Annotated in this window: 40 protein-coding genes and 2 pseudogenes; 26 read left to right on the plus strand and 16 right to left on the minus strand. The window is 51.6% G+C overall.

Going from position 1 to position 48,267, the window contains the following annotated elements; all coding sequences use genetic code 11:
- A pseudogene (locus tag PsAD46_RS28570) lies at positions 1 to 125 on the minus strand (IS110 family transposase); the annotation flags it as partial.
- A 15-nt stretch (positions 126 to 140) separates the two neighbouring features.
- Between PsAD46_RS28570 and PsAD46_RS12955 the strand changes: the two are divergent.
- The 4 genes and pseudogenes from PsAD46_RS12955 (at position 141) to PsAD46_RS12975 (ending at position 2,975) form a co-directional block, all read left to right on the plus strand.
- Entirely contained in the window at positions 141 to 458 is a 318-nt protein-coding gene (locus tag PsAD46_RS12955; protein ID WP_084404406.1) for an Ig-like domain-containing protein, read from the plus strand.
- A pseudogene (locus tag PsAD46_RS28575) lies at positions 400 to 783 on the plus strand (VCBS domain-containing protein); the annotation flags it as partial. The gene PsAD46_RS12955 and the pseudogene PsAD46_RS28575, both read left to right, overlap by 59 nt.
- A gap of 29 nt (positions 784 to 812) precedes the next feature.
- Entirely contained in the window at positions 813 to 1,490 is a 678-nt protein-coding gene (locus PsAD46_RS28810; RefSeq protein WP_084404407.1) for a VCBS domain-containing protein, read from the plus strand.
- Positions 1,491 to 1,730: 240 nt separating this feature from the next.
- Positions 1,731 to 2,975 carry a VCBS domain-containing protein gene (locus PsAD46_RS12975; protein WP_063293313.1) on the plus strand — a complete coding sequence of 415 codons (1,245 nt, stop codon included), beginning with the start codon at positions 1,731 to 1,733 and terminating at the stop codon, positions 2,973 to 2,975.
- Positions 2,976 to 4,092: 1,117 nt separating this feature from the next.
- On the opposite strand, the gene PsAD46_RS12980 is transcribed toward PsAD46_RS12975, so the two are convergent.
- Complete coding sequence (locus PsAD46_RS12980) at positions 4,093 to 4,500, minus strand: hypothetical protein (RefSeq protein ID WP_063307084.1); 408 nt, start codon at positions 4,498 to 4,500, stop codon at positions 4,093 to 4,095.
- Between the two features lie 89 nt (positions 4,501 to 4,589).
- Positions 4,590 to 7,931 carry a M10 family metallopeptidase C-terminal domain-containing protein gene (locus PsAD46_RS12985; RefSeq protein WP_063307085.1) on the minus strand — a complete coding sequence of 1,114 codons (3,342 nt, stop codon included), beginning with the start codon at positions 7,929 to 7,931 and terminating at the stop codon, positions 4,590 to 4,592.
- A gap of 1,405 nt (positions 7,932 to 9,336) precedes the next feature.
- Here PsAD46_RS12985 and dctP point away from each other — a divergent pair.
- From dctP to PsAD46_RS13000, 3 genes are read left to right on the plus strand one after another with little or no spacing between them, the layout of a single operon-like run.
- The gene (dctP, locus tag PsAD46_RS12990; protein ID WP_063293342.1) at positions 9,337 to 10,347 is read left to right on the plus strand and encodes a TRAP transporter substrate-binding protein DctP; all 1,011 of its coding nucleotides are present in this window, start codon (positions 9,337 to 9,339) and stop codon (positions 10,345 to 10,347) included.
- A gap of 53 nt (positions 10,348 to 10,400) precedes the next feature.
- The gene (locus tag PsAD46_RS12995) at positions 10,401 to 11,051 is read left to right on the plus strand and encodes a TRAP transporter small permease (RefSeq protein WP_063293311.1); all 651 of its coding nucleotides are present in this window, start codon (positions 10,401 to 10,403) and stop codon (positions 11,049 to 11,051) included.
- 2 nt (positions 11,052 to 11,053) lie between these two features.
- The gene (locus PsAD46_RS13000; RefSeq protein ID WP_063307086.1) at positions 11,054 to 12,361 is read left to right on the plus strand and encodes a TRAP transporter large permease; all 1,308 of its coding nucleotides are present in this window, start codon (positions 11,054 to 11,056) and stop codon (positions 12,359 to 12,361) included.
- Between the two features lie 37 nt (positions 12,362 to 12,398).
- On the opposite strand, the gene PsAD46_RS13005 is transcribed toward PsAD46_RS13000, so the two are convergent.
- Complete coding sequence (locus PsAD46_RS13005; RefSeq protein WP_063307087.1) at positions 12,399 to 13,055, minus strand: GntR family transcriptional regulator; 657 nt, start codon at positions 13,053 to 13,055, stop codon at positions 12,399 to 12,401.
- A 466-nt stretch (positions 13,056 to 13,521) separates the two neighbouring features.
- Between PsAD46_RS13005 and PsAD46_RS13010 the strand changes: the two genes are divergently transcribed.
- Together PsAD46_RS13010 and PsAD46_RS13015 are read left to right on the plus strand one after the other, a co-directional pair.
- Positions 13,522 to 14,871, plus strand: a complete 1,350-nt coding sequence (locus PsAD46_RS13010; RefSeq protein WP_063293308.1) for an FAD-dependent oxidoreductase — start codon at positions 13,522 to 13,524, stop codon at positions 14,869 to 14,871.
- A 155-nt stretch (positions 14,872 to 15,026) separates the two neighbouring features.
- Positions 15,027 to 16,640 carry a BCCT family transporter gene (locus PsAD46_RS13015; protein ID WP_208981833.1) on the plus strand — a complete coding sequence of 538 codons (1,614 nt, stop codon included), beginning with the start codon at positions 15,027 to 15,029 and terminating at the stop codon, positions 16,638 to 16,640.
- 33 nt (positions 16,641 to 16,673) lie between these two features.
- On the opposite strand, the gene PsAD46_RS13020 is transcribed toward PsAD46_RS13015, so the two are convergent.
- Positions 16,674 to 18,161 (minus strand): PLP-dependent aminotransferase family protein, encoded by a 1,488-nt coding sequence (locus PsAD46_RS13020; RefSeq protein WP_063307089.1) that lies wholly within the window; start codon positions 18,159 to 18,161, stop codon positions 16,674 to 16,676.
- A 212-nt stretch (positions 18,162 to 18,373) separates the two neighbouring features.
- Between PsAD46_RS13020 and PsAD46_RS13025 the strand changes: the two genes are divergently transcribed.
- Positions 18,374 to 19,114: an enoyl-CoA hydratase/isomerase family protein gene (locus tag PsAD46_RS13025; protein WP_063293305.1), complete on the plus strand. Its 741-nt coding sequence runs from the start codon at positions 18,374 to 18,376 to the stop codon at positions 19,112 to 19,114.
- Positions 19,115 to 19,134: 20 nt separating this feature from the next.
- On the plus strand, positions 19,135 to 20,721 hold the full coding sequence (locus PsAD46_RS13030; RefSeq protein ID WP_063293304.1) for a CoA-transferase: 1,587 nt from the start codon (positions 19,135 to 19,137) through the stop codon (positions 20,719 to 20,721).
- 225 nt (positions 20,722 to 20,946) lie between these two features.
- Here PsAD46_RS13030 and PsAD46_RS13035 read toward each other — a convergent pair whose 3' ends face one another.
- The 5 genes from PsAD46_RS13035 to PsAD46_RS13055 form a co-directional block, all read right to left on the minus strand.
- The gene (locus PsAD46_RS13035; protein WP_063307090.1) at positions 20,947 to 21,711 is read right to left on the minus strand and encodes an ATP-binding cassette domain-containing protein; all 765 of its coding nucleotides are present in this window, start codon (positions 21,709 to 21,711) and stop codon (positions 20,947 to 20,949) included.
- Positions 21,708 to 22,760 (minus strand): iron ABC transporter permease, encoded by a 1,053-nt coding sequence (locus PsAD46_RS13040; RefSeq protein ID WP_063307091.1) that lies wholly within the window; start codon positions 22,758 to 22,760, stop codon positions 21,708 to 21,710. The genes PsAD46_RS13035 and PsAD46_RS13040 overlap by 4 nt, the downstream gene beginning before the upstream one ends.
- Positions 22,760 to 23,749: an iron ABC transporter permease gene (locus tag PsAD46_RS13045; RefSeq protein ID WP_084404408.1), complete on the minus strand. Its 990-nt coding sequence runs from the start codon at positions 23,747 to 23,749 to the stop codon at positions 22,760 to 22,762. The genes PsAD46_RS13040 and PsAD46_RS13045 overlap by 1 nt, the downstream gene beginning before the upstream one ends.
- Positions 23,750 to 23,756: 7 nt before the next feature.
- Complete coding sequence (locus PsAD46_RS13050; protein WP_063307092.1) at positions 23,757 to 24,680, minus strand: Fe(3+) dicitrate ABC transporter substrate-binding protein; 924 nt, start codon at positions 24,678 to 24,680, stop codon at positions 23,757 to 23,759.
- A 149-nt stretch (positions 24,681 to 24,829) separates the two neighbouring features.
- Positions 24,830 to 26,107 (minus strand): MFS transporter, encoded by a 1,278-nt coding sequence (locus PsAD46_RS13055; RefSeq protein WP_063293301.1) that lies wholly within the window; start codon positions 26,105 to 26,107, stop codon positions 24,830 to 24,832.
- Between the two features lie 560 nt (positions 26,108 to 26,667).
- Between PsAD46_RS13055 and PsAD46_RS13060 the strand changes: the two genes are divergently transcribed.
- From PsAD46_RS13060 to PsAD46_RS13110, 11 genes are all read left to right on the plus strand, one after another.
- Positions 26,668 to 28,227, plus strand: a complete 1,560-nt coding sequence (locus PsAD46_RS13060; protein WP_063293300.1) for a glycosyltransferase family 39 protein — start codon at positions 26,668 to 26,670, stop codon at positions 28,225 to 28,227.
- A gap of 2 nt (positions 28,228 to 28,229) precedes the next feature.
- Positions 28,230 to 29,213 carry a glycosyltransferase family 2 protein gene (locus PsAD46_RS13065; RefSeq protein ID WP_063293299.1) on the plus strand — a complete coding sequence of 328 codons (984 nt, stop codon included), beginning with the start codon at positions 28,230 to 28,232 and terminating at the stop codon, positions 29,211 to 29,213.
- Positions 29,206 to 29,973, plus strand: a complete 768-nt coding sequence (locus PsAD46_RS13070; protein ID WP_193776946.1) for a ChbG/HpnK family deacetylase — start codon at positions 29,206 to 29,208, stop codon at positions 29,971 to 29,973. The genes PsAD46_RS13065 and PsAD46_RS13070 overlap by 8 nt, the downstream gene beginning before the upstream one ends.
- A 136-nt stretch (positions 29,974 to 30,109) precedes the next feature.
- Complete coding sequence (locus PsAD46_RS13075) at positions 30,110 to 31,003, plus strand: GNAT family N-acetyltransferase (protein WP_208981834.1); 894 nt, start codon at positions 30,110 to 30,112, stop codon at positions 31,001 to 31,003.
- Positions 31,004 to 31,015: 12 nt separating this feature from the next.
- On the plus strand, positions 31,016 to 31,465 hold the full coding sequence (locus tag PsAD46_RS13080; RefSeq protein ID WP_063307094.1) for an ABZJ_00895 family protein: 450 nt from the start codon (positions 31,016 to 31,018) through the stop codon (positions 31,463 to 31,465).
- A gap of 286 nt (positions 31,466 to 31,751) precedes the next feature.
- Positions 31,752 to 33,341: an FGGY-family carbohydrate kinase gene (locus PsAD46_RS13085; protein ID WP_063307095.1), complete on the plus strand. Its 1,590-nt coding sequence runs from the start codon at positions 31,752 to 31,754 to the stop codon at positions 33,339 to 33,341.
- Positions 33,342 to 33,370: 29 nt separating this feature from the next.
- The gene (locus tag PsAD46_RS13090) at positions 33,371 to 35,011 is read left to right on the plus strand and encodes a signal transduction protein (RefSeq protein WP_063307096.1); all 1,641 of its coding nucleotides are present in this window, start codon (positions 33,371 to 33,373) and stop codon (positions 35,009 to 35,011) included.
- Positions 35,012 to 35,276: 265 nt separating this feature from the next.
- Complete coding sequence (locus PsAD46_RS13095) at positions 35,277 to 36,272, plus strand: LacI family DNA-binding transcriptional regulator (protein ID WP_063307097.1); 996 nt, start codon at positions 35,277 to 35,279, stop codon at positions 36,270 to 36,272.
- Between the two features lie 269 nt (positions 36,273 to 36,541).
- Positions 36,542 to 37,003, plus strand: a complete 462-nt coding sequence (locus tag PsAD46_RS13100; protein ID WP_082830618.1) for a nuclear transport factor 2 family protein — start codon at positions 36,542 to 36,544, stop codon at positions 37,001 to 37,003.
- A gap of 93 nt (positions 37,004 to 37,096) precedes the next feature.
- A complete protein-coding gene (locus PsAD46_RS13105) occupies positions 37,097 to 37,882 on the plus strand; it encodes a trypsin-like serine protease (protein WP_063293294.1) in 786 nt (261 codons plus the stop codon).
- 100 nt (positions 37,883 to 37,982) lie between these two features.
- Positions 37,983 to 38,516 (plus strand): hypothetical protein, encoded by a 534-nt coding sequence (locus tag PsAD46_RS13110; protein WP_063293293.1) that lies wholly within the window; start codon positions 37,983 to 37,985, stop codon positions 38,514 to 38,516.
- 48 nt (positions 38,517 to 38,564) lie between these two features.
- Here PsAD46_RS13110 and PsAD46_RS13115 read toward each other — a convergent pair whose 3' ends face one another.
- From PsAD46_RS13115 to PsAD46_RS13125, 3 genes are all read right to left on the minus strand, one after another.
- The gene (locus PsAD46_RS13115; RefSeq protein ID WP_063307098.1) at positions 38,565 to 39,233 is read right to left on the minus strand and encodes a DUF6058 family natural product biosynthesis protein; all 669 of its coding nucleotides are present in this window, start codon (positions 39,231 to 39,233) and stop codon (positions 38,565 to 38,567) included.
- An 87-nt stretch (positions 39,234 to 39,320) separates the two neighbouring features.
- Positions 39,321 to 39,986: a methyl-accepting chemotaxis protein gene (locus tag PsAD46_RS13120; RefSeq protein ID WP_063307099.1), complete on the minus strand. Its 666-nt coding sequence runs from the start codon at positions 39,984 to 39,986 to the stop codon at positions 39,321 to 39,323.
- 67 nt (positions 39,987 to 40,053) lie between these two features.
- A complete protein-coding gene (locus PsAD46_RS13125) occupies positions 40,054 to 40,995 on the minus strand; it encodes a HAMP domain-containing protein (protein ID WP_063307100.1) in 942 nt (313 codons plus the stop codon).
- A 403-nt stretch (positions 40,996 to 41,398) separates the two neighbouring features.
- Here PsAD46_RS13125 and PsAD46_RS13130 point away from each other — a divergent pair, with 403 nt between their 5' ends.
- The 4 genes from PsAD46_RS13130 to PsAD46_RS13145 all read left to right on the plus strand — a co-directional run bounded on the left by PsAD46_RS13130 (position 41,399) and on the right by PsAD46_RS13145 (position 45,501).
- The gene (locus tag PsAD46_RS13130) at positions 41,399 to 43,000 is read left to right on the plus strand and encodes a peptide chain release factor 3 (RefSeq protein WP_063293290.1); all 1,602 of its coding nucleotides are present in this window, start codon (positions 41,399 to 41,401) and stop codon (positions 42,998 to 43,000) included.
- Positions 43,001 to 43,113: 113 nt separating this feature from the next.
- Positions 43,114 to 44,157: a class I SAM-dependent methyltransferase gene (locus PsAD46_RS13135; protein ID WP_063307101.1), complete on the plus strand. Its 1,044-nt coding sequence runs from the start codon at positions 43,114 to 43,116 to the stop codon at positions 44,155 to 44,157.
- Between the two features lie 131 nt (positions 44,158 to 44,288).
- On the plus strand, positions 44,289 to 44,987 hold the full coding sequence (locus PsAD46_RS13140; RefSeq protein ID WP_063305166.1) for a pseudouridine synthase: 699 nt from the start codon (positions 44,289 to 44,291) through the stop codon (positions 44,985 to 44,987).
- A gap of 124 nt (positions 44,988 to 45,111) precedes the next feature.
- The gene (locus PsAD46_RS13145; RefSeq protein WP_063293287.1) at positions 45,112 to 45,501 is read left to right on the plus strand and encodes a hypothetical protein; all 390 of its coding nucleotides are present in this window, start codon (positions 45,112 to 45,114) and stop codon (positions 45,499 to 45,501) included.
- Between the two features lie 115 nt (positions 45,502 to 45,616).
- On the opposite strand, the gene PsAD46_RS13150 is transcribed toward PsAD46_RS13145, so the two are convergent.
- The 3 genes from PsAD46_RS13150 to PsAD46_RS13165 all read right to left on the minus strand — a co-directional run bounded on the left by PsAD46_RS13150 (position 45,617) and on the right by PsAD46_RS13165 (position 47,745).
- Complete coding sequence (locus PsAD46_RS13150) at positions 45,617 to 45,994, minus strand: hypothetical protein (protein WP_208981835.1); 378 nt, start codon at positions 45,992 to 45,994, stop codon at positions 45,617 to 45,619.
- Between the two features lie 85 nt (positions 45,995 to 46,079).
- A complete protein-coding gene (locus PsAD46_RS13155; RefSeq protein WP_063307102.1) occupies positions 46,080 to 46,970 on the minus strand; it encodes an AraC family transcriptional regulator in 891 nt (296 codons plus the stop codon).
- 436 nt (positions 46,971 to 47,406) lie between these two features.
- On the minus strand, positions 47,407 to 47,745 hold the full coding sequence (locus tag PsAD46_RS13165; RefSeq protein ID WP_063293283.1) for a hypothetical protein: 339 nt from the start codon (positions 47,743 to 47,745) through the stop codon (positions 47,407 to 47,409).
- Positions 47,746 to 48,267 lie beyond the last annotated feature (522 nt).

The raw sequence follows: 48,267 nt of genomic DNA on the forward strand, positions 1-48,267 counted from the left end.
GAAATCTCATTGGCGCGATTGTCGAGAATGGCGAACAGAGAGTTTCTCAAACTGCTACTACCTGTGCGCACCGCAATTCCTTGCTCTAACAGGAAGGCCCGGATCTGGTTGATGGTGGCGGTACGACCCAGCCGGTAACAGTGACTATCGTGGGCACCAACGATGCTCCGATTGTCTCAGATATTGCTGCTTCCACCTCGGAAGATGATAGTGTTCTGATCGAGCCCGCTTATATCGATCTGGACGCATCTGATACAGCGACCATCACGTTTGATGCCAGCGGCACGACAGGTGAAGTGTCTCTTGTCAACGGTAAGTTCCGATATGACCCGAATGGTCAGTTTGAGCATCTGGCTGTTGGGGAGACTGCAACTGATATCTTCACTTACACAGTGAGTGATGGCCACTGCAGAGCCAATTACCAAGACGGTCACGGTTACCATCAATGGCGCAAATGATGCGCCGCTTGTCTCAGACATTGCGACATCGACTACAGAAGACAACAGCGTTCTCATTGAACCTGTGTTCTCTGATGCAGACAGCTCCGACACCCACACCATCACGTTTGATGCCATCGGTACGACAGGTGAGGTATCTCTTATTGATGGCAAATTCCAATATGACCCGAACGGCCAGTTCGAGCATTTGGCAGTTGGTGAAACAGCTACTGACACCTTTACTTATACTGTCGATGACGGCAATGGCGAAGTAGTCGCCATGACTGCAACGATCACCATCAATGGCACAAATGATGCTCCAATTGTCTCAGATATCGCGACATCGACTTCAGAGGACACGTTCTCATTGAACCTGTGTTCTCTGATGCAGACAGCTCCGACACACACACCATCACGCTTGATGCCAGCGGCACGACAGGTGAAGTGTCTCTTATTGACGGCAAATTCCAATATGACCCAAATGGCCAGTTTGAACATCTGGCTGTTGGTGAAACAGCAATTGACACCTTCACTTACACAGTGAGTGATGGCACTGCGGAGCCAATTACCAAGACAGTTACCGTTACCATAAATGGTGCAGACGACATAGTTCTGTTCCCAGAGATTGGCGAAGTCAGAGTCTATCCAATTCCTGTTAAGCTATTCGCATCTGATGCATCGACCTATGATTATTTTGGTTCAACCGTCTCAGTAAACTCCTCTGGTGGCATGGTGGTTGGAGCTCACCAAGGAGATGGGCGTGTCAATAACTCAGGTTCAGCATATGTCTATGCGCCGGATGGCAAGGATGGCTATTTGGAAGTCAAGCTAAGTGCTTCTGATGGTGAAAAAGGAGACCGCTTTGGTGTAGCTGCAATCAATGACAATGGTCTTGTTGTTGTTGGAGCATATGGTGACGATCAAAATGGTGTTGCATATGGGGGCTCTGTTTATGTGTACACACCAGATGGTGTAGGTGGTTATTCAGAATATAAACTACCCTCTCTTTATGAACGTGAACGGGACTATTGGGGGGGAGAGCCTTGCCGTTAACAACAGCGGTGTCATCGTTGTTGGTGCATATCTGGCAAATTACGGCGCAATTGAAGATACTGGTCGTGATCGAGTTTATACACCTTCCGAGGCCGGCGGATATTCTGTTACCTGGTTGCAGGCCTCAGATACAGCAGAGGATGACTACTTCGGGGGGATGTTGCGATCAGTGACAGTGGCATCATTGTAGTTGGAGCCCCTGGAGATGATGACAATGGTAGTCGTTCAGGTTCCGTCTATGTGTTCACACCAGATGGCTCGGGAGGGCACACGGAAGTTAAGCTGACTGCTTCCGATGGTGCCGATGTTGATGTTTTTGGCTCCGCTGTTGCTGTCAATGATGACGGTGTTATCGTTGTTGGTGCTCTGGGAGATGATGACAAGGGGGGAGATCTCTCCGGTTCTGTTTATGTGTTCACACCAGATGGCTCTGGTGGCTATACCGAAGCAAAGCTGAACAAAGTTCAGGTGCCTGTGAATACAAAATTTGGCGGTACAGTTGCGATCAATAATAATGGTGTCATTGTTGTTGGAGCAATTGAGGATGATGGCAACGGTAATGATTCAGGTGCTGCATATGTGTATGTCCCCGATGGTGAAGGTGGATATACTGAGTACCGTCTGACAGCACCAGACGCAGGAGTGAATGGCTTATTTGGCAGTGATGTTGCTATCAATGATGCAGGTCTTGTCACGATAGGTGCTTCCAATGCAGATAGTAAGGGAGCTTCTTACCTGTTTGAGCCAGATGCCTCAGGTGCATATGGGGTTATTCAGAATGCCCTTGAGCTTGATGAAGGGACAGATTTTTCTCCGCTTACAGGCGATATTGAGATTGTGTTTGCTGATGATGGTGTTGCTACACACAGTTATCAGGCGAGCGTGACAGGTGTTTCAAGCACAGGTTCGTTGGGAGACCTGGATGCAGATGCACTTCTGGCTTTGTTGAGTGTTGATCGGATTTCTAAGAACCCGGCAGCTGAGCAGGGAACGATCCACCTTGAGTTTGAAGCTGGTGCGAATGTGTTTGATTATCTCAACACAGGTGACAGTGTTGGGCTGACGTATACTGTTGAGCTTGATGACGGCAAAGACCACATCACTGTTCAGGACGTCTCCGTTACAATCAATGGAAAAGATGATGTTGGAATATCAGGTAATGATGTTCTAGTTGGTGGGAGCCGGAATGATACTTTAAATGGATTGGACGGAAATGATGTGCTAACGGGAGGAAATGGGAATGACACGTTCGTTTTCAATGACCTTTCTAGTGGCACCGATACAATCACCGACTTCGAAGCTAGAGACGGTTCAGGTGAAACCATCCGGTTCGACAGCGAGGTTTTTGCAGACTTCGATGCCGTAGTTGCTGCGGCAAGCGATGAGGGAAGTAGTGTTGTGATCAAACTAGATGACGACAAATCAGTCACTTTGAATAATGTTTCAAAGTCAGAACTTCATGCTGATGACTTCCAGTTTGTCTAAATGAGTAAAGGCTGCGCTCGTCTTAGTTGCACGAGCGTAGCTTCTTTCCCTTCAAAATCAACTTCATCATTTTGGGGTCCTTCTCAAGCCTTTCTTGTCCTACGGGGAGTTCAGCAGGTGTTGGTCGCGCGTATGTGAGGTTTACGGTGTTTGTCGTCAGCATCTATGGAGCAGGCTTACGGATTTGAGTAAGGGAGTGTTTTGGCCGATGATCACGACAACGGGAGTGAAGAATGGGGCAAGGCACAAGGACTGCCAGTGCTGCACCTGAGAAGGTAGTCAAGGATATCCGGCGCAAGACCCGCAAACGCTATTCCATTGGAGAGAAGATCCACATAGTGCTTGTAGGATTACAAGGCGAGGAAAGGTATCGACGAGTTATGTCGACAAGAAGGTATCTCACAAGGACTTTGCTATAACTGGTCAAAGGAGTTTTTGGAAGCAGGTAAGAAGCGCTTTGCTGGAGACAAAGCCCGTCAGGCCAAGACCGCAAAGGCCAAACAGCTGTTCAGTGAGGCGTGAGCTTCAAATAAGTTGTTTCTGAGCAATTACTTGAGCTGCGTTTGTTCAAAAAGTATGCTCGAGGATGGAAGGGGACGACGAATGAAGTACCACGCCTATGAGAAGCTGGAGATCATCCGGCTGGTTGAGGCTTCACAGCAGCTAATCAAGTATTCATTGGAACTGTTGGGCACTCTACGTTCCACGTCTTATGTTTGGTATAGTTGTTAGGACGAGGGCGGCGTAGCCCTGCTTGGAGATCACTTATCAAAACCCTCCAATGTCTGGAATCGTATTCCAGATGAGATCGGATCATTGAATTAGAAATAGAAGAACCGGATCTTTCCCTTAGAAAAATTGCTGTCTAGATGTTCAAGAAGTAGTAAAATATGAGAATCATAAAGTTGTGTGTGAACTGGTTCGCTCTGAAATTAGTATAGCTTAAGATGTTGTCATAATATTCAAATTTTCGACTATATGGAAATATTCAAATTAAGTGGTTTGTCTTTATGGATTGATTTTGAGATAATTACAAAAGAGAAATGCAATATGATAATCTAAATTACTTTGTTTTTCGGGGCCCACATGATTTATATTTATTTTAGTACATGCCCCATCAATACATCGTCCTGTAAAGCATAATACCCAATGGCTTGCCGGACTTGATCTTTGTGCTGCCTTGGGCGAGGAGCCAGCCGTCGGGGCGTTGTAGTTGGGCTATGATCCGGAGCGTTGGTGACACCTGAACGTTTGAGGGGCGAGCGACTGAAAAGTCTATGGCTTTTGATTTGCCTGAGCTATTGAGATGGGTCTGGGTGGTGAGTTCTCGTGTACTGTCTTTGATGGCAGTGTCTTCAATGTAGATTTTGATTTGGCCTTTGGGAATTTCTGTATCACCTGCGAACGTGAGGGTGCCGCGAATGTCTGATGCTTGTGCTTCGGTGGTCTTAGAGAACGCATCGGTACCAGCGGCCAGTAGACCGGCTGCTAACAAAGCTGCACTACGATTGATCAGAGGCTTCATTCTTTTCCCCATCGGATTGCGTCATCAAAACAGTTTAGATGCATAAAGATAGCAAGAGGGGAGCGTGAGAGCCCCCCTCCTGTAAGTTATCAGACGATAACGAAATCATCTGCAGAAAGTGACAGACCAGCCTTCAGCTGTGCAAACTGAATTGCACCAATGTCTCCTGAACCATCTGCATCATACAGCAAAGCACCGCTGTAGGTATCGTAGATGATGCGGTCAGCAGCATCCTGGCTAACACCTGCAGCACTCATGTGGAATGCAGTCAGATCAAGAGCGCCAGTGCCGCCCAGTTCAGCAAAGATGCCATTGTCGAGAAGGATCAGATCCTCGCCAACACTGAAGTCCTTGATCTTGTCGACATTGTCGTTGCCAAGCTCTGTTGAGAAGCGGAAGGAATCTTCACCAGCGCCGCCAACCAGAATGTCAGCACCTAAGCCGCCGTCAAGGAAGTCACTACCTTTTCCGCCGTAGAGCTTATCATTACCAGCTTCACCCGGCTGAATTGGCTCAGGTGGGAATTCAACTGATACGTTGAGTTTGTATGTTGAACCCTCTGGCACTGCTTCTGACCAACCATCACCTGGAACGTCCGGTGACCATGCACCCTCCAGAATGTAGTAGGTACCGGTTTCTTCAACAACGAAGACTATGCTTGAATCACGGTTGCTTGTAGAGCCGGGATCTCCGCCGCCATCATCGTTCTGGGTGACAATATTTCCATCAGCATCGAGCAGTCTGACCCAGCTGTCATGGACGTTTGGATCTGCAATACCGTCGATATCGACAGTAATGGTCGTACCTGCAGCAAGCTCGATACCATAGTATCCACCTTGGCCATTTCCGGTCGCATTAACTGTTGTATGAAGAACAGTTGTTGAATCGAAGATGTCAGGATCTGCTGTCAGAGAGAAGTTATTGGAGATATCGAATGCAGTCGCGATTGAGTTGTTCGTCGCATCAGGACCAAGCGTCGCATACCCTGTACCCATGCCTGGGCGTGGAATAGGTTCACCTTGATCAGCGAAGTCGCCGAAGAGGACATCATCGCCTTTGCCACCACGAAGAACATCGTTGCCACCCTGACCGGTCAAGGTGTTGGCAGCGTTATCACCCTTCATGCGATCATTATGTCCAGAACCTGAGAGGTTCTCGATCGAGATGTAAGTGTCACCTTCTGACTTGCCGCGTCCCAGATTGAGATTGACACCGCTGGTTGCGTCGGAATAGTCCGCAGTATCACTGCCGCGACCACCGTTCAGGATGTCAGCACCTTCACCACCGGTCAGAATGTCGTTACCTGAACCGCCAGAGAGTTCGTTTGTCTGGTCATTGCCAATGAGGTGATCATCGAAGAAAGAGCCAACAACGTTTTCAACGTCAACGATGATATCATGCCTGATGACTGTGCCTCGTCCTACAATCTGGACTGGACCATCTGCGTCGCCACCGCGTGCTGTGCCGTTGGCAAGGTCAACCGTTACTCCCTCAGAACTTCCAGAGTAAACGACTGTGTCGATGCCTTCGCCACCGTCAAGATAATCCTGACCGGAACCGCCGATGAGCGTATCATTGCCTTCATCACCGTACAGCAGGTCTCCGTCGTTGCCGCCGTCGAGGATGTCATCGCCGCCGCCGCCGTTGAAGACATCGCCGCCACCACGACCCCAGAAATGGTTGTTGTCGTCTGTGCCGATGAAGCGGTCAATACGGTCATCAGAGCCGATCAGGTTTTCAATGCTATAGAACGTATCACCTGATGCAGTACCACCGCTGGCAACATTGGTCTCAAGGTTGACAAGCAGCTGGAACGGGCTCTCATGGCTGTAGTCCACTGTGTCAACGCCGTCACCACCGCGGAAGATGTCAACACCATCCTGACCCATCAGCGTATCGTCGCCGTCTCCGCCATCAAGGATGTCGTCACCAGCACCACCAAAGATGGTATCGTTGCCGCGACCACCATAAAGCACGTCATTTCCGTCATCGCTTTCGGTCTGATCTTCAAGATCTTCGAATGCAATGGTGTTGTTGATATCACGGCTCGCCAATGAGTCACGACCACCAATGATGAGGTCATCACCATCCAGACCAAAGATCGTGTCGCCACCAGCGCCACCTTCAAGGGTGTTGTTGTCCTCATCACCAAAGATGAGGCTGGTCAGAGAATCGCCGGAATCGCTTGAGGTGTCGTCGTTACCGGTATCGACTGGTTGGGTCGGAGTGCCACCCACGTAGATGATGTTTTCGACGTTCTCGATTTCACCCAGGTCCAGGTCGCTGTTCAGCACAATGATCGTATCGTTTCCGCCGTCGGCTTCCTCGCGTACGATATCATCAGCGGAATCGACGAAGTAAACATCGTCTCCTTTGCCGCCAGCCATTTTGTCAGCACCGCCGCGACCGTCCAGAACGTTGTCGCCATCGTTACCGATCAAGATGTCATCGTATTCACTACCGATGCCATTCTCGATGTAGTATTCGGTCTGGTCTGCATTGTGGCCAGCAAAGATAGACACATTGTTGCTGTGCCCATTGACGCTGGAGAACTGACCAGCACGCAGGTCAAGGATCGTGCCTGCCGTTGATCCGGAGAAGTCAATGGTATCAACACCACCGGTATCGTGGATAGTAAATCCGATATCGTGCTGCATGCCAGAGGATGTTAGCTCATAGCCATACTCTGTGCTGTTGAAGCCGTACGTGTTGTCACCTGTGTTGAGATCGATCTTTTGGTAAGTCCGTGCACCATCCTCGTCGACCTCGGAGAAAAAGCGGCGGATTGTAGCTTCAATATCTGCCATCAATGGCGTGGAAGCTGACCAGCGCGTTGTTTCTCCAACGTCAATGCCATCAAAGTAGGACATCACACTGTATTGCTGACGATCATAAATCCAGGTCGCGTTGTTCAGATAGTTGATCTGAACGCCTCCAGGGCCGCTGTAGTTATAAAGACCCGGGTGATTCAGGCCAAATTCATGACCGAACTCATGGATGAAGCTGTCAAAAACATAACCGCCGATGTCTGTTTTGTTAGGCTCTGTATCGTGGAACTTCTGACCGATACTGACATAGCGGTTGCTTGAGAAAGCGCTACCGTCGCTTTGCTCACCTATCGCAGGACTAACGACCTCCATCCACTGTGTTTCAGAGTCGAATGGCACATCATCTACAATTTCAAACTGGAGAGGAGTAACAGCAGACCACACCTCCAAAGCGCCAATAGCTGCTGCTTTGTATTCCGGGTAATCATTCAATCCGCTGACATTGATCACCAGCGGCTGCGCTGCAATCTCAGGTGTCAGGCTGCGAGGCAATGCACTGACGTAATCAATATAAGCTTCGTAATCTTCACTTTTACCAAACGGATTATCCGGCGTTTGGTCATTAACCCACCACTGATCGTTGGGCTGGTTTGAATTTGGCATCTTTGTCTCTCCCGTTATACAAAGTTTGGGTGTTTAATGCTGCTTGGTTTTATGGTGCGGCCAATTAAAGCCTGACATCGCATGCACGAATGCATTCAACGGCATTGAAGGATGACTGAAGGAATTGATTGGCTAAGAGGCTATGAAAGCTGCGGCCTGAGGCATTCTTTGCTTAGAGGCTGCCCTAGATCTTGCAGCAGTGAATGCCTCAGAATGAGCCTGATAAGAGCTAATCAGACTGCCCGAATTTGATGAACCCGGACTGAGTAAAAGCGTAGGCTTCAATCTGCGAGCAAGAGCAATACTGGCTACGTAAATGCTGCCTCTAAGAGGTTCCCATAGGTTTTCTGGGCTGTCGGTTCCTCTCAGAAACCGGCTGGCGATGGCACTAGTTGTGGCTCGCGAAGAACGAGTGCGCTTATCGATACATTCGGCAAGAGATTCCTCATAGTAATCAAACATTTCGACAGCCCCAAGTTCAGGTGAAGTGCCGTCCCCTCCAGAGCAAGCACATCAGAATTCTTTTGGTTCTTCAATGCCTTGTGTAGATTTAACCTAAGCACACTGCATGCAGTGCTAGAATTCTTTTTTAAATGAGGTTTAAAGTCAACGCTATTAAAGATGATAATTTTTAAGTTACCAAACGTAATGATAAAAAATTTAATCAATAATACGACAAATTACTTTACCGCCATTTCGTGCGCTTACAGTTAACCATTGTCAATCTTAGGTTGTGCTTCAATATCATTATTACCCGCTTGTGGTTGATTGGTGATCTTGAAGAAATTTCACTTTCACGAATTTGAAGACCTTATGCGACCCTTCTTGTTTGTGAAGTTTATCTGTCCATTACTCGTGATGAGGTACGAAACACCTTCTTCCAAATAATTCAAATATTGGGTGCGTGTTTTGCGATTGGATAAGCGTTGATCAAATCAGTGGCTAAATTTTATTTGACCGTTTTGCGAAATTGGGAGTTGCTACAGGGCTAGCGGTAAACCTATTGCACCCAATAGAAAATCAAACTGTATATAAGCATCTATCCGCATGCGGGGTAAGGTTTAGGGGTGGTGAAGATGAGCAAAACTAAGGCTTGGTGAGCTTGGGTTTTGTTGAAATCTTCATTGGCTTTGGTCAGGAACCGCATTGGGAGCGTGAAGACAGCCAGTTATTTGATCTTTGAGCAACGACGACCAGGACGCACACCCCGCAGCGTTGGTTGATGCATGATTACGCTCATCATAGATGCCTGCACTCTGGCACAGGGTTGAATATTCGGAGAGTTTCACAAGCAATACTCGTTTAAATCTGGGAAATTCATTTCTAGAGCTGAGGAACTGTGTCTCCTGTTCTGCTGTCTTTGGCTGAAGCAAAACAAAAAGCTGCTTTCAGAAAGGGAGAGGAAATGATTGGGGCACTTAAGAGATTTTCACGCACCACTGCATTGGCATTGTCACTTGGTGTGATGGGATTTAGCGGAGGTCAAGCGCAAGCTGACGAGAGTCTCATTCTTGCACATGCCATGAATACAGATCATGTATTCCATGCTTTGTCAGAACGTTTCATGGGAGAGCTGGACGGAAAGGCGATTGACATTGATTACCATCCGGGTGGTGATCTGGGGGATTGGACCTCCTTGTTTGAGCAATCCATGCAGGGCGTCGTCCCGATGAGCTTGACTTGGGGGGCATCAGAGTTTGATGGCCGCCTTGATCTCGCCTACCTTGGCTATGTGGTTTCCAACTGGGAGCAGGCCAAACAGCTCTATGGGCCAGGCTCGGATATGCTGGATATCTATAACGGCATTTTGCATGAACTCGACCTTCATGCGGTGGGTATTATTCCAACCGATTTTGGTTCTGTTGTCATCCGCAAAGGCGTTGGCAGGGCGCCTGTAAATTTTCCTAGTGATGCTAATGGTTTGAAGATCCGTGTGCCGGGGCTTCCGATGGCAGTTGAACGCTTCAACAACCTTGGCTTTTCTGCTGTGCCGATCCCACTGGCTGAGGTGTACACGGCCCTGCAGCTTGGTACTGTAGATGCGCGCTCATTCTCGACAGCGGTTGAGACTTACTCCCTCCGAGATGTGTTGGAAACCAACATCCTCACCAATGACTACTTTGAGCACGCCTTCTGGTTGGTGAACAAGGATTGGTGGGAAGGTTTGGCAGACAAGGATCGTGCTGCTCTACAAACCGCAATCGGCACAACACTTGAATGGTCATGGGGGGAAGCTCAGGCAAAGAGCGAAGAGTTCCTGCAAAGAGCACGGGATGCCGGGATCAAGGTCGTTGAGCTGGATGACACACAACTGGCTGCCGCGCGTAAGATTGCGCACGACACCGAATGGCCTGCCATGGAGAAAATTATCGGGTCCGAGATCATGAACCAGATCCGTCAAGCTGCAGCAAACTAGCAATAAACATGATGAAGGCCGAAGTTGTGCTCCGGTCTTCGGTTGGGAGGCATATGACCGTGAACCGCGAGTCTAAACAGCACCCGCGTGCGCCAGTGCAGGTCGCTTCATTCATTTACGACCCAGAAATCACAGAAACTGAACCGCCAGACCATGTCACGGCAATCCCCGAAGGGCCTCAGACCGGAAGCATGCGGTTTTTGCTCAACGCTGAACGCTTTCTGGAAAGAGGGCTTTATGCAGGCATGGTTCTGATGGGAGTTGGTTTGGCATCTATCATGTTCGTTCAGGTGTTGCTTCGTTACGTTTTTGCGCTCCCATTTGTCGGGATTGAAGAGCTTGCTCTGCTCATGGGGGCCTGGTTTTACTTCCTGGGTCTGGCCTATGTGACGCGCAATGGAGAACATATCCATGGGGGTATTGTGACCTTGTTGATCAAGAGCCCCATAAAGATCCAGAGTATTCGCCTGTTAATGACTCTGGCCAGTATCGCTGCTTGCCTCGTGTTTGGATATTACGCCAGCAAGTACGCTATCTTTGAGATCGAGCGAGGCCGTGCGAGCTCCTATATGCGGTGGCCCAAAGGGTTGTGGTCTGCCTCCATGATCATTGGCTTTGCCGGAACCATTATCTATCTCGCACTGCAGGCCATCAATCAGACCATAGATCTCAAGACGAGACTGTCTTTTGAGAAGAAGGGCTAATCATGTTTATCTTTCTTACCTCTCTTCTACTCATCGTGGTTCTGTTGCTTGCCGAGATGCCAATTGCGTTTGCATTTGGTGTTGGCGCGCTTGTATTTGGTATTGCATCAGACTCAAACGTTTCCTTCCTGATCCCATACGCTTATCAAACTACAATGAGCTTTGCGTTGCTGGCGCTGCCACTGTTTGTGCTTGCGGGAACGCTAATGGCGGAAGGTGGGATTTCCGATCGGCTCCTCAGCTTCGTGAATGCCTTTGTTGGCCGGATGAAAGGTGGGCTTGGTGCAGTCACGGTGATCACCTGTGCCTTGTTTGGTGCGATTTCAGGGTCATCCTCAGCTGCGATTGCTGCAATCGGGCAAATCATGATCCCACGCATGGTGAAAGAAGGATATCCGGTTGGCCATGCCACGGCGCTGGTTGCTTGCTCGTCAGTGCTTGCGCTTATGATCCCGCCATCTATCCCAATGATCGTTTTCGCGGTAACTGGTGGCTTGTCAGTTGGCGCGGCCTTTCTCTCGACAGTCATCCCAGGTGTTTTGCTGGCACTTGTCTATATCGGTCTAAACTTCTTCTTTCTCAGGAAAGTAGATACCATTCAGGTCGAAGAGCCTCTGCCATTCAAGCAAGCAGCGCGAAATGTTGGAACCAGTGGGATCAAGGCGTTCTGGGCATTGATGATGCCGCTATTGGTGCTGGGTGTGATTTACACTGGTATTGCGACACCGACAGAAGCAGCTGCGATCTCTCTGGTTTATGCCATTGTGGTCGGTGTGTTCATCTATAAAGGTCTGAGCTTTAAAGGCATTCCGGCAGCATTCGTGCGTGCTGCGATTACGACCAGTTCAATCATTGCTGTGTTGTTCTTCTTGTTCGTGATGAGCCGGGCAATGATCTTGCAGCAGGTGCCACGAGAAGTCGCCGACGTGCTCATTTCTCTGACGGACAACAAGATCCTGATCCTGTTGCTGATCAACCTCATTTTGCTGCTCATCGGCATGATTGTAGATGACGTGTCGGGCAGTGTATTGGCGGCGATTGTTCTGCTGCCCGTGGCCACGAAAATTGGTGTTCACCCAATCCATTTTGCGGCAATTGTCGGTACAAATCTGGGGCTAGGTAATGTCTCGCCGCCTTGTGCACCCATGCTTTATATGGCGGCTGGGGTGAGTAAGCTCACACTGGACAAGTATGTGGGCATCACACTCAAGTTCTTGTTGTTTGGGCACCTGCCAATGGTTCTGATCGTCACGTTCTTCCCAGAACTTTCTCTGGCTTTGCCAAGACTGATTATGGGCATTGACGTGTAATGCAATCATCCTCTGCGGTTCTCAGGATCGCAGAGGATTACTTGCTTATCTGCTTAATCACTTTCAAAGCACAGCCGGCGAGATACTCGTGAAGTTTTAAAAGCTGGTCCTTTGCAGCTGCTTCATTGCCAATGACCACAGCTCGCATAATGCCAGCATGAAATTGACTACAAACCACGGTGTCTTCCCGTGTCTTGTTTGCAAACCAGAACCTGTGTGACTGGCTTTGCACCCGGGCAAGGGCGTGGTGAAAGTAGGGATTGCCGCTCGCATTGGTAACTGCAAAATGGATTCCTCTGAGAGCTTCCAGAAGGTTTGCATCTTCATCTTCCTGCGCGCTATCAAGTATGTTTTGTGCCAACTGGAGCATATGCACCCGATGCTCACTGCTTCCGCGCAGGATTGCGTACTTGATGCAGGTTGGTTCGATCTCTTTGCGGATCTCCAGAAGTTGCAATTGCTGTGCTGCTGAGATCTCCAGAAACTCAACGCCCTTTCTGGCATGCACCTTCAGCATGTCTTCCTGTTCGAGGGCCTGCAGTGCTTCTCTGACAGGAGTACGGCCTAGGTCTAGTATGGCAGAGAGTTTGTTTTCTGAATAAAGCTGTTCTGTATCCAGTTCTCTGAAGATCACTTTGCGTTCTATCTCTGCCTTAGCGAAATCTGCTCGTGTTGTTGCTTGAAAATCAGGCACCTATTGCTCCGCTCTGCTTAGGCTGTCATGTAAATTCTGAGCGTGAAGCTAGAGCAATGAGAATTGTGAGTGAAGCAATCTGTTTGTTTCCACATTTGTACTTAGGATAAGTTTCAAACTGTACATCTGGTAATAGTGCTTATCTGTCCTCTGGTATTAGTACAGTTGCTGTATTTACTCAGTTGATCTGTGCCTATCGGTAGTTCAGAGTCTTCTGATGAGTTTTTATTTATCTATCTGATATTATTTACTTAATCACTCTATGGTGCGTCTTCACCCGGGCGCCGAGCACGTCTGTCTGCTATGGCTTCTCCTGTCTGTATGTACGTTCGTCTACTTTTGTCAGTGCCCGCTCTTCGTGATGTGTTTCACAATATGTTAGTTAGGAAGAGAGGGCTCAAAAGTCACCTCATCCTCTCATATTATCAATATATAACAGTATGTTATCTTATATGTGAGTGACGATATGGCTTGGAAGGAATTGGCGCTGAGCGCAATTGACAGTCCTGTACTGAGCGAGGCTGATGTTGTTGTGTGCGGAGGCGGTCCAGCTGGTGTTGCAGCGGCTGTCATGAGTGCCAGAGAAGGCCTCAAGACTGTCCTTGTTGAGAAGAACGGCTTTTGCGGAGGCGGGGCAACTGCAGGCTTGTCTGGGACGATCTGTGGTCTTTATCTGACACAGGATGACATCGCCAAGAAAAGACCTGAGCAAGTTGTCTTCTGCTTCGCAGAAGAGTTCCGCCAACGGCTGGCCGGCAAGCAAGGCGTGACCGAACCTCAGATCTACGGCAACACGCACGTTGTTACGTTTGATCCTTTGCGATGGCGTGAGGTCGCAGATGATCTTCTCGAAGAAGCGGGTGTAACCTGCTTGTATCATTGTCTCATCACAGAAGTGGTGCGGGAAGAGCAGCGTATTACTGGCATAAAGCTGGAGAGTTCTGCGGGTAGTTCATTCCTGAAAGCGAAAGCGTTCATTGATGCAACGGGTGATGCTGCTGTGCTGGCCAAGGCAGGTTGCAAGCATTCCTACGGCGACAAAGGCACCATTCAAAACCCGACAATGATGTTCCGTCTTTCTAATGTGGAAGAAGAAGGGTTCTACAAGGTCTTTGGAGAAGACACCATCTCACCTGTTGCGGTAACAGAAAAGCTACGGGAAGTGCATGCCAGTGGTGAGCGTCATCTGCCTAGGGACAAGGTCTGGGTGTTCCCAACTCCGCAAGAGGGTGTGTTTTTGATGAACTGCACACGTCTTGCCGGGCAGGGCGGGCGTATGCTGAATGTCATCAACCCAGTAGACCGGACATATGCTGAGATATATGGCAGACGCTCTGCTCGCGATTACCACGCTTTCTTCAAGGACAACATTGAGGGATTTGAAAAAACGCAGCTTATTGATATGCCACCGGAAATCGGTGTGCGTCAGACACGTACCATTCGCGGTATCAAAACGCTGAGTAATGATCACGTTGTGAACTGTGAGAAACCGGCAGACGGCATTGCACGGTCTTCCTGGCCGATTGAGTTGCATGCGGGTAAGCAAAGCAAGCTGCATTGGCTGATGAACGATTACTACGAAATCCCTTGGGGAGCACTTGTTCCTGAAGAGATGGAGAACATCGTTGTAGCAGGGCGCAGCCTGAGTGCAGAGCATGAAGCTCTTGCATCTGCTCGCGTGACTGCTCAGTGCTTTGAAATGGGACATGCAGCAGCGGTTGCAACACAAATTTCACTTGAGAAGTCAGTGAAATACAAAGATCTGGATCCAGAGTGGGTCCGGCAAAAAATGCGCATCAACAATAGCGCATTGTAACACATAGCCACATTCAAACTGACCACAAGTAACTGTAGGAAGCTGTATCTGAGAGGATGCTGCTTCCTGCAAAGGGGTTCGTGCGGCCTAAAACTGCTCGCGTCCCATCACAAAGGCCAAACATCGGGAGAGATATTATGGCTTTGGAGGAACCCATGACAAGACCAACCACAAAGACGGGGGAGATACTTAAGCCCAGCTTGGATAAAACAATTTTTCTGCCAAGCCTGCTCTTCAGTCTTGTGATCATCGTGCCGATGATCTTAATGGGTGAGGCACTCAATCCATACATCACGGCAAACAATAAGTTTGTATCGCACACTTTTGGCTGGGCCTATATGGCGTATGGCACCATTGGTCTGTTCTTCCTTGCATGGGTCGCCTTTGGCCCAATGGCAAACGTCAAGCTGGGAAATGCAGAGGACAAACCGGCCTTCAACGATGCAAGTTGGGCTTTCATGATCCTGGCCGCAGGCTTCGGCATTGGTGTCGTAAACTGGTCCATGGTTGAGCCTATGATTACAATGGCCTCTGCTCCTGCTGGTGCAGAGCCATTCTCCGCAAAAGCCGCTGAAGATGCACTTGCCTATGGTTTGATCCATTGGGGACCATTCCTTTGGGTTGGATATATGGCACTCGGCTTGCCATTCGCTTACTTCTTGTTTGCACGAAAACCTAAGGTTCAGCGTTTCGCTCTTTGCTTTGAGCCTATCCTGGGTCAAAAACGGGTAGAGGGTCCAATCGGCACTGCGATCAATGCATTTGCTGTATTCGGATTGATTGGCGGCATCGGGACAACGCTTGGCCTTGCAATCCCACTTCTGGCGGGTTTGCTCTCCGTTTTCCTCGGCATTGAGCACACAATGTTCGTAGAAGTTGGCGTTCTGATCTTCTTCGGTGCGTTGACCATGTACTCATTGTCAAAGACCATTTCCAAAGGCATGAAGTTGCTGTCTGACTTCAATGGCTGGCTGGTTGTTGTCGTGCTGGGAGCCATGATCCTTTTTGGTCCAACCACATACATCATGAACAGCTTCACAAGCATTTTTGGTAATGCAGTGGAGTTGATGCCTCATGTCTTTACTTGGACAGATACATACGGCCTGTCAAACGGTTATGCTCAAGATCAGAGCGTATTCTATATGGCATGGTACATTGCTTATGCCCCGCAAATGGGTTTGTTTGTTGCATGTGTATCTCGCGGTAGAACTTTGAAGAATGTTGTACTGGGGTGTGTGGGCTACGGTTCTCTGTCTGCCTTCGTGTTCTTCGCCATTCTGGGTGCCTTCGCTGTTCAACTGCAGCTCTCTGGAACTGTCGACCTTGCTTCAAACTTCAATGAACACGGTATTCCATCTACTGTAGCATTGGCATTAAACAACACACCACTTCCGGCTTTGGCTGTGCCAATCTATCTGGTTATGGTTGCCATCTTCGTGATCACCACAATTGAAGCATGTACCCGTAATCTGGCGTCCATGACGAACAAGAACATCAGCGGTGATGTTGAGCCTTCCACTTCATCCAGAATGATCTGGTGCCTGATCATTATCGGTATCAGCTTTGGTGTGATTCTGGTGGGTGGTCTAGATGTGGTCATCACGTTGGCCTTGGTGCCAACTATTCCACTCGTTGCCCTTAGTTTCCTTGCAACTTATTGCATGGTGAAAGCAGCGCGCAAAGACTTCCCGCATTTGTTCCGTTCGCAATACTCCGCGATTGAACGGAAGGAAGATGGAACTCTGACGGTGAACACAGCAGAGCTCTAAGAAACAAGAAAGAGGCGGCTGCGGTTGCCTCTTTTATCTTCCCCCCAATGCTGCTTTTGCAATGAGCTCTATTCCTTCCGGAATGAGGGCATTATCTATAACAGAGTACCCCAGCCGGATATGGTTCAAGTTCTCGCTTGGATTGGAGAATGTGAAGCCGCCTGTCTCAAAGTACACGCTGGACTCCATCACTTTCTGCTGCAACTTACCTGCGTCAATATCCTCAGGCAACTTCAGCCAGATACTGCCGCCACCAAACTCTGGGAGGACTGATGCTCCCGGAAAGTGCGCCTCAAGAGACCGATGCATAGTCTGGCATCTGATTTTGTATTCCTGCGAAATCTTGGCCAGGAACCGGTCAAAATACCCTCGCTGTAAGAATAACGCGACACTGCGCTGGTTGTTGACAGGGGGGGGGCGCAAAATGTGGTGACGGAGCGCCTTTGCTTCTCGAATGAACTCCCGATCAGCAACCAGATAGCCAATTCGCAGGCCGGGCATCAGGCTTTTGGAAAGACTGCCTGCATAGATAACATTGCCGGAGCGGTCGAGGCTTTTCAGGGCCGGGGGAGGCGTCTTGTCAAACGCAATCTCCGCCTCATAGTCATCTTCAATGATGAACTGCCGGTTGTTCGCTGTGATCCGTAGCAGTTCTTCTCTACGCTCCACTGGCATTGTCACGGTTGTCGGAAACTGGTGGCTCGGCGTTGTATAAAGGCACTTGCACTGGTTGATTTCATCACTGAGTATCAGGCCGCCCTTGTCAATTGGAAGCCTACGCACATTCAGGTTTTCCATCTGTGCCATGTTCAGAATGTCCGGATAACCGGGATCTTCTATTCCGATGGTTTCACCTGTTCGCAAGAGCAGTTTCACAGCCAGATAGAGCGCTTGCTGACCGCCCAGAGTGATCAGAATCTCCTCTGGGTGTGCGATAATTCCGCGCTTGGATAGTACGCGCTGCATCAACTGTTCTACGAGCAACTCATCATCGATTGATGAGTAGTCCGTCGCCCAATTTCTCATCTCAACCACATTGACGGAATCTCGAATACATTCGCGCCAACTGGCGATTGGAAACAGGTTCGGATCAATCAATCCGCAAATAAATGGAAAGCGAAACCGCACCAGGCTGTCGCTCGGCTTTACCACACGCGGCATATTAAAACTCCGCCCACGGAAGTGAGAGGTGAAGTCCATTTTAATCACATCTGTATCACTACTATTGGATGATGATGTATACAGATTCTCAGAGGCCTGGCTCGACAAGAGAGCATCTTCGCGAATGTAAATGCCTGCACGGTCCCGGCTCTCGACAAAACCATCTTGTTTCAGGCTTTCGTAGGCAAGTGAAACGGTTGTTACGCTTACTTCTAAGTCTTTGGAAAGTTTGCGAATTGATGGGAGGGGGCGGTGGATTGGAAATTGCCTGTTCACGATTGCTATCGCCAGCTGACGTCGAATTTGAGTCTGCAAACTCTCGGTCGAATTTCGATCAATTCGGATCAGGTTGGCGTACATGCTTTTCTCTTTCTCAGTCTATCTAATGAAACTGTATACATGAAAGAGAGTTACTGTATATAAAAGAAAATAACAATCGAAAATAGACTGTTCTCAATTCGGAAGGGTCGGAGAAAGGCTGAGGATACACCTCTGATGTCTTTCCGCTCTTTTTGAAAACAACGGGAAGCTGGTTTGCCGGGATGTGAACCAGAACTACTTGGGAGCAGACTATGTCAGTTGAGTTTTCAGTCGAAAACAAAGTTGCTTACATACAGCTAAATCGGCCTAAGCAACGCAACGCGCAAAACAAAGAAATGCTGGATCTGCTAGATGCAGCCATGGAGCGGGTGGAGACCTGCGATACCATTAATGCAGCTGTGATCTATGGTGCTGATCCATCGTTCTGCGCAGGCAGTGACCTAACGGAACTTGGCGCGCTGGATCTGAATGGCATTTGTGATGTTGAGAAGCGCAAAGCTGCCTTCCTGCTCCGCATATCGCTTTGCCCAAAACCAATTGTTTCAGCTGTACAAGGCTACGCAGTTGGCGGCGGCGCATTCCTCGCAGCAGCTTGTGATGTGGTTATCGCGGCAGAGAACGTGAAGTTTAAAGGCATGGAAGTGCCAAACGGCTGGATCACTCCATGGGGTTTCCACGCCCTCAATGCTCGCATGGCGCCACGCCACGCGCAGCGCGCAGCTTGGGGCTACAAATTCATCACAGCGACAGAAGCACTTCGCATCGGTCTGGTTGATGAAGTTGTTGCTCTGGAAGAACTTTTCGATTCTGCTCGGTCTGCTGCAGAAGATCTCGCAGCTCTCCCGCCAGTTTCAGTGCAAGCAACAAAACGCTGGTACCTGAATGCTTGTCTGGCGGATGGAGAGGTTGAAGACGCCAAGCTTAACACTCTCTTCCGCCAGCATTGCCAAATGGAAGCTGCGCAAGAAACCTTCAAAAAATTCGAAAAATAAGAGATCACTGGGAGATAGATGTGACTAAATTCTCAACCCTTGAACAAGCTCTGTCTGGTATTACAGACGGCGACACCATTGCTTCCACTGGCGTAATTGGCTGGATCACTCCAGACGTTCTGCTCAAAGGCGTTTCTGATCGCTTTGAGGCAACTGGCCATCCAAACAATCTGGATTTTTACTTCCCATGCGGCACCGGTGATGCAATGCATATTGGCGGTATGGACCACATTGCGAAGAAAGGTCTTCTACGCCGTATCATGGCAGGTTCCATGCTCAACCCTGTTCATCCGGACACCGGTGAACGCCCTAAACTGATGCAGATGATCCAGAATAACGAGATCGAATGTTTCAGCTGGGCCATGGGTACATCCATGCACTGGTTTCGCGAAGTGGCCCGCCGTAGCCCAGGTTATCTGACTAAAACCGGCATTGGCACTTTTGTTGACCCTGATGTTTGTGGCGGTAAGTTCACTGAAAGCTCTCAGGATGGTCTGGTCGAGAAGATTAAATTCAAGAGTGAAGACTACCTGTTCTACCCATCTCGCCCAATCCATGTCGGCTTGCTACGCGCAACCAGCGCAGATGACAATGGCAACCTGTCTTTTGAAAACGAAGCATTGCTTTCTTCCAATATAGCAATCGCAACAGCTGTTCGTGCATCTGGTGGTGTCGTGATCGCGCAAGTCGAGAACAAGGTAGATCGAGGTAGCCGTCCAACAAACATCGTGAAGCTTCCAGGTGCTCTGGTAGATCACGTTGTGCTGGTAGACCGCTCCGAGCAACCAATGGTTACGGATATCGACTACGACGCCAACTACCTTGGTCTCAACCGCATCGAGATGACTGAATTACCGCGTCCTCCTGTCTGTGTAGACAAGATCATTGCTCGCCGCGCTTCCTGGGAAACCAAAAAGCATGAGCTCGGCATCCTCGGTTTCGGCGCATCCGGCGACATTCCACTGGTGATGGCAGAAGACGGCAAGTTCGACGGTGATGAGATCTACGACTATCAGTTCACCACAGAACACGGTTCTTATGGCGGTGTAGTTATGATGGGCTGGCAATTTTCTGCCAACGCAAACCCTGAAGCGCTTGTTGATGGTTTGACCCAGTTCGACGTCATTGAAGGCGGTCTATGCAAGTTCGCGGCTCTCGCATTTGCTGAATTTGACTCTCACGGCACAATCAATGTCAGTAAGTTCGGCAAGGTGAACCCAGGTTCAGGCGGCTTCATCAACATCGCACACAACGCCGAGCGTCTAGTATTCACCGGCACCTTCACCACCGCAGGTCTGAAAACTGCTGTAAAAGACGGTAAGCTTGAAATCGTCAAGGAAGGCAAGATCAAGAAGTTTGTCGAGACCGCACAGCACATCACTTATCTGGTGAAAGAAGGCGTCGTGAAGCGCGAGCAGAACGCCAAGATCGTCACAGAACGCGCTGTCTTCGAAGTGCACGAGGATGGCCTGCACTTGATCGAAATCGCACCGGGCATTGATCTGCAGACCCAGATCCTGGACCAGATGGACTATGCCCCTGCAAAAATCGCAGAACCGCTTCCTCTCATGGATGCTGAAATGTTTGCACAGGACTACGTCGAGTAGTTTCCTTAGAAGAGTTGGTGGAGTGAGCAACAAGCTTAGCTCACTCCACCAACTCTTCTAAGGAAACTCCCCGAGAGTTTGCAAACCCTGCTGACTGCCCCTGTGTGCCGCAAACTCTCTCCCCGCTTCAGCCCACTTTAGCCATCGCAAACCCCGCTAAACCGGCTGAAGCGGTTGTTTTGTCGACGAAATTGAGCACTTCAATCTTTCTTTATACTTGCCCCCTCAAACAGGCGTTACCACCGGAGTCTGAGACACTGGATCAGCGTAAACGCTAGTGTCAATTTCGTAGACGGAGCTCACCAGAGACGGGCTGATCACCTCGTGTGGTGTTCCCTCGGCAAAGATCGTTCCATCACGCATGACGATGAGGTGGTCTGCGTAGCGGGAGGCCTGGGCGATGTCGTGGAGGACGACCACCACCGTGCGGCCCTGGCTGTTGAGGTGTTGGAGGAGATCCAGTGTCTCGTACTGATAGCGGATATCCAGATAGCTGGTTGGTTCGTCCAACATGATGTAGGGCGTATCCTGAGCCAGACACATGGCGATGAAGGCCCGCTGGCGCTGGCCGCCGGAAAGGTCTTTCAAAGCCCGGTCTTTGAACGCGTAAAGGCCCGAGGTGTGCAAGGCCTCCTCAACAATCTCAACATCCCGTCTGCTACGAATGCCAAGGAGAGATTGATGCGGCGCACGTCCATAGCCGACAAGTTGCTCAACGCTGATACCAGTCGGAACCACCGGACTTTGCGGCAAAAACGCAATCTGCCTTGCAACGGTCTTGGCAGGCAAACGGTGGATCTCTTGATCATCAACGATGATGCTGCCGCTCTTTAATTTGGTGATCTGACCAATGGTTTTCAGCAGTGTGGATTTTCCGCAGCCGTTCGGGCCGATCAAAGCGGCATAACTGCCTTTTTGAATGGTGAGATTGATACTCTTGAGCATGAACTCTTCGTAACCGGAAATGACGTTTGAAAGAACGATGCTCATGTGCTTTGTCCTTTTTGTGAGCGGCTCATGATCCAGATGAAGTAAGGAGCGCCTAGCATTGCACTCAAAATACCTGCGGAGACCTCAAGCGGCGGCGCAATAGCCCGTCCAACCGCATCAGCCAGAACAACCAGAAGTGCGCCCACCAGTGCAGCTGTTGGCAGCAGGAGACGATGTCGGCCTCCAACAAGAGAGCGGCTGATATGCGGTGACATCAAACCGATAAAGCCGATTACGCCGACAACCCCAACGGAGATGCTGGCAAGCAGGGTTGCAACGCCCAACAACAAAAGGCGCATCTTATTTGTGCTTTGGCCAAGCCCGCGTGCGGTTTGGTCCCCCAGTTGCTGCAGGTCCAGCTGATAGGAAAGCACCATAGTCAAACCTAAAAGACCCATCAGTGGCAACCAGATCGACTGCACATGCACCCACGTGCGAGCCCATAGAGAGCCGGTGAGCCAGACAAGCGGATTGGAGATTTCCAGCGTTGCGGCTGTCACCAGCAGATAATCAACGCCTGCATCGCACACCATACCAACGGCAATACCAACCAGAGCCAGACGGGCAGGGGAGACTTGGCGCAGATGCGCTGCAAACAGCACCACCACCGCAGCAACAATGCCGCCAAGTGCAGCTGCAACAGGAAGATAAGTAACGGGCACATTGGGCAGAAACATCACTGTGCCCAAGGCAGCCAGTGCGGCGCCTGAGTTGATGCCCATAATCTTGGGGCTGGCCAGTGGGTTGCGAATGATAGCCTGTACAATAACACCGGAAACAGCAAGGCTTGCGCCAGCCAGCAAGGCAATCAACACACGGGGAAGCCGAGATTTCCAGATGACGTAGGTCTGCTTTTGGCCATCCAGATCAAACAGGCTGTTCAGGATCACATCCAGTGGAATGTTGACTGCACCCACGCCCAGGCTGAGCAAGCTGACAGCAACACAGGCAAACAAAAGCAGCATTTGGATACGGAAGGCTTTAGTGCTCCGGTGGCTTTTGAAATCCGCACGCCACTGTGCGCCGGAGGCCTCAGAGAGCACGCTCATCAGTCAATCTCCTTGGCAGTGATGGTCAGGTACAAAAAGTAAGGAGCGCCAATCAGAGCAGAGACCACACCCACCGCAGTTTCCTCCGGAAAGTTGATCAGCTTGGAAGCGCCATCAGCAACAAGCATCAAGGTGGCGCCACACAGCATAACCGCAGGCACCAGCACACGATGGTCTGTGCCAAAGGCAGCGCGGCACACATGCGGTATAATCAGGCCAACAAACATGACAGGCCCGGCAACGGAAACGGAAACGCCAGTCAGGATCGCTGCGAGCAAAATGCCGAAAAGCAACGTAAAGCGCGGATCAGACCCAAGCCCCTTTGAGGCGGCTTCTCCTAGCGCCATCAAGTTAAGCTTATGCGACATGAAGAACGTCAGGAGGCCACCTGCCAAACACCAGGCCAAAAGAGGCGTTGCCTGCTTCCAACGAACGTCTGCAATGTCGCCTGTGGTCCACTGGATCACGGAGAGAGCCAGTTCATCATCCAGCGTAAAAGTGAACCGCACCAATGCAAACGCAAAAGCGCTGACTGCCACACCAGAAAGGATCAACCGAAGTGCGCTCAATGTGCCTTTCAGGCCACCCGCAAGCGTCAGGGTCAGGCCTCCTGCAAAGGCTGCACCCAGCACGGCCATGGTGTCGATATTGAAAAGGACGAGCGACGGGAACACCAACCCGATGGCAATGCCCAGAGCAGCCCCTTGATTGATGCCAAGAATAGATGGAGAGGAGAGCGGATTGCGCGTTGTCGCTTGCAGCAAAAGCCCGGCAAGGCCGAGGTTTGCGCCAATCAATGCAGCAATGAGAGTGCGCGGAGCACGAATATCTCGCACGATGGAAAGGCTCTGCTCATCAAGCTGAGCAAAGACTGCATTCAGGACTTCGATAAGTCCGATATCTTGTCGGCCACCTGTGGCAAGGGACAGCGCTGCTCCACCGAGCAGCGCCATCCCCATAAGGCTCCAGTACATGGCATAGGTTGGCATGTGTCGCTTAGTTCTGTACTTGCGTCATGATGCCTTGCAAGTCGTTAGCCGTCATCTCTGCAGCCACCATACCGCGCAGACGAGACCACACATGCGCCTCCACATAAAACACGCGGTCATTTTTCACAGCGCTGATGTTCTCGTAAAGCGCTTCCCCCTTCCAGCCGTCAGCAAAGGATGGGTTTGCATAGCGGCCCAAAATGAGAATGTCAGGGTTCACTGCAGAAAGCTGCTCAAGAGAAGTCTTCACATAATTGGATTCGTAAACCGCACCGTTGGTTGGCTTCATGCCGCTGGCAAACCCAAAGCCTTTCAACAACGAACCATTGTAGGAAACAGGTGAGTGCAGCCACAGCCCCTTTGCATTGGTCACACCAAACTGAATCTTATAGTCGCCAGCCTTTTCAAACTGAGCGCTGATCTCAGTCATTTTGGCTTTGTGCGCCTCAACGCGCGATTTCATTTCATCCGCTTTGCCAACAGCAGCGCCAATCGCTTCCAGCTGTGCAATCGCGGAAGGGTAATCACCGCCCAGGCTGTCAAAAACGACTGTTGGTGCAATTTCAGAGAGCGTGTCATAAGCGGCTGTGTGGCGGGTCTTGTCAGCGATAATCAGGTCTGGACCTAAGGATGCAATCACTTCAAGGCTGGGCGTCTTGCGCGTGCCGACAGAAACCCAGTCCTGCCCAATCTTATCCGTGTAAGCGCTGATGATGCGTTCCCGCTTTTTATCATCCGCCACACCAACAGGCGCAACACCAACCGCAGCCAGAGCATCAACAAAGCTATACTCCAGCACAACAATACGCTGAGGTTGATCAGGAACAGTGGTCGTTCCCAACTCGTGTTTTACATCGCGCGCGGACGCTCCAAAGGCAACAAGAGTTGAAAGGGCGCCAGCGAAGGCGGCTGCGAAAAGATTGGATTTCATCGGCTTGACTTCTCATAAGGACGGGCAATAGCAAAGGTTGTAGAATGAGCTATTGTATACCTGATAATTATAGTCAAGTTTAAATAAGAGTTTTTACCTCATATTTATTCGATAACGCAGGCATCCTGCAAATGCCTGCGCATAACCACTTAAGACGAAGGTTGTTCTGACAGCTCGTCCACTTCCATCTCCTTGGCGACTTCTTCATCAGCAAGAATAATCGTTTGCGGTGTGGCCGTGCGCGTTGGCGCAGAAGGCACAAACACACTCTTCTCGCTCTCAGCAACAGCAGAACGCTGTGTGAGGCGCCAGAGGGTAAAGGCAAGAATAAGCGCATGGGCTGCAAATGTGGACATGAACAGGCCGATGGACCCGAAAACGCTCATCAACACGCCACCCAGAAATGGCCCAATCATGGACCCCACGCCAAGCATCAGCAACAAACCACCGCTGGTCTGCATCGCATCCCCCGCATCCGCATGGTCATTCGCGTGGGCAACCAGCACCGGGTAGAACGTGTAAATCGCGGCGCCAAAAATTACCGCTGAGGCAATGGCGATGTTGGCACTGCTGGTATCTGCAAACAGGAAGATGGAGTCCGCAGCCAAGGCAACCACAGCAATCGCAATCACAACATAGCGGCGGTCCGTGCGGTCTGAGATCATGCCGATTGGGACCTGTGCAAAGGCGCCAGCCAAAATGGAGGAACTCACAAACAACGTGATGCTGGCAATCGGCAGGCCAACTTTCCCGCCATATACCGCCGCCAACGTCCCAAAACTGCCGTTGGAAACGCCAGTCAGGACAACAGCAACCACGGCAACAGGAGAGTTACGCCACAGCCGCCTAATATCCAGTTTGACCTGTGCAAGGGGAGCCGGAGCAGGGGTGCGCGTGACAGCTGTCGGGATAAGCGCCACCACATAAAACATGGAGGCAATCACAAAGAACTCGAACCCATCAATCGGCCCCATGGAAAGAACCACCTGCCCACCCGTGGTCGCAGCAAGGTTCACCATGGTGTAGGTGCCAAAAACAACCCCGCGATTGCTTGGGTCCGAGCGTTCCGTCAACCAGCTTTCCACGATCATAGCCGCCCCGGCAAAAGCAAACCCTGCCACGGAGCGAAAGGCAATCCATGCAATGGGATCAACCATCAAGGAGGAAGCCAGAACTGACAAGCACGCCAAAGATGCCATCACACCAAAGGCCCGAATATGCCCCGCCCGCTGCACGATCTTCGGCACACTCAGGCAGCCAGTCACATACCCAATTGCCCAGCCAGTCCCCAACAGACCGAGAGAAAGAGAGGAGAAGCCCTCAAACGTACCTCTAAGCGGCAAATGCATACCGGTAACACCACCGGCAAAAAACAGGAAGGCAGAGCCCAAAAGCAAAGAGGCGATAGGAAGAAGAAACTGACGCATGGCAACGACCCGGAAGCTGGGCAAGTATCCCCGAAAATACTTACCCCGAAAAACACCAGGAAGGATAAAAGCACAACTCCCCCAAAAACGCGACAGCTTTATACCTACTCCCCTGCTTGAGAACACCTTTTCACGAAACAGCGAGAACAATCACGGAAACCCGTAATGGAAAGCTGGAAGGAAGCGACTACCTTCTAAAACTCTGAAGCAAGGAAGGAAAATGGAAGTGTTCTGATTTTGTTGGCTTGAATAACGTCTTAGTTAGAGATCTCGTATCAGTAGGGAGATGTATAGAAATAGTGGGTATTTTAAATAGTTATTTATGCTCAGTGAATGCGGCGCAACTGACTTATTTCAATGAATTAATTTAATTTATTCACATAAGCTGATACCGAAAGAACACAGGGCATTGCGACTTGCCTGATAATCCAACCAGATATCGAATTGAACGTGGAGATTCGAAAATATATTTGTTAGTTGTACGCACTGAAATTGCTATTTTTAAGAGAATTTAGGGATGCCTCGGGCTGCTGCTGCGGGGCTGAGCCTTTTTGGTGGTTATGGACACGGATTACATCAAGTCAGAGTTCGCTTCGGACAAAAGTATTTTTGCTCGGGTTAACATCGGATCAGTTTGGCTCGTTTTGGCAGTACTAACTGCGCATCTGGTGCTCTACACAGCGATATCAGCGATATTTGCGAGTAACCTGCCTTTGGATGCAATCGAGTCTTTGTATTGGGGTAAAGAATGGCAACTGGGGTACTTTAAGCACCCGCCAATGTCAGCTTGGATGATTGACATTGTTGTAAGGTTCTTTGGGCGCTCGGATTGGATTGTATTCGCCAGCTCTCAACTCTGCACCATCCTGGCGATTATTCCGGTCCTTTTCATCGTACATGAGCGATATGGAGCAAAAGCCTGCGGATATACTGTTCTTGCTGTTTTCCTGACGCACTTCACGACACTAACTTCTATCGAATACAACGTGAATATGGGCTTCCTGCCATTTTGGAGCTGGATGGTATTCACTTTTTTGAAGGCCGAAGAAAAAGATAGCCTTTTCTGGTGGGGCATGTTTGGGGTGGTGAGTGCTGGTGGTATGTACGGTAAGTACATTGCTGGTGTGTTTCTAATCAGCGCAACATTATGGGTCTTGCTTAGACGTCGAGATCTACTCTTACGGCCAGGGCCTTACCTCGCTGTAGCTATGTTTCTGATAGCAGTTACACCCCACGTACTCTGGCTAGTGGATACTGATTTTCTCCCAATTAAATATGCGATGAACCGTTCTGGTAGTGAAGGCACAGCGTGGTATCTGCATTTTGCGATGCCGATCAAGTATCTAATTGAGTTCATTTATTCAGTTGCTCCAATGTTGCTTGCGCTTGCAATTGCTGCAGGGTGGCAACGGATGAAGTTAGCGTCGTTTGCTCGGGTTGGTGATCTCATCAACGACGTATGGTCAGATCCGTTCTTGTTTGCTGTTATCGGCCCTGTCGTTGTAATTGCTGCAATCTCTCTGGGACTTGGTGCAGACATCAAGACTGCATGGTCAATCCCACTTGGTGTTGTGTTTGCAGGCCTTATTGGTGCTGCAGCCAATTCATTGGATGTCAGTCTAGGTTCTTTCAAACAGCGCTTCATAGCTTCGTGGACTATCCTGTACGGCCTGCTGGTACTGATTTATGTCGGCATATTCGTGTTTTCTCCAATGGTGAAAAGCAAGCCTGCTCGCATGCAGCATGATGGTCCGGCATTAACTCAGATCGTGGAAAAGTATTGGTACAACCACGAGTCTGAGCCTTTTGAGTACACCATTGGTAGTCGTTGGCCAGGAGGAACTGTGGCTTGGTATGCGTCTCAACGGGCATCACTCTTTGAAAAGGCAAGTCTTAAGTATTCCCCGTGGATTGACGAGAAAGATCTACAAACCAAAGGCGCGGTCTACGTTGACTATAAAGAACCTAAAGCCAAGGTTGCTGGAATGTGTGTGATTGCTCCTCAAAAAGTACATTGGCCTGCTCCTGGCGGAAGAGTTTACAAAAAACATCCTGAAGTTTGGATTGCTGTTTTGAAACCTGTATTAGGTCCAAATGCTGTGACATGTGAGGGAGAATGACTATGAGTGAAAACACCCTCACACTTGCAGTGCCAGTATTTAACGAATCTGAGTCTTTGGAGGTCTTTCACCAACGTCTTGGAAAAGTTGCTGAGCAGCTCATTGATCAGTTCGCGTTAAATATCGAAATTCTTTACGTAGACGACGGCAGCTCTGACGGCAGCCCCATGATCATGAACCAGCTTTCAAGTGGCCGGTTCAGTGTGAAGACCGTTTGCTTTAGCCGCAACTTCGGCAAGGAAGCTGCGCTGGTGGCGGCAATAGAACGCTGTCAAAAAGGTGCGATTGTTTTCCTCGATAGTGATGGTCAACATCCACCTGAAATGTTGCCTGAGTTTGTTCGCCGCTGGAAAGAGGAAGGCAATGATGTTGTCTATGCGGTTCACAATAAACGGCAAGATCATCTGATCAAACAGAAGCTGGTTGGGATCTTTTATCGCTTGATAAATGCAGGGAGCCGGTTTGAAATTCCTGCAAACGCTGCCGACTATAAGCTGCTATCTCCTCGCGCTTTGGAAGCGCTAAAGTCTTGTCAGGAACGCATACGTTTCTTTAAAGGCCTTTCTACTTGGATTGGCTTCAAGCAAAGCGCGATTGAGTATGAACCAGAAGAACGCATCTCAGGCACCACTAAGTGGAATTTCCTAAAACTGCTTAGTTTGTCTTCTGAGGGCGTTATCTCATTCTCAACGGTCCCACTACGCGCAACAATGTTTCTGGGGGTAGCAATTGCTATCCCATCGTCTCTTTATGGTTTTTGGATTGTGTTGTCGTCGCTGCTGCTTGGCAATGATGTGCCTGGATACTCATCCCTTTTCACCGCAACGGTCTTCTTAGGCGGACTTCAGCTGATCTTACTGGGGGTTGTTGGTGAGTACGTTGGACATATGCTGCGTGAAATTAAGCAGCGTCCGATTTACATCGTCGCAGAAGAACATAGCCAAAGCTCCAAAACAACTGAGGTTGCAAATGCGCTTGGTGGCTGATGATTACGCCTACACTTCGGAAATCAGCAAAAGCATTCTGTGGTTGCTGGAGAACGATAAGATTCAAGGCACGTCGTGCATGGTGGTCACAGATGCATGGCCAAAGGACGTGACAGCATTAAAGGTGCTGAGTAAGCAGAGGCCCGATATCCAGATCGGGCTTCATATCACGTTGACAGGGGATTGGCTTAAGCCATCATCCTCAGCTTTAGAATGGGCTGCGTTCCCAACAATGCCGCAGCTCTTGCTCAAATCGCACTTACGCAAGTTGAATACCTGTCAAATCGAGAAAGAGATTGCATCGCAGATTGAGAATTTTCAACGCGATTTCGGCCGTCTTCCAGATTTTGTAGATGGTCATGAGCATGTACATCTGTTCCCCCAAATCCGAAATGCATGCGTCAAGGCACTGCATGCTGCTGGGTTTAAAGGTTGGGTGCGGCAGTGCGGGGGGCCGTTAAAGGGTGTTCTGAAGCGACCTCATCGTTTTAAGTCATTGTTCCTGAACTACCTAAGCTGGTTGTTTAAGAAACAAGCTGATCGCTATGACATTCGCTATAACAGGGATTTTGCAGGCATCTATGATTTTTCGATGAAAAGTGATTTTAGCGGCTTGCTGGAAATATGGCAGCAGACTGCGTCTCAGGATAGTGTTTGCATGTGTCACCCAGGGGTCTCGCATTCTAACTCAGATACTCCAGATCCAATTGCCCAATCACGCGAACGCGAAATGCGCATCCTGTCTGAAGCAACGCGATAACAATTGCTACGAAGGGGCGAAGTACAGCTTGCGACCCAAATCCTCACACCAACGCATTGAGCATTAGCCCCTGTTCAGGGTATTCAGGTGGTGTTGGCATCATTTTGGGTGATTCAGTGTGGTGAGAGGGTTGGGTGTGGTTTCATTTCGTCGAGCTTCTGAGTTTTCGTTGAGCCAGCTGCATCAGGTTATGGTTTTGGCGTTCTCTGATTATGTCATCCAGATGGATATGCCGCTCGCCGATTTTGAGAGGATGATTATGGCTCGAGGCTTTGACGCGGAGTTGTCCTGGGTGGCCACCGACAATGAGCAGCTGGTTGGCTTCTGGTTCATCGGCAAGCAAGGCGCTTATCCTGGCACCATCTACGCAGTCTCCACCGGAACTGTGCTACAGGCTCGAGGCAAGGGGATTGCGAGCAGGCTCTTTGCCAAAGTGGAAGAACACGCAGCTCGCCAAGGCTATCATCACGTCCAGCTGGAGGTGATCACCAGCAACACAGCAGCCGTAAAGGCCTACGAAAAGCTCGGCTTCCAAACGAAGCGCAACTTTCAGTGCTTCAGCCTACACAAAGCAGCAATCGCTGAACGAGGCTTTGAGCGCACACCAGTATCCGCTGACTGGGCTGAGATCGAAACGAAAGCTGCTGAACTGTGGGAATGTGCTCCCAGCTGGCAAAACACTGCGTTCGCAATCCGGGCATTGGCTGAGGGTGTTGCCACCTACAAGATTGAGCAGGATGGTCAGCTTGCGGCCTACATCGCGTTTACCCGCAAAACGGGCGCAGTCATGCAAATCGCTGTAGCTCCGGACTATCGCCGTCAGGGCCATGCCTCTGCGTTGCTCAAAGCTGCGTTTGACAGTGTGAGCAAAGATGCGCTCACGTTCATTAATGTGGATGAAGGGGATGGGACCATCATGCAGGCCCTGTCAAAACTGGGGGCAACAAAAACACTGCAGCAATATGAGATGCATAGAGCATTGCAAACAAACACAGCTCATGGTCAAGAGAGCATGCTGACCACCCCCTAACTGGCAATTCTCATGATACAACTGCACCGCTCTCTCTGGTTCTATCTCAGCTCGTTCATCGTGATCTATACGATGGTGCAGGTGGCTGTAACTGTGCTGGTCTATCACTATGGCATCAAAGAAGCGGGCAATCTGTTCATTGAGCTCGGTTTGCCTGTGGTTTTGGTTAGCCTGATCTTTGTGCGCCGTGAACATAAGGCACCAACCGGCTCTGTGTACTGGGGCCTGTTTGTCGGCTCTCTCACAGTCAGCATTCCCATTTCCATGATGGTGCGCAGCTATCTGCTGTCCGGCAGTGATTATGCTGGTGCGCTCAGCCCGGTCCCGTCCTTTGCGGGAGATGAGATGGGGCTCTTCTTCATCATTGACCTGGTGGTCCGCGCGCTTGCGTTTGGCATCGGTTACGGATTCTTCGCCCGACTGCTGTGTGATGCACAAAACCGCTCGAAAGAGCCGAAGTAACTCTCCTGAACCACACAAATCCTGAAAATCAGTGGCTGGCGGAACCATCCTCCGGCCTGCTTTGCTGTCTGCATCCACTGCGTGTTCCCGAAAAAGAACCCGCAGTTGTTGGAGGGAGAGCAGGCTTGGGAAAAGCCTGAAGCTGCTTGGTGATCCTGACGCTAAGAGACGCTGCGCTATGAGAATTTTTGCATAAATACCATTTGCTTTGCACTTGCTAACACGAGTTAGCAGGTGTAGTTAGCAGGAGAGAAGAACAATCGCGAGTCGAAAGGGGAGGCCGCGTATGAAACAGACATGTTACGCTGGCATTGATGTCGGTTCTGCAAGTGCACGTGTAGGACTGTTCAATGAAAATGGAGAGCGGCTGGCCTTCGCAGTCCGGCCCATCAAGCAGTTCCATGGACGTACCAACTTCGTAGAACAGTCCTCCGCAGACATCTGGCAGCAGATTTGCGCGGCTATGAAAGAGGCGATGGCCAAGGCAAACGTGTCTGCAGACGAGATCCGCTCGTTGGGTGTGGACGCCACCTGTTCACTTGTGGCTGTCGCGCAGGGGGGCAAACCTGTCTCAGTCGCTGAAAATGGTGATACTGACCAGGATATCATCATGTGGATGGACCATCGGGCTGCCGAGGAAACGGCGCTGATCAACGCCACGGGCGATGAGGCACTCAAGTATGTGGGCGGTGAAGTCTCCATTGAGATGGAACTGCCGAAAATCCTCTGGCTCAAAACTCATTATCCAGATCGTTACACCAACACAGTCCGCTTCTTTGATCTGGCTGACTATCTGGTCTGGAGAGCAACAGGAGCGGATGCCGCTAGCACCTGTACGTTGACCTGCAAGTGGAACTATCTGGCCCACGAAGGCCGCTTTGCAGAGGATATGCTGCAAGCCGTTGGCCTGCATGATCTACCGGAAAAAGTACCGGAGAAAGTACTGGATCTGGGGCAAGCCGCAGGCGGTCTGTCAGAGCAAGCTGCAATGGATCTCGGCCTCAATGCAGGAACACCGGTTGCAGCTGGCATCATTGATGCGCACGCAGGTGGTCTGGCGCTTATTGGGGCAGAACCGGACGGCGGTCTTGCCATCATCAGCGGCACTTCAAACTGCCACATGATCGTCAACGAGAAACCAGTCATGGTGCCGGGCGTCTGGGGCCCGTACTGGGGCGCCATGCTGCTGGGTTATTGGCTGGGCGAGGGCGGGCAGAGCGCAGCTGGCTCTCTGGTGGAATGGACCATCCGGCAATCTGACGCCTATGACGAGCTCAAAGCCGAAGCTGCCAAACAGGACATGCACGAGATCGCACTCCTCAACAACTGGGTGCTGGATCTGGAGGCGCGGGAGGCGAACCCGACCCGCGGCCTTCATGTTCTCTCTGACCATCACGGCAACCGCTCGCCGCGTGCCAATCCGCATGCAAAGGGCGTTGTCTCCGGCCTGACGCTGGAAACGGGCCGGGATGCACTGGCCCGCCTTTATCTGGCAACTCTGCAATCCATCGCTTATGGCACGCGCCATATCATCGAGGAAATGACGAAGGCCGGACACAGCATCACCAAGCTGTTCATGTGTGGCGGAGCCACCAAAAACCCGCTCTGGCTCAGAGAGTACGCCAACATCACAGGCCGTGAAATCCAGCTGGCGGAAGAAGAAGATGCCGTCACGCTGGGCGCTGCCATTTTGGGGGCCGTGGCTTGCGGAGACTTCAAGGACATTCTGTCAGCCAGCGCAAAGCTGGTGCGTGTTGGTGGCCTCATAAAGCCGGTGCGCAGCACTGCTGAGTTCCACACTGCCAAATATCAGGTCTACCTCAATCTTTACGACAACCATCAGCACCACAAGGCGCTCATGGAAAAAGCCATTTAAATATCAAAACAAGTTCAGGAGGACACCACGTGCTCAACCTGCCACAGGCCCCAGCGCCTATCTGTGTAGCGGACAAGGAAATCCTTGTTGTCACCAATGCCGACCTTCGTGAAAGTGCCAATGTCGCTTGTTGGCCAACCTTTGAGGATTACGCGCAGCGGTTGGAAACTGCGCTGACCGCACAAGGTTTCAAGATGAAGCGTGCCCATGAGTATGATGCAGCGCGCGGTCACGGTTTTATTTCTTCGCAAAAAGAAGGCTCAGAGCTGTTTGCGCGGATTGATCCGGAGGCCCCGCTCATCGTGTTGCTCACTGCATGGCAGTACTCACACCACATCGCGCCATCCCTTGCAAAGCACAAAGGACCAATCCTGCTGCTTGCCAACTTTGATGGCACATGGCCGGGTCTCGTCGGCATGCTCTGTATGGCAGGGTCTTTGACGAGCCTTGGCGTAGACTATTCCCGTCTGTGGTCCCAGTCGTTTGAGGACGAGTTCTTCAACTCAAGCCTCACCACATGGCTGAAGGATGGCAAACTCAGCCATGACACCTCCTATCTGCAAGATGTCTCCGCAAACCATGCGGTTTTGCAAACCCTAGCTGGTCAGGCAGGGCAACAGGTAGGCGAGTACATCCTCAAGAACAAAGCCATCCTTGGTCTGTTCGATACCTTCTGCATGGGCATGATGAACGGTTACTTCCCGGTCAAAGCTCTCACAGATATCGGCATGCCGCTGGAAAGCCTCTCGCAATCTGCGCTACTGGTGGAAATGGAGAAAGTGCCTCAGTCACTGCGTGAGGAATGCCTGAAGTTCTACGAGGACCGGGGCATGACCTTCCAGTTCGGCAGCGATGATGCAACTGAGCTGACCCGCGAGCAGGTGCTGGAACAGTGCGCCATGATGATCGCCATGGCCCGCTTCACCACGCGCTTTGGTCTCTCTGCCGTTGGTGTGCAGTATCAGCAAGGCCTGAAAGACAGTTGTGCAGCTTCCGACTTTGCCGAGGGAGCAATCGGCTCTACAGTGCGCTTCCCGATCCCGGACGAAGACGGCTCCATCATCTGGGAAGGCAAACCAATCCCGTGCATCAACGAAGTGGACATGGGTACTGCCATTCCGCAAACCATGATGTGGCGCCTGTTGGATGCCATGGGCCTGCCAGCAGAAACCACACTGCATGATGTGCGCTGGGGCAGTGAGTATGAAGGCACCTTCTATTGGGACTTCGAAATCTCCGGCTCCGTTCCCTTTGAACATCTCAAAGGCGGCGTTGCAGGCGCAACAGGCTATCGCCAGCCAGCCATGTACTTCCCCAAAGGCGGTTCCAGCATTGCAGGCCAGTGTAAGGCGGGGGCATTCTTCTGGGCGCGGGCGCATTATGAGGGCACACAGGTCATCATGCACATCGGCACAGGCCATGCGGTTGAATTGCCGGAAGACGAGTTCGAGCGTCGCCGCAAAGCCACCACCTATGAGTGGCCATTGATGAACTGCACACTCGATGGTGTTGGCCGTGACGATCTGATGGCAGGGCACCAGTCCAACCACATCACGGTGGCTTATGTGCCGGAAGGCAAGCTGCGCGATGTGCTTCAGGCATTCGTGGCTCAGGCACTCACACAGGGCATTAATGTCAAAATCGCAGGTTCTGCGAAGGACATGCTCTGAGGCTTTGAAAATGAGTTTGAGCATCGCGTGGTGCTCAAACTCACGCAAATGCCGCGGGATATCCACGGACACCAGCCCGCACCTGCCATATTCTACTTGGCAATTTGAGGAAGGCTGACTACCACTCGACATTCAAGCGTATTTGTGAGGCATGCTGAATGCACTTCGCAAAAGGATATACGCCGGAGCAATGGGTTAGAGCGTACTCTGCGACCGCAAGCAAGCGAGGAGGGGCTCTGAAGAAATCAGGGCGAGAAACGACGCAATGGCCAAAAAGCCGGATGAAATTGCAAAGGCGCTCGGCGTCTCCATCACCACAGTGCGACTGGTGCTGGGCGGCAAGGCAGAAAAGTACCGCATCAGCAAAGCCACCCAGGCCCGCATTCGTGAGTATGTGGAAGAACATGGCGTTAAGTTCGACCTGACCGCCCGCAGCCTCAAGCTCAAACGCACCAACACCTTTGGCCTGATCATCCCGCGCCTTGCCAATCCATTCTTCGCCAAACTCTCTGAAGAGCTGGAACACCGGTGCCGCGAAACCGGCTATCAGCTTATCATCAGTTGCTCCAACTCAGATGAGGAGACGGAGAAGGAGCTGGCAAACGGTCTTGTTCAGCGCAATGTGGATGGCCTGTTTGTGGTCTCGTCCACCTCCGGCAGCCAGCAACATCTGGGCAACACCATCACCAAGCCAATGGTGTTTCTGGACCGTGATTACGGCAACACCAATGCCCCCGTCATCACCTCAAGCAACTTTGAGGGTGCAAAAGATCTGACTGCAGCCATTGCAAAGGCCGCGGGGAATGAACCGGTCTACTTCCTGATCGGCGGCAGCAATCAACCCACCATCATCGAGCGTGCACGTGGATATCTGGATGTTATGCCAGAAAACGCAGGCGATGACTGGACACTCCAGTCGGCCCGCAACCGCACGCAGGATGGCGAGCAGATGATGCAGACCCTTTGGGACAAGCTCGGCACTGCCCCGCAAAACCTGATGGCATCCTCTTTGCCGGTTCTGGAGGGAGCTTTAGCAGTCCTGCGCGAGAGGCTCGGGCACATCCCGGCCCAGCTACGCCTTGCCACCTTTGATGACGACAAGATGCTGTCCTTCCTGCCTAATGAGATCTGGTCAATCAAGCAGCAGGAACCTGAATGGGCCGAAGCCGCATTGCAGGCCATGACCCAGACCATGAGCAGCGAGCAGCCACACAGCAAAACCATTGCGACCCGCCTGATCCACCGGCCCAAAGATCAGTAATCTGTCACTATTTGTGGCGGAAATACGGCAGAGAATTATACCTCTGAAAACCATAGAACCGGAAGAAGGTGCTCATTCCGCTGCGTAACCGTTATATTCCTTAGGTATGTAGTGCAGGCAAATGCGCTAGTCTGTCTGCGGCTATGGTACTCTTTGGAGACGAACTCGGGCTTATCCCTGAAATGCACACCGGATTTCGACAGATGGATACGCGCGAAAACAAATAGTTAGAGCATTGCCGGATGCCCTGACCAGCTGGGAGCATGTAGATGGATACTATTGGGCCAATCCAAAATCGCATAAGTCGTTTCTTTATTGATGTCGATGACCGAAATTGGGCGTCTGTCGAAGCTGCGATGACTGGCCTTGTTCATCTGGACTATTCCTCCTTCGGGGCAGGGGAACCCGTTGACCTGACGCCGGAAGCGATCACAACCGCATGGAAAGAGCTGCTACCCGGTTTTGATCAGACCCATCATCAAATCGGCAACGCCCTTGTTGAATCCAAAGAGCAAAAAGCCACAGTCAAAGTCCACGCCACTGCCACCCACTTTATTGATGGAGCAGAAGGCGGCGACATATGGGTGGTCTATGGCACCTACCACATCGCATTGGTGCATGAGGGCGGGGCTTGGAAAATCAGCAGCATCCAGTTCAACTTCAAGTTCCAGGATGGCAATATGGATCTGCCGGTGATCGCGCAGGCCCGTGCGGATGAAAAAGCCGAGTAACCAGCAATAGCATTTTTAGTCTGGGCGAATGCCCGCAGGCCGCATATAACAGCAGGTGCGATACTGCCGTAACTGGCGTGATAGGACCTGCTTATGCTGCTGAACTTGCTTTCCAAATGCACCTTAGGGGCTGCTCTCCTCATCGCGCTGGGCGCAGCCACAGCACAGGCTCAGGACAAATCCAGTAAGTCCGAAAAGCTCTTTCCCGGTATCATTGGAGAGGACAATCGCGAAATCATCGACAGCTGGGACAAACCATGGAACGCCATTGGCCGCGTCAACGTCGCCGGGTTCCGCTCCCGCTCCATGTGCTCTGGTACATTGATCTCAGATCGCATGGTCATCACAGCAGCTCATTGCCTGTACAACGCCCGCACCGGCAAAGCGCACGTTCCCTCCAAAATCAACTTCGTGGCCGGGGTGCGCCGGGACAAATTCATCGCCCACACCACAGCCGCCTGCACCTACTTGCTGGATGGCTACACCTTCACCACCCGCCCGACGTTGAAGCATGCCGCAACCGATGTTGGCGTAATCATACTCTCAAAGCCGCTGGACGTGCCGCCGATGTCGGTGATCAGTAAATTGCCGGAAGTCACCCAAAATCTTGACATCACCAGTGCCGGATATGCTCGTGATCGTCCGTTTTTGCTAGCCGCCGATAAAAACTGCAAACTGCTGAAAGACCGAGGCGACCTCTGGCTCACGAGCTGCGACACCAACTACGGCGGCTCCGGCGGTCCGGTGATGGTGGACGAAGGCGGAGAACTCAAACTCACCGCCATCATGGTCGCCTCCGCCCAAAACAAATTCTCCATCGCAGTGCCGAAGAATGTCTGGTCCCACCTTCTCGACAAAACGACCTGCGAAGATAAATAAGCTTAAGCCTGCCTTTACCTTAAGCCCAACACAGCCTCACACACACCGATCCAGCCCGTCCTGTCTCTTGTTGCCAACGAAAACAACAAGGGACAAACCCATGAAATTTCTGAGTATCTTTGCAGCAATTGCTGCTTTCCTATCGATTTCGGTCGAGGCAAATGCTGCCCTTCAACAATGCCGAACCATTGACAGCGTAATTGCTTCATCTGAGCTGGACACAAATCGAGACCAAGGCGGACATATCGCAAAGCATGTGATCAACGAAGGCATTTTCAGCAGTGATGCAGATGCACAAGCAAAGCAAACAGACACATTTTTCCTGGATGAAGATCAATATGAAAGCGTTGCTGCCATTTTCCTTGCAAGAGGCGCTGGTAATTGTGAAACAACGGGTTCTGCTGCAAATGTAGAGATCGACCTTGTACAGGCAGATTTTGCAACTAAACCGGCTGCATTTATTGGATACAATTGTAAAGCTGGCTCAATCCTCACTGATAATAATCCATTTGCTGCTGGTCCACGGGTGTATTGTGGCCAGGAAGGGACATCTTTCACACCATCACAAATCCGGTTTGTCATGAAATGGGTGGATGGAAATTGGGTTATTCGCACCGCATTTCCGATGCCTTAAAATGAGTTGGGCGCAGCACCACGCTGCGCCTTCCACCATGGCGACGCCTTAAGCAGCAACCCGCTCCGCCAGATACCGCTCTCGCACATCAATGATACAGCGCTGTCTCGACGACTGACTTACCTCGTGTGGAGCGAACTCGGATTCGACACCGTCCAGAAAATCAACAGTCTGCCGCAGTAGTGCAAGCTGCTCGCCTGAGAACCGGTGAGGCTCGGTCTCTGTCATCTTCTCAACGTACCGCACACCAACCTGTTTCTGGAAGATTGTATCCGGCTGGCCGTCACGGGTGCAGATGCCATAGGTGCCGTTGAGAAAGTGCCCCCATGTGCGCTCCTCCAGATCCCCGTCAAACGCACTCAGCACCTCAGGGTGGGACGCATGCAAGCGAGTTCCCAGCTCTCCGGAAAGAAAAGTCTCCTTGGCATTACGAAAACGGGAGAGGAAGAACGCTTTGGCGGCCTGTTCCTGTGTCAGGCCAAAACACTGTAAATCCTCAAACCAGCGGCGATGGCTCTTCAGGTGAAAGCGATAAAGCTCCCGTTCCTGATGCTGACCGAGGAATGAAACACACAGTGAGCTGTTGGTGAACAGGTAGGAGGCCGCTGGCATCACCCGCCGCTCCAGCAGGCTCTGCCAGTCTGCGGAGGAAAGGCCAAGCAGATCCAGAAACACCTGTTCCTCATAAAACTCCGAATAAAGATAGTTGAGCAGCAAGATACGCTCCTAAAGCAAGAGATGGAAAACCACCTCAAGCTCTAACCCACTTCATTCATGGAATGTTTCGATACGGATCGAACTAAGCTAACCTGGGCGCACCTGGCTCAAAAACGCCTGCATCGCATGCTGCATCTGGTCAGAGCGCTGGGAGAGGCTGGTGATAGAGTGATGAATCTCCTCGGAAAGCTCACCCGTCTTGCCAGCGGAGCCCTTCACCGTGTTGATCGCCCGGGCAATCTCTGCAGTCCCATCTGCTGCGCTGGAAATGTTCTCTGCAATGCTGTTGGTTGCTGTTGCCTGTTGGTCAGCAGCAGACGCCATAGCGGTGGTGTGCTCGCGGAAAGAATTCACCAGCGTCGTCAGCTCATCGGTTGCTGAGATGGACGCACCCACAACACTCCGCATTTCCTGTATCTGCGCTTCGATCTCTTCTGTAGCGGAGCCGGTCTGTTGGGCCAGAGCCTTCACCTCAGAGGCAACCACCGCAAAGCCTTTGCCAGCATCCCCTGCACGGGCCGCCTCAATGGTGGCGTTCAGCGCCAGCAGGTTGGTTTGGTTGGAGATCGCATTGATCAGGTTGGTCACTTCGCCAATGCGTTCAACAACACCTTGCAAGCGTCCAACCGCGACGTTTGTTTGTTCAACCTGAGAAGCTGCACTTTGCGCCACTGCTGAGCTGGTGGAAACCTGAGCGTTAATCTCGTTGATGGACGCAGAAAGCTCTTCCGTTGCACCTGCCACACCCTGCATGTTCCGGCTGGCTTCTTCCGAGGAAGCGGAAGCAATCTCGGATTCTTCTGTCGTCTGTGCAGCAATTTCAGCAAGGCTGCTGGCCGTTGCATCCAGTGAAGCTGCGAATGTCTGTTGAGATCTCTAGCACAGAGCCCTCCAGATCGCAGGCCAGTCGGTCCAGCTCAGCACGGCGCTGTGCTTCTGCAGCCTCCCGGGCTTGTGTGCGTTGAGCCTCAAAATCCTGAGACTTCTGCAACTCGCCCTTAAACACCTCCAGAGCCTTGGAAAGGGCGCCAATCTCATCCCCGCGCTGGCAATACTCAATCTTTACATCCAATTGCCCATGAGCAAGGGCGCGGGTGGTTTCGCTCAGCCGTGCCATCGGTTTGGAAACAATTGCGTAATTCAAGTACCCAAGCAGCGTTGCGGCCAGAGCTACCACCACGGCGCCCACCAGCGAAACTGTTTGCAGGATCTGCAGATCATGGGCCTGCGAGCCAATCAGCACGTCACGGCGTACTTTCAACTCTTTGGCAATGGCCTCAAACCCAAGCTCAATCTCTTCCAGCAACAAGGCACTTGTGCCGTCCATCTCCATGTCGCGGGCGACATCATGAGTGGCTTCATCGGCCATCAGCAGCATCTGCGTGTTGGTATAAGCATCCATCCACGATTGCCATGCGCTGAGCAGTTCTGCCATGGAGGTCGCCTCCAGCTGCAAGGCATCCACGTCCGACCCAACGGTTTGGAAAATCTTCGGAATGGCGACTGCATCAAGCTCCAGCTTTTCAGCCCAGTGATCCTGGCCCGTCAGCAAATAGTTCTTCAATGAAATGGCCTGATCAAGAACCAGAATTTCCAGCTCTTCCAGCTCGGTCTGGATCTCGTTGAAGTGGGCAACTTCAATCGCATCGTGGCTTACACGCACGGAGGAGAAATAGGAGAGGCTGCTGATGAGCAGTCCTACAACCGCAAGGATACCAAAGGCGGCAAAACCCTTGCTGGAAACAGATAAATTGCGCAACATAATTTGATCTCGTCAAATATGAAAAGTAAATAACAGTTGCATGAACCTTCTGATTTTAAATGTGGAATCACTAAATTCACGCAAAATCGTTTTTTCAGTCTCCAGTTAATGCAACGTAAAGATGTAAGAGGTTCGGGTTAATTAAAATATTTTCAGTATTACTTTTGAATTTTGCAGGGCTGTCATGCCCTGCGGAAAAAGTTCAGCGAAGGGCTGGCATTGCTTCATTACATTCTGTAAGACCCAATCCGACAAAAGTTTCAGCAGATTTTGCGCGTGTCAGGTGTTCCTTGCTGCGGACGGCCATAAGCCGGAAAGAACACCTTAGAACTTTGCGCCAGATGGATACCCTCAAATCTGCACTATTAGAATACGCAGGAGTTTGCCTGCAAAAGGAGGCTCTATGAGCACAGCAGGCACGGAAGCCTATAAGGCACGCCGCACATTCGCGATCATCTCTCACCCGGATGCCGGTAAAACCACACTCACCGAGAAGCTGCTTCTGGGTGGTGGTGCGATCCGTGCTGCGGGACAGGTGCGTGCGCGTGGTGAGCGCCGCCGCGCCCGCTCTGACTGGATGAAGATTGAACAGGAGCGCGGTATCTCCGTATCATCCTCCGTGATGACGTTTGAGCGCGATGGCATTCTCTTCAACCTGCTTGATACGCCGGGCCACGAAGACTTTTCTGAAGACACCTATCGTACACTGACTGCTGTTGACGCAGCCATCATGGTGATTGACGCTGCAAAGGGTATTGAAACCCAGACCCGCAAGCTGTTTGAAGTTTGCCGCCTGCGCGATATTCCAATCATCACTTTCGTCAACAAAATCGACCGTGAAGGTCGCCACCCAATGGAAGTCATTGACGAGATTCAAGAGGCACTGGCCCTTGATGTAACGCCAATGAGCTGGCCTGTTGGTATGGGTTCTGACTTCTTTGGTGTTTACGATCATATCGGCAACCGCTTCTTCACCTCCACTGAGGGCCGTGGTGGTGCTCTGGATACCATCAAAGATGTTAAAGGTCTGGAAGACCCTGAGTTGGTTGGTGAACTGTTCGATAACATCCGCGAAGAACTGGAAGAAAACGTGGAACTGGGCGGCGCAGGTTACCCTGAGTTCGATCACGAAAGCTTCCTAGAAGGGCATCTGACCCCGGTCTTCTTCGGTTCTGCTCTGCGCGATTACGGTATCGACCAGATCCTCGATTTCATCGCCGCATATGCACCACCTCCACATTCTCAGCCAGCAACGGGTGGCCGCACCATCAAGCCGGAAGAGAAAAAGGTAACAGGCTTCGTGTTTAAGGTTCAGGCCAATATGGACCCCAAACACCGTGACCGCATCGCGTTCGTACGCCTGTGCTCCGGTACATTCAAACGCGGCATGAAGCTTAAGCATGTGCGTGCTGGCAAGCCAATCACCGTGTCCGCTCCAATCTTCTTCTTTGCAGAAGAGCGTGAGATTGCGGAAAAGGCCTATCCGGGCGACGTGATCGGCGTGCCAAACCATGGCCAGCTGCGTGTGGGAGATACCCTTTCTGAGGGCGAAGAAATCCACGTCACTGGTCTGCCAGCCTTCGCGCCTGAAATTCTGCGCCGTGTACGCCTGACAGACACCATGCGCGTTAAACAGATGCGCCGTGGCTTGGAAGATCTGGCAGAAGAAGGTCTGGTGCAGATCTTCAAACCAGCCATTGGCACCAACTGGATTGTCGGTGTTGTGGGTGTGCTTCAGCTGGACGTTGTGGTGGATCGCCTGAAAGCGGAATACCAGACAGAAATCGGCTTCGAGACCGCCATGTACAACACAGCGCGCTGGATCGAGTGTGACGACAAGCTCAAACTTGATAAGTTCCTTGAGACCAACCGCGCCCATGTGGCACTGGACCGGGACGACAAGCCTGTTTACCTCTTCAAAAACGCTTGGGAAGTAAGCTACATCGGTGAAAAGAACCCTGATATCGGCTTCCGCGAAACTCGCGAAATCGTGCATACGTCTTAAGCTTATCTCCGAAAAGCGGTTTGGACTAGAATACGCCTACATACAAAGCCTTGGGCTCGGCGCGTGACTTGAGTGAACGCGACAGGTTCCAGGGCAGCAAGGATAAGAATAAGATGAAAGATCCAGCTCTCGATACATTGCTGCTGCCATTTGAAGATGGCCTGCTCAACTTTTTTGAGGAAGGTGCCGCTGATCAAAAAGCGCTCTTCCTGCGTGCACGCATGGGCTTTGCCATGAATGGCATCGCCAAAGACCGCCTGATCTGCCAGCAGACCTTCGCTCCAGACAGAGACAATCTGGAACGCGCAGGCTTCACAGTTGCACCGGAAGTTGACGGCCAGTACCCGCTCGTCATGCTGCTGCCACCGCGCCAGCGTGACGAAGCCCGCGCCCTCATGGCAAAGGCTGTAAAGTCCGCAGGTGAGGGCGGCCTCGTTGTTGTCAGCGCCTCCAATACAGAAGGTGCCAAGACCGCTGAAAGCGATCTCACCAAACTGGCAGGCAACACCGGCAAAGTCTCCAAGAACAAATGCCGTGTGTTCTGGGCAGAAATTACATCAGAAAATGTGAACCACGAGCTGGTGGAAGAATGGTCCAAACTGGATGCACCGCGCGAAATCATGGAGGGCGAGTTCGTCAGCCGTCCGGGCGTGTTCGCATGGGACCATCTGGACAAAGCCTCTCAGCTTCTTGTCGCGACACTGCCAGAGAAACTGGCGGGCCGTGGCGCTGATCTGGGCTGTGGTTTCGGCTACCTGACCCGTGAAGTTGCCAAACGCGAAAAGGTCAAAGCTATTGATCTTTATGAAGCTGAAAAGCGCGCGCTGGACTTGGCTGAGCAGAACCTGAAGGGTAAGACCGGAGAGGTCGCGCTGGACTTCATCTGGCAGGATGCCACCAAAAAGCTGGCACGCACCTACGACTTCATCTTCACCAACCCGCCATTCCATGCAGGCGGCAAGCAGGACCGGGCTGATATCGGGCAGGAATTCATCAAATCCGCCGCCCGCGGCTTGCGTCCATCCGGTCATCTGTGGTTGGTCGCCAACCGTCATCTGCCATATGAAGCAACGCTGGATAAGGTGTTCGCCTCCTACGAGATCATGGCAGACCAGAACGGCTACAAAGTCATTCGTGCCATCAAGGCGAATAAGTAAGTAAAGCGCGCATACGCCCGAAAAGTGGGTGCCGGTTTTCGGATAAGCGTACGCGTTAAACATGTACGCCCGAAAAGTGGGTACCGGTTTTCGGATAAGCGTACGCGGCAACAGAACCGAAGGTTCGAAAAATGAGACTTGTAAAGCTATTGGCAAATCTGGGATATGGCAGCCGCAAAGAGATGCAGGCCGCCATCCGCAATGGTTGGGTCACTGATAAGGATGGCAACCCAATTAAAGCCGATAGCAAGCTGTCTCATGAAGATATCCTGTTTGATGACGAGCCGCTGGACCCGCCAGAGGGCTCCGTCATCCTGCTCAACAAACCGCTGGGTTATACCTGTTCCATGAAGGATCGCGGACGTCTGGTGTTTGATTTGCTACCAGACCGCTACCGCGTCCGCAAACCAGCTCTGTCCTTTGTGGGCAGACTGGACAAGGACACCACAGGCCTGTTGCTGTTCACTGATGACGGCAAACTCTTGCACCAGATCATCTCACCCAAGGCAGATGCCGCAAAGATCTATGAGGTTGAACTCGACCGCCCGATGACAGGCGGGGAAGCGGATCAGTTTGCATCCGGTGAAATGATGCTGGAGAACGAGACCAAGCCGCTCAAACCAGCAGAACTGGAAGTCCTGAGCGAGACAACAGCCCGCCTCACACTCCACGAAGGCCGCTACCACCAGGTCCGCCGCATGTTCGCCGCCACCGGCAACCACGTAAACAAACTCCACCGCGCCCAACTCGGCAATCTCACCCTGGACGGCGTGGAAGAGGGGAGCTGGAAACTGCTCTCACAAGACGACATCGACAAGATCTTTGGGTGATCGCTGAAAAGAGCATTCAGCCTCACTCCGGCTCCAAATGAGACATGAGACCTTTATTGCTTAAGGCCATGCTAGCAATACTTCAAGCTTTGCAGGATATGGCCTTCTTAAATGAGGTCCATAAATGCACCCGAAACTGAAACTGGCTGCAGCTCTTGTGCTCAGCGGTGTTGCTCTTGCAGCTTGCCAAAGCCCCAACCAAAAACTCATTCATGAGAATATCAAGTCTGGCAAATACCCGCTGACCTATACAAAGAAGGTTGGCAAATACACCTTGTCCTATGGCAAGCCAGACAAAGCGCGGAACTGGCAATTCCTGCTCAGTATCACCCCAACCACCAATCCATTCCGGAACCAGGAAGTGCTGGCGGCGATCTTCGAGACGGTCACGCCCATGTGTAACTCCCGCCTGCCAAATGCCGATCCCAACAAATTCGGTATCCTGAGCAAGAAACCGCTCGTGGATGAGAGCACACAGACCTCAAGGATCCTGCTGTCCTGTAAAACTCGATAGAGCGAAAGATAAGATAGAGCGCTGACGCCGTTCTTCAGCGCTCATTGCCTCAAGCAAACAGCATCACCGCCCAGCCTTCTCCCGCACCATCTCCAGATGAGTCCGGATCTTCTCCTCATACGCCCATGTAGAGAGCAGGTTGCCGAGCCAGTTTTTGGTTGGGTGTGCGCAGGCAGACCATGTAAAGCTGGGTATCCAGCGCTGCCATCCACACCAGCGGAACCCACAGCGACCAGCAGGCGACCTCAGCCAGCACATATCCGCCGGATTGCACAATGACCCAGTTTGTTACCCAGTAAATCCCGATGGCATAGATGATCGTCAGCACGGTCATCAAAACACCCGCAAGCAGCCCCCAATAGAGCCCCTTGCGTGCCCACAGCAGCAAAGACAGGTAGATGCCCCACATCCTGAACAGGGTCAGGAGGTGATAGAAGAACAGGCGCCTGAATATCCAGCCGAAGACCATGAACCGCTCGCAAACAGCCAACACCGCCAAACCCTAAGGCGGCGCCCCTTAACTCCGCGATAAACCGCAGGCGCAGTTTGACGGCAACCCGCTTACCAATCACAGGGGCTTAAGAAAGAGGCCGCACCGGAATGCAGATCACGGCAGTTTGTGGCCCCGTCTCACCGGTCATGGAAGGATACAGCTGGAAGCAGGGGATGTTCTCCGGCTCGTACCCGCTCAATGGCAACCACGTGCCATACATATATTCCCAAGCGGCCTGCGATTGATCATGGGTGATCACAAAGTGTCCGCAGGCATAACGCCCGCCGCCAACCACCATCTTGCCCACTTCGCCCTCAACATCCGCTGGTCCGCGCAGCGTCAGGCAGGAGCTGAAACGCATCTGCTCCACATCGGTCACCTGCGGATCATCGTGGAACAGGCACATCATCTCCGCCCCATGCATCAGCCCGCGCGGTCCGGCCCATGCCATCAGCGCGCCAAACGCCTCGCCAAAAATCTCGGGCCGTTCCTGAAAGTTGCCCGTCCGGCGCACATAAGCCACCGTGCGCGGCTCCAGTTTGCACACCTCCATCTTGTCCGCAACCAGCCCGCTCGCAGGCCGTTCCAGCACCATGGCCTCACCATCAAACGCCTCAACGGACGCAGTCGCATCCCGCCGCCACTGGCTGGCGGACATGCCAAACCGTGCCTGAAACGAACGCGCAAAGGTGGAGGGTGAGGCAAAGCCCATGTCCAGCGCCGCATCGGTAATGGAGATGCTGGCATTCTGCTTCAGCCGCCGCGCGGCCTTTTCAACCCGCACTCGGCTGGTGAACTGATTGACCGTTTCTCCGGTCATGGCCTTGAAGATACGGTGAAAGTGATAGGGAGAAAAACACGCCGCATCGGCAATCTGCGTCAGCGAAAGCTCCTCGCAGATGTTCTGCTCAATGTAATCCATCGCCCGGTTAATCCGCTGCGTATAGATGTTTTTCTGCAAAGCTTCATGCCGCATAATCAGCCCCCCAAACTTGCAAGGAGACTACAACATCTCCCCCAAAAGGGGAGCCTGATTTTAACGCGAAGCAAAGGTAATCCGGCAAAACGGGCAGGGGGTACAACATCAAAAGCACAGCTCGGTCAGGGATAAAGAAAACTCCGCCACTCTATGCTGTCGCCGCCCACCGTTCTTTGCAATTCTTGCTATGTTTGCATCCCACATGCCACGGCCTGTAAAGGCGCTGGCCTGCGAAGGGATGACAGCTCCGCAGACCAGCAGGGCACCCTTGGCGGCAATGCGGGGTGTATGCGCGTTCCGCCTCCGGCACCACAGCGGCTGGCACGCACGGCGCCAAACGCTCAAGCACAGTCGGTCTGCACAGGCGCATCGCGGCAAAACACCTGCCACGGGCACCTATGCAGCCATCAAAAAAGCCGATTGCCTGAGATGATCAGGAACCGGCTTTGTCTGGAAACAGCACTGTTTTGGTTATGGGCTGCGGCTGGTCGACCTGCTCCCGACCGTATTCCCGAAACCTGCTTTTGGGCATGGGAGAGGAATACGCGTCAATAATCTGTCCGCAGCTTTTTTGAAGAGCTTCCAAGCGGTCGCGGAAGGCATAATGCAAAGTGAACAAAGCATCCCGCTCACTGCTGTCCTGCATCCTCTCGCTCAGCAACAGCTGCTGCATATAAGCAAGGTTCTGCAAATCAGATGCAGCGACGAGCACTTCGTCTATTTCATTTTGGAAAGTATTTGTGGCACTACATGCGCAGAGGGAACTGGTCATTTCAATGCCCCTTGTATACGGCAGTTGAAGGACCGCACGTCAAAAGGGCTTTCGACGACCCACTGGCGAGCGGGAGGTTCGAAACCTGATACAAGGCAGGCAGGTTTATTCCTTCCCGAAGGAAGTGTTGTATTCACCGTCCTCCCGCTCATAGCAAAGGGTTTGCGCCTCTTCAGAAAAAAGGCACAAAAAATCCGCCATGTACGGGAGCGGTAACCGCTTGTATCGAGGTTTCGACGCCTCACACATGAATGTGGAATGAAACATCCAACTTGTCAAATCGGTACTTCTGCCAAGGGTGTGGATTGGTGGAAAGTGTAGGGCGTTTCAACGGGAGATTGGGCTAGCCAGATTCCAATCTGTCATCACCCCCATGATGCCGCCATCCCGCACTCGATGCGGCAACTGTGTTTATGCATTGAATGGAACACTATCTCTGAGGAGTGCATTGGCTGTGATGAGTATCTTTCTCGCCAGAGCAATCATTGCCGCTTTGAAGGGCTTCCCTCTTTTGATGAGGGC

This window comes from Pseudovibrio sp. Ad46 (assembly GCF_001623065.1).
GTDB lineage: Bacteria > Pseudomonadota > Alphaproteobacteria > Rhizobiales > Stappiaceae > Pseudovibrio.

Coding starts and splice junctions, on each gene's coding strand:
- PsAD46_RS13095 (WP_063307097.1), top strand. CDS start 35,277: ATGGCCAAAAAGCCGGATGAAATTGCAAAGGCGCTCGGCGTCTCCATC.
- PsAD46_RS13130 (WP_063293290.1), top strand. CDS start 41,399: ATGAGCACAGCAGGCACGGAAGCCTATAAGGCACGCCGCACATTCGCG.
- PsAD46_RS13110 (WP_063293293.1), top strand. CDS start 37,983: ATGAAATTTCTGAGTATCTTTGCAGCAATTGCTGCTTTCCTATCGATT.
- PsAD46_RS12985 (WP_063307085.1), bottom strand. CDS start 7,931: ATGCCAAATTCAAACCAGCCCAACGATCAGTGGTGGGTTAATGACCAA.
- PsAD46_RS13100 (WP_082830618.1), top strand. CDS start 36,542: ATGGATACTATTGGGCCAATCCAAAATCGCATAAGTCGTTTCTTTATT.
- PsAD46_RS13140 (WP_063305166.1), top strand. CDS start 44,289: ATGAGACTTGTAAAGCTATTGGCAAATCTGGGATATGGCAGCCGCAAA.
- PsAD46_RS13040 (WP_063307091.1), bottom strand. CDS start 22,760: ATGAGCGTGCTCTCTGAGGCCTCCGGCGCACAGTGGCGTGCGGATTTC.
- PsAD46_RS13065 (WP_063293299.1), top strand. CDS start 28,230: ATGAGTGAAAACACCCTCACACTTGCAGTGCCAGTATTTAACGAATCT.
- PsAD46_RS13080 (WP_063307094.1), top strand. CDS start 31,016: ATGATACAACTGCACCGCTCTCTCTGGTTCTATCTCAGCTCGTTCATC.
- PsAD46_RS13155 (WP_063307102.1), bottom strand. CDS start 46,970: ATGCGGCATGAAGCTTTGCAGAAAAACATCTATACGCAGCGGATTAAC.
- PsAD46_RS13025 (WP_063293305.1), top strand. CDS start 18,374: ATGTCAGTTGAGTTTTCAGTCGAAAACAAAGTTGCTTACATACAGCTA.
- PsAD46_RS12980 (WP_063307084.1), bottom strand. CDS start 4,500: ATGAAGCCTCTGATCAATCGTAGTGCAGCTTTGTTAGCAGCCGGTCTA.
- PsAD46_RS13060 (WP_063293300.1), top strand. CDS start 26,668: ATGGACACGGATTACATCAAGTCAGAGTTCGCTTCGGACAAAAGTATT.
- PsAD46_RS13125 (WP_063307100.1), bottom strand. CDS start 40,995: ATGTTGCGCAATTTATCTGTTTCCAGCAAGGGTTTTGCCGCCTTTGGT.
- PsAD46_RS13135 (WP_063307101.1), top strand. CDS start 43,114: ATGAAAGATCCAGCTCTCGATACATTGCTGCTGCCATTTGAAGATGGC.
- PsAD46_RS13165 (WP_063293283.1), bottom strand. CDS start 47,745: ATGACCAGTTCCCTCTGCGCATGTAGTGCCACAAATACTTTCCAAAAT.
- PsAD46_RS13035 (WP_063307090.1), bottom strand. CDS start 21,711: ATGAGCATCGTTCTTTCAAACGTCATTTCCGGTTACGAAGAGTTCATG.
- PsAD46_RS13120 (WP_063307099.1), bottom strand. CDS start 39,986: ATGCAGGGTGTGGCAGGTGCAACGGAAGAGCTTTCTGCGTCCATCAAC.
- PsAD46_RS13045 (WP_084404408.1), bottom strand. CDS start 23,749: ATGCCAACCTATGCCATGTACTGGAGCCTTATGGGGATGGCGCTGCTC.
- PsAD46_RS13105 (WP_063293294.1), top strand. CDS start 37,097: ATGCTGCTGAACTTGCTTTCCAAATGCACCTTAGGGGCTGCTCTCCTC.
- PsAD46_RS13020 (WP_063307089.1), bottom strand. CDS start 18,161: ATGTACGCCAACCTGATCCGAATTGATCGAAATTCGACCGAGAGTTTG.
- PsAD46_RS13050 (WP_063307092.1), bottom strand. CDS start 24,680: ATGAAATCCAATCTTTTCGCAGCCGCCTTCGCTGGCGCCCTTTCAACT.
- dctP (WP_063293342.1), top strand. CDS start 9,337: ATGATTGGGGCACTTAAGAGATTTTCACGCACCACTGCATTGGCATTG.
- PsAD46_RS13010 (WP_063293308.1), top strand. CDS start 13,522: ATGGCTTGGAAGGAATTGGCGCTGAGCGCAATTGACAGTCCTGTACTG.
- PsAD46_RS13000 (WP_063307086.1), top strand. CDS start 11,054: ATGTTTATCTTTCTTACCTCTCTTCTACTCATCGTGGTTCTGTTGCTT.
- PsAD46_RS13085 (WP_063307095.1), top strand. CDS start 31,752: ATGAAACAGACATGTTACGCTGGCATTGATGTCGGTTCTGCAAGTGCA.
- PsAD46_RS13055 (WP_063293301.1), bottom strand. CDS start 26,107: ATGCGTCAGTTTCTTCTTCCTATCGCCTCTTTGCTTTTGGGCTCTGCC.
- PsAD46_RS13145 (WP_063293287.1), top strand. CDS start 45,112: ATGCACCCGAAACTGAAACTGGCTGCAGCTCTTGTGCTCAGCGGTGTT.
- PsAD46_RS12995 (WP_063293311.1), top strand. CDS start 10,401: ATGACCGTGAACCGCGAGTCTAAACAGCACCCGCGTGCGCCAGTGCAG.
- PsAD46_RS13015 (WP_208981833.1), top strand. CDS start 15,027: ATGACAAGACCAACCACAAAGACGGGGGAGATACTTAAGCCCAGCTTG.